This window comes from Paraburkholderia sp. 31.1, from assembly GCF_014397645.1.
Taxonomy (GTDB): domain Bacteria; phylum Pseudomonadota; class Gammaproteobacteria; order Burkholderiales; family Burkholderiaceae; genus Paraburkholderia; species Paraburkholderia tuberum.
Genome location: NZ_VZQN01000019.1, coordinates 1 through 55585 on the forward strand (window position 1 = coordinate 1; position 55585 = coordinate 55585).

Genomic DNA, 55585 nt, shown 5'->3' on the forward strand with positions numbered 1-55585 from the left:
CGTTGGTCCCGATCGACGCGCAACTGGAAATTGAAGGATGAAGTCTGGCTCAATCCGGAGCGCATGCAACCGGAAGAACTAAAGCAGTGCGCATGAGGTGACGCGACAAGTACGTTGACAACCGCCGTGATCGAGGCAGTTTCAAACCATTGAGGGCAAGAGTCGGCCATCGTGCGCCGCTCGAAGGAAGGTTCGCTCCGACGTTCGAATGTCGATACCTCTGAAAGCAGTCGCCCAGTTGATCCCTCAAGTTTCACGTTCAGTTGCCGTAGAGCCGATGCCGTTGGTCGGTGCTCAAGTACGGTCGATGCCAAAACCAACTGCAGAGTTAGATAAGTCAAGCGTGGCGTGGACTGCATGTCGACCGCTACTGAAATACTCTTAGGGACTATATTTCGCAGTGTGCATCGGATGGGGCGTTCATCAATGGGGTGAAATCCGAGCGGTAACCGTAAGCGTCAAGACGGGATCGGCTGATTAAAAATAAATTGCAGCACCAAACACTAAACATACCGCGAAATGATGAGTGAAGATAAGGGTAACGAATTGCTAAAAAAACTAACGACGCTCTTGCCGCGCATTGCAATCACAATAGCTTGGGCACGCAAGGTCCACGCACCGATCGATCTCCAAAGCAAACCCGATGGCTGTATCAGCGCATCCACATCGTCGATTGTGTCCGCGCTCCTCGTTGGGCTCGGTACCATAGGTTTTTTCTGGTTCTTCCGGTTCAATCTACTGGACATGAATCAACCATTGGGCAACGAAAAAGCCTTCGCATTACTAGAGCAGCTGATATTTGTCTTCCGTCACTCGACTGAGCAAATCACGAATTGGTCAATCGACTCGTCAGTGTTTGTTTTGCTTGTATCAACTTTTCTGTCATTTGGTTTTCTTACGCTTGTAACGAAAATTGTGTCATTCCGCGCTTCATCTCCCGGCGGTCGTGTGGACCAAGCTAAGACGTTCATCTATCAGATGCTTCCTGCCTGCTCCGCATTTTTTGCAAGCAGCATCGTATGTATGATCATAGGTATTGGCTTAAGCACGACAAATTTGAATTATTTTTCTTATAAGTTTCGCGACTATCTGGTGTTTTCGCTCTTGGCACTTGCGATTGCATGCTCGTTGGTGGTGTGCATTCACGGCACACGGAAAAGACCGGTGATATCGAAAGACAATATTACGAGAAAGAATTATATTTATATGCTGTTTGTATTAGGCTCAGTGGCAGTCACCATACAAAGTGCACTTTGGGCCCAGAGACTATATCCTGCGGAGGTGTACGTAGCGTAAGCACCTCGCGACGGCCGTCAGCAACGCGGCGCCCGCGTGAGGCATGATGGGGAATCGGGTTACGTGTCAGCAGACGCCGATGGGCCAGACTGCCGAGGCAGCTTCGTGGCCACGTTCCAGGGCAACAGTTCGTCGATGCGGTTAATGGGGTGGTCAGCGATATGGGTCAGGACGTATTCGAGGTAGGCGCGCGGGTTGATCCCGTTGAGCTTGCATGTGCCGATCAGACCGTACATCGCGGCTGCCCGCTCGCCTCCGCTGTCGGAGCCGGCGAACAGGAAGTTCTTGCGGCCCAGACTCACACAGCGCAGCGCGTTTTCGGCCAGGGCGTTGCTGATCTCAGCACGACCCTCTTCGCAGTACAGCGCGAGCGCGTCCCACTGGTTGAGCGAGTAACGGATCGCTTTGGCCAGTTCGGATTTCTTCGACAGCGTTGCGAGCTTGTCCGTCATCCACGTCTTGATGGTCGCGAGCAGCGGCACGCTTTTCTCCTGCCGCACGCACAGCCGTTCGGCGGTTGGTTTGCCACGGATGTCCGCCTCGATGCCGTAAAGTCCACCGATCAGTTCGAGCACCTCTCGGGTCGCCTCGGTAGGCGTTCGGGCATGCACGTCGTAGAGGTACCGTCTCGCGTGGTCCCAGCATGCAGCTTCACGGATCTTGCCGCTCTCGTACAGTTCGTTGAAGCCACTGTAGGCGTCGGCCTGCAGGATGCCCTCGAATCCAGCAAGATGGGTCTGGGGGTGGATGCCTTTGCGGTCGGGCGAGTAAGCAAACCACACCGCGGCCGGTTCGGTCGAGCCCGAACGGGTGTCATCGCGCACATACACCCACAGGCGCCCAGTCTTCGTCTTCTTCTTGCCCGGCTCGAGCACCGGGATCGGCGTGTCATCCGCGTGCAGCTTCGACGGTGCCATCGTGTGGCGGCGAAGCGCCTCGGTCAGCGGCACGCAAAGGGCCTCGCACTGGCCGACCCAGCGTCCCATGCTGGCCGGATCCAGCTTCACGCCGTCGCGCGCGGCAATCTGCGACTGCCGGTACAACGGCGCGTGGTCAGCGTACTTCGAGACGAGGATGTCGGCCAGCAGGCTCGGATGGGCAATGCTGCGCGTGATCGGCAGGCCGGGCATGGACGGCTGCGAGAAGTGGTGGCCGCACGGACAGACCGTCTTGCGCCGGATCGTGCGGATCACCTTGAACATTGCCGCGACGCGGGCGAGCTGCTCGGACACGTCTTCTCCGAGCGGCTGCATGGCGCTGCCGCACTTCGGGCAGGTCGCGTCGGCGTCGAGTACGCGTTCTTCGCGTGGCAGATGCGGCGGCAGCGCTTCTTTCGGCGATGCGTCGCCCACAGGCGTGCTCGCGCTTGATTGGCGGGCGCGTCGCACATCAGCGACACCACGCTCACCCGTCAAGTCCTCGAGCGCGGTTTCGAGCCGTGCAACCTCCCGGTCCAACTGCTCGGACTTGCGCCCGAATTGCATGCGCCTAAGCTTGTCGAGCTGCGCCTTGAGCTGCTCGATCTCCAGATCGCGCTCGGCAAGCTGGGCACGGGCCTCGACCAGCAAGGCTCGCAGGGTTGCAACATCGTCAGGAAGTTCGGCGCCGTTCGACATGCGGCGCAGTTTACGAGTCTTCTGCTCGGTTTACAACATCGACAGTGCAGCGGTGCGACGCGGCTGCCGCCAATCGATGCCTTCGAGCAACATCGACAATTGCGCCGCCGTCAGATGGACCTTGCCGCCATCGGCCTGCGGCCAGACGAAGCGGCCCCGCTCAAGCCGCTTCGCAAGAAGCCAGAGCCCGTCCTCGGTCGCCCACATGACCTTCACGAGATCGCCGCGCCGGCCCCGGAAGATGAACACGTTGCCACCCAGCGGATTGTCCTCGAGCGCCGTCTGCACCTTTGCCGCCAGCCCCTGGAACCCGCAGCGCATGTCGGTGACGCCTGCCACCAGCCAAACGCGTGTACCCGTGGGTAGAGAGATCACGATCGCACGCTCCCCAGCACGACGCGTAGCGTGTCGGCGTCGACAATGCCGTCGACCTTGACTACCACGTCACCGAACCGGATCTCGATCGTCCCGGCTCGTGCAGTCCGGTTGCAGACGTCCCTTGCATCTGGGGGCATCGCCACGCGCTGCGGCGGCGTCTCATGAACCACCGCCACTGGAATCAGGCACGTTGTTTCCGCCTGCAATTGCTCGCGATAGCGACGCCGCCAGGTGAACAGCATGTTTGCATTGATGCCATTGTCCCGCGCCAGCTTCGCGACCGACGCACCAGGCTCACATGCCGCGGCCGCAAGCCGGCGTCGAAACTCGCGATCATAATTCGGGCGTCCCTTGCGGCTACCCGGCTTGGCTTCCGACTCTGTCACAGTGACGTCCATCAAATCGAAAATGATGGGCACCACTTTGATGTCGGTTCTCGCCGCCGTCTACGACGGTCGTCGTGAGGTGCTTACTACGTAGCGGTCTCTTCACACTGTGGTCCTGACCAGCGCTGCTTGATCTTTCTACGATCAAAGAACATCGGGAAGGCGGTTCTGGCTGACTCCATTCGTGTACAAATATCTCTAATCCCATTCGATTCACCGAAGAAGGGTTCGCCCGAATCACCGATCTTTCGGCAGGCAAGAATTTGGCTGGCGCCGTCAGGAGAAGGCGATATGGTGATCCTGAAAAGCGGTGCGGAGCAGGGAGCTTACATCGAAAAAGTCACTCTTGAGTGTCCGCCGCTTCCTGCGAGCAAATCGAGTTTCATGGTGACTCAAGTCACTGGCGGAACTACCGTCCATTTGCCTGATGAGGGGGAAGTCAACAACGTCCAGACTGTTCCGGTAAGGTTCGAGGGTGTGTCACAAGGTCTGTTGAACATAGCTGCCGACAACTGCTCGTAGTCGCCAGCCCTCTGCATCTACTGGTGGCGTTTTTGCTTCAGTGCGACTGCTGCGACCGATACACCCGTTGGCTAGCATGCCGCCACCGCTTCGGCTTTGAACTGCCCGCTTTAGCGTCACCGGCGCACCGTGGGGATGTCTTCTTTGATAGTGTTGACGTGCCTCACTTGTTTGCCTTAGGGGACGCAATACTCCGAAGCATTTCGCCCCGATTTAAGAAATCGTGGTCTTAGGCAATCATGGAGAGGAACATTGGTCGCCGGTCAAGCCCTTCTAACTTGGGCAACGTCGTTCAGACAACGCTGGAAAATTGACCGGGAGACTGTCCGTTCTAACCACGACGCTGCCGTCGAGGAGGCGTCAAGGCGAACGACTGCATAGGGTCGACAGCGCCGACCGCGTCGGGCAGCGGTCGGCCACCAGGAGCCTTCCGCACAAGGGGTTCCGACTGACCGATCGATCTTCGGCTGCAGACACTCAGAGGTTTCCGCTAGATTCAGTGATTCTTGAGGACGCCTAGCCTGTAGCCATTAGTATATTTACCAAGAGTCACAGCGTCCGTCACTTGATCTGCCCAACAACAGCGATAACCCCGATGACCTACTTTGTCGATATCTTTTCGGTAGATACATTCGAGAGCTTCTCAAATACCTCAAAAAATACTGCGGGTTTTCACCCCAACCGCAAGGCCTGGGTCACCAAAATCAAGCCCGGCGATAAAATTCTTTGCTATCTCAAGGGGCTGTCCTGTTGGGTAGGCATACTGCAGGTCACGGGGCCGATGGCGGAGGCGCCGCCGGGTAGCGAAATGATCAGCGAGTATTCGTTGCAATTTCCCGTGACGCCACTCGTTTGGCTGGAGAAGGGCGCACTTCTTCCGATTAAGCGTTCCGACGTGTGGGCAGCCCTATCCTTCACGAAGAATGTAACGCCCGGGGCCGGCGGGTGGAATGCGATCCTGCGTAGCAGTGGCGTTCGATTGCAGGAACCCGACGGTCAGAGAGTGGAGGAGCTACTTCGTCATCAGGCCCACCATCTGACTCCCGACGATATCGCTGACGAGACTTGGGAAAAACACCGCAGCCTGAAGATGACGAATGCCTCGGGGAAGGTAGTGGCTGTGCAGATTCCCCTTGATGAGCAGGAAGCCGGCACTCCTCAGCCTGATGCGCTTCCTTCGACACCATGCGAAATAACAGGGTCTGCAATTCCCGCGTCGCAGGTCCGCACTTCTCACAAGATGCAGGCATTGCTCGCCGACATTGGGATCGCGATGGGGTTTGAGGTCTGGATTCCCAAGGCTGACAAGGAAGCGGTCCTTTCAGAGATGAATAACGACGAGCTGTTGACAGCCCTCCCGTACACGCAGTTTTCCGAAGCCGCCCGCAAGACGGTCGAACAGATTGATGTACTCTGGCTACAAAAGAAGGCCATAGTGCGTGCCTTTGAAGTCGAGCACACGACCTCGGTCTACTCAGGGATTTTACGCATGGCGGACCTGCTGGCGCTGCAGCCCAACTTCCACACGAGGCTACACATCGTCGCGCCGGAAGAACGGCGCAAAAAGGTGTTTCAAGAACTTATGCGGCCCGCGTTCTCGATTTTCCCGCAGGGGCCATTGTCAGAGCTTTGTAGTTATTTGCCGTATGAGAAGGTGCAGGACTTGGCCGCTAACCCCACTTTGGACTATCTCAAGCAGGAAGTGCTGGACAAGTACGAGGAATTTGCAGAGGAAGCGGAGTGAATCGCCAAGGTGCCTGGACACCGCCTAAGATATCCTTTTGCCGAGGCGCATAGCCGGGCAGGTGGGACCGGGATCGGCGACTATCGGCCGCCGCGTAGCTGCGCAAAAGCTGCTGGATGCTATTGACGTGAGAGAATTTCGAGTCCGCACCATTCTCTAAGCCCAACATGCCCTCTCAGTGCCCGTTTTGCGAACTGCCGGTCGGAAGGATCGTTGATCAGAACGACGCAGGGTTTGCGGTACGCGACGCGTACCCTGTGTCGCCCGGGCACACGCTGATAATTTCCAGCCGGCACGTGAGTTCCCTGTTTGAATTGTCGGCGGCAGAACGCGAACAGCTGTTCTCTCTAATTGACCGCGCAAGAGGTGTTCTGGACGAGCAATATCGGCCTGACGCCTACAACATCGGAATCAATGACGGTGCCGCCGCTGGCCAGACAGTGCCGCACCTGCACATCCATCTGATACCTCGCTTCAGGGGGGACCAGCCAGATCCGCGAGGCGGCGTGCGATGGATCTTCCCGGAAAAGGCCGACTACTGGAGCAAGCGCGGTTGAATTCGACCATACCGCCGCCGACAGCCGAGGCACAGCTGGCCTTCCTTGCCAAGATTCAGCGGCTCTTTGCCGAAGGCGACTTCACGGCTACATACAAATTCGCGCTGCTCATCTCGCTCGCCGACCTTGCTGTCGAGGTCGGATCGGACGACGGCGCGGAATTGACCCTGACCAACCGGGAGATTGCAGATCGTTTCGTTCAGCTTTACTGGCGGCACTCCACTCCCTATGGAACTGGTCGCACGGATACGCAGCCTGGGGTACTCGTCCAGAATCTTGGGGATCAGGCAGCGGTGTTAACTGCTATCTGCGAATACCGGGCGTCGACGCCTGGAATTACCGTCCAGCAGGCTCGTACCGAGCCAAGCTATGCAGCATTGCGGAGCAAGGTGGCGGCGGTTATCTCCGCACAGCCGTTGAACTATCTGCAAAACTTTGGCGGAGTCACCGACACGTTCCTCTACGAACGGTCAGGTCGCGGTGCGATTGCGCTGAAACCCGGCGTTGCCTACTGCCTTCGGCGCTTTTATACGCTGGTACAACAGCTTTCTCGCACGCATTGGGTAGACCACATTAAGACAAACCGGCGGAACCACACGATTCTCGGCGATGCTGGCGATCTGGAAGACTTTCTGTTTTCAGCATCGCGACAGTCTCTGGCCATTGTCGGTGCGGAACTGCGCAAGCTCGACGGTCACCGGTGCTTTTATTGTGGGGGCAACCTTACCGGCGCTGACGTCGATCATTTTGTCCCATTCTCGCTCTATCCGAGGGACCAGGCACACAATTTTGTGCTTGCACACCCTGCATGCAATCGAAGCAAGTCGGACACACTCGGGGCGAAGCCGCATCTTGAAAAGTGGCTGGAAAGGCTGGTGACCAAATCTGATGAGATTAGTGAAATCGGCGCTTTGGCTGGTATGGCCAGTGACGGGGTCACCGCAAATCGGGTCGCAGCCTGGGGCTATGCGATCGCACATACCGCAGGCGGTCGCGCATGGTTATCCGCCACGAGCTACGAGCCCGTAACCCAGAGCTATCTTGCCCTTTTTAACGCCTAGCTATTGGCGATTGTGTTGGGAACCATGGGCTGCGCGCCCTTTACCCAGGACAATGAGGAAGAGAAACAGCTGGCGAAGAACGGGCAGAAGCTGCCGGCTGTTGAATCTTCTTGATCGACCGCTTCAGGTTGACAGCGGTCCTTAGAGGGAGCCCTAGAGACTGGCGGCAGTCAAAGGTAAAGCAGCCGAAGAAAGCCTCACCTGTCAGCTCCAGATGGCAACCAGCTCGGCAATTTTTGTTGCGACCACCGCCATCGTGTCTTCCGACGTATCAAGTCCGCTTCGCGAAGCAAGCATGGGGCTGACATCGCGGAGCGCAGTGTACGTAGTGCCGTGCACGATGGGCACGAGACGGTTACCCTGGAGAAGAGTCGAAAGCTCTTTGTCGGCGACGCCCTCTTTCGGAAGGCGTGCCAACAATGCAGGGGTCACTAGGACGAGCCCAATTTTCGAGGCCGCTAAGCCTTTATCGATGGCTCGCATCATCGGCACGCCAAGGCCAAGGTCCTTCTCGCTAAACCAAACCTTGACACCAACTGCCTCGAGCAAATCGTGCAGCTCCTTGGCGGCGCCTTGCCTGTCATCCCAAGCGTGGCAGAGGAAGCAATCCCGAAGGTCCGGCTTCGCTGCCGCTTCTTTTTCAACAGCCTCGCGAACCGGTGTGAGGGACGCCACCTGAGCGGGCGTATACGAAACAGACGAACCGGCACGCGACCAGCGCGGCCTTGAACTGCCGCCTCCGCTGGACCTGCCGCCGCTGCTGTAGCTGCTCCCGCCACCAGAAGAATAGGACGAGCTGTAGCCACTGCCGTTCCCGCTGCCATAGCTGTTGCGGTACCCGCCATAGCGGGAACCACATGCAGGGCAGGCTGCCTGCGCGGCTGCCGACTGGTGCCCTCGAACTGGTGCTGTGCATCGTGCCATTGCTGTGCTATCTCCCTTGTCGTGATGACCCTAATGATACGCACAGTAACGGAAGCGCTCACTGAATGAAGCTGTAGGTATCGGCATTCGATAACCGGTGAAATTGTGACGCACAAGCAGCCACGTCGGACGGCGAAGCTCTCCTTCTGACCCGAGTCCTGCCACGACGTCAAACTGGCACCGGCCGCTCACGGCGGAGATGCTGAGCGACAGCCGTCGCTGCACTGCAGGCATAGGCAGTAGAAGCTTGAACGACAGCAGTGAATCGCTATCAGCCTTTCATGCCCCGTTCGGCGATCACGATCGCCGATCCGATCGCTCACATTCGCCATGATGTATGCGGGAGCGACAGGATCCAATGTCAAGCGCAACCTGTTGCGATGCTAAAACAGACTACTTGCATCCACGCGGCGGCCGCTCGTCAGCCACTTACTGACGGCTATGCAAGAACGGTTACTTTTGCGCGATCCGCCGCGCCAGGTGTCTGGTTTCAGTCATGTCGCAGTGGAGTTTTTCATTGTCGAACAACACAAACGGCATTCCCGCTACAACCAAGCCCATTTCAAACACCTCTTGGCCTAATCGGACCCACCTCTGCCCCGGCCTTCAGCCGATCCAGATAATCAGCCCATGCCTGCATCATCGCGATCCGGTCATCGATGAACCGCGTACGGTTGTATGCACTACCGAGCGAGTCGGGCACCCGGTGTGCCAACTGGTGCTCGATGACTTCGGCCGGAAAGCGGAGCCGCTCATGCAGGATGGTCCGGGCCATCGCCCGGAATCCGTGGCCCGTGATCTCAGTTTTCGTATCGAAGCCTAGCCGCTGCAGCGCGGCATTGATCGCCGCGCCGCTCATGGGTTTTCTGCGATCCCGACCTGTAAAGACGCAGCGCCATTTTCCGGTCAGCGCCTGCAACTCTTTCAGGATCTCCACCGCCTGCGCAGCCAGTGGTACCAAATGCTCCGTGTTTGTCTTCGAGACGGTGTAGCGCCATTCGCGCCGTTCGAGATCAATCTGCGCCCACTCAGCCTGCCTCAGTTCGCCGGGTCGCACGAACAGCAACGGCGCAAGTTGCAGCGCCGCGCGCACGACTAGCGTCCCGGAAAAGCCATCGAAGGCGCGCAGCATTTCCCCGACCTTCTCGGGATCCGTAATTGAGGCGAAGTGGGTATGGCGGTTGGGCCGCAGCGCGCCGCGCAGGTCGGCGCTCACGTCACGCATGGCGCGCCCGGTTACCACAGCGTAGCGAAAGATCTGGCCGCAGTTCTGCTGAAGCCGATGTGCGGTGTCGTGCGCACCGCGTTTCTCGGCACGGCGCAGCACTTCAAGGACTTCAGGCGGCGTGATGTCAGCGATGGGACGCGAACCCAGCCATGGAAACAGGTCCTTCTTCAGCCGCCCCATGATCTTTTCGGAGTGGCTCGGCGCCCAGCCGGGCGCCTGCTGCTCGAACCACTCAAGCGCGACGGCCTCAAAGGTCGTGGCCGCGTTCAGCCGCGCCAGGCGTTTCTTGTCCTTCTTCGCCTGACCGGCATCAATGCCATCGGCCAGCATCGCACGCGCCTCATCGCGCTTCCTGCGCGCATGGGCAAGCGTGACATCGGGATAGACGCCAAGCGCCAGCTTCCGCTCCCTGTCATTGAACCGGTATTTGAAGCGCCAGTATTTGCCGCCAGACGGAGAAATCTCGAGATACATTCCGCGGCCGTCGGAGACCCGGTAGGTCTTTTCGCGAGCCGCAGCCCGGCGAACTTCCAGATCGGTAAGAGGCATGGGACACCTCCCGTTGCGTGGGGGCCTAAATTTCCAACGGGCTCAAAAATGAGCCTGATGCCCCTAAAACTGCTCTGAAAGGCCCCCGGCTGTCAACGGAAACCACAATCCCGGAATGGAAACAAAAACCCCGCGAGCCTTACGGGACGCGGGGTTTGCGGAATTCTCTGGAACTGCTTGGAACACGTGATGGTGGAGAGGAGGAGGATCGAACTCCCGACCTTCGCATTGCGAACGCGACGCTCTCCCAGCTGAGCTACCCCCCCAACAAAAATAATTCTAGCACAGCCATTTTCCCTTTTGCCAAGCCTCCAGCCCCGGGAACACTTCATCTGGACGGCGCGCCCGCGAGCACCCAGTCGACGACCGCGCGGATGTCCGCATCGCTCATCGATTGATGGGCCGGCATCGGAATCATGCCCCATACGCCGGAGCCGCCGTCCTTCACCTTGCGCGCGAGTTTGGCCGGCGCCTGCCCGTCGCCCTTGTACTTCGCGGCGATTTGCTGGAACGACGGACCAACCAGCTTGCGATCGACGGCGTGACAGCCCATGCATGCATTCGCGGCGGCGACCTGCTGGCCGCGCGGCGCCTCGGCCGCGCGAGCACCCGACGTCATCGTGCCGGCGAGCGCGCCGACCACCAACGCGAACACGACACCCGCACGCGTCATACCGCGCATCAAGGCACCGCCTTCGGATTACCCGGTCGCACCGACGTCGACGAGTTGACCGGCGCAGGCGCCTGCTGATCGAGCGGCCGCGCGCTCACCGACGAATCGGGAATCGCGCCGACCGTCGGCTCGCTGACCTCGGGCTGCGAGGCGGCCACCGGCGCCGTCGCACCGGCGGCCGCAGCAGCTTCGGCTTCCTGCGGCTGGATGTACTGGAACACCTTGACCACCTCCACGACGCCCGGCACGCGGCTCGTGACGTCGGCGCCGATATTGCCCTCATTCATCGTGACGAGGCCCATCAGATAGACGTTGCCGCGCTCGGCCACGACCTTGAAATTGTTCGCCGAAATGTTCTTCTCGGCGATCAGAGCGGTCTTCACGCGCGTTTCGAGGTAGGTGTCGTTGGTGCGCGACGAGAACGAGCTCGCCGGCGCGATCGCCAGTTCATTGACGATCGTATTCACGTTGTTCATGTTCCGCACGATGCTCTCGGCACGCTGCTTCGACGCCTCGCCCGCGACCTCGCCGGTCAGCAGCACGCGGCGGTTGAACACCGTGACGTTGACGTGCGCGGAGTCCGGCAGATTCTGGCTGATCTGCGACAGCGCCTTCACCTGAATCTCGCGATCCTCGGTCTGCGCGCCGAGCGTGCGGCGGTCGGTCGCCATCAGCGCGCCGCCGCCCGCCGCGGCTCCGACAGCGAGAAAGCAGCCTTGCAGCGTGGCCGACAGGCCCGCCGCGAACCCGACCACGAGCACGGTTCTCACCAGTGTCTTCTTGATGCGGAAAACGCTCATCAACTAGCTCTCCTTCGAAATCAGTCTCAGTCTTCGCCGAGCAACATGGCATCGATGCCGTCGCACAGGCAATGGATGGTCAGCAGGTGCACTTCCTGGATGCGCGCCGTGCGGTCGGACGGCACGCACACGTGGATGTCGGTGTCACTCAGCACCTCCTGTGCGCGTCCGCCGCCCTTGCCGGTCAGCGCAACGACGATCATTTCGCGCTCATGCGCGGCTTCGATCGCGGCGACCACGTTCGCGGAATTGCCGGATGTGGTGATCGCGAGCAACACGTCGCCGGGCTGACCGAGCGCCCAGACCTGTTTCGCGTAGATCTGTTCGAACGAATAGTCGTTGGCGATCGCGGTGAGCACGGAGGTGTCGGTGCTGAGCGCAATGGCCGGCAGACCTGGCCGCTCGCGCTCAAAGCGGCCGATCAGCTCGGCCGCGAAATGCTGCGCGTCGGCGGCCGAACCGCCGTTGCCGCACGCGAGGATGCGATTGCCGTTGGCGAGCGCGGCGAACATCGTGTCGATCGCGGCGGCGATCGGCATCGACAGGGTTTCGAGGGCTTCGAGTTTGACTGCCGCGCTGTCGCGGAAGTGTTGTTGGATGCGTTCGACTGACATCGAGTCTCTATCTTCTACCGCGAATGGACCGCACTGCGCGGCCGTGTTGTGAAGTCATACTGCCAGGCTGTGGCCGCCGATGAGTTCGCGCGGCACGCGAGCGCAAGTTTATCGCACTCACGCGCGTTGTCTGCGCTGTCGGTCAGACTTCGTCGGCGCGAAACGCATCGCGCAACCATACGAGCCTGCCGCTCTCGAACGCGACGACGTCGAAACGGCACGCGGGTTCGTCGCGCGGGCCGCGGTTCGTCGTGGCGCGCGTCGCGAGATAGTGCCGCGCCGCTCGCACGATGCGCTGTCTCTTCTGCCAACCGATGCTCGCAGCCGCACCGCCATAATGCCGCTGCGCACGCGCGCGAACTTCGACGAACACCAGCGCGCCGTCACGATCACTCATCACGAGATCGATCTCGCCGCCCCGACAGGCGACGTTGCGCGCCACGAAGCGCAGACGCTGGCGCTGCAAAAATTCGCGCGCGCGTGCTTCGAAAGCCGCGCCGACGGATTTGGACTGGTGAGCGCAGGAAAAGTTGTGGGCGGTTTTTGGACCGGCGTGTATGGGCATCTTTTGCGCAGTCTTCGGCACGGCCTGCTCGCGCAAGCCCACATGGCACAATATCGGCCTCGTTCCGTCTGTTTGTGTCTTCCGTCTCATGACTCCTCTCTCCGAACTCGCGCAAGGGCAGCAGTACCCCGCCGCCGCGCTGTATGTGGTGGCCACGCCGATCGGCAACATCGCCGACATCACGCTGCGCGCGCTGCACGTGCTCGGACTCGCGGATCGCATCGCCGCCGAGGACACCCGCAACACCGGTCAGCTGCTCGCGCGCTACGGCATCTCGAAGCCGCTCGTCGCCGTGCATCAGCACAACGAGCGCACCGCCGCGCAGCGCGTGATCGAGTATCTGCAGGCCGGCGAGCGCGTGGCGTACGTGTCCGACGCGGGCACGCCGGGCATCTCGGACCCCGGCGCCAAGCTCGTCGATGCCGTGCGCGAGGCCGGCTTCGTGGTGGTCCCGCTGCCCGGCGCGAGTGCGCTCGCCACCGCGCTCAGCGCGACCGGCGACTGGGTCGCGACGTTCTCGTTCCTCGGCTTCCTCCCGCCGAAGCCGAAGGCGCGCGCCGCCGCCTTGCAGGCGCTCGCGCAACATCCTCACGCGATGGTGTTCTACGAAGCGCCGCACCGGATCGTCGAGACGGTGCAGGCGCTCGCCGATGCGTTCGGCGGCACACGCCGTCTGCTGATCGCGCGGGAACTGACGAAGTTACACGAAGCCCTGCACCAGGGCACCCTGGCCGAAGGGCCAACGTGGCTCGCTGCCGACGCGAACCGGCAGCGTGGCGAATTCGTGCTGGTGGTCGAAGGCGCGGCGCCCGAAGCGGCCGGCGAGCACGATCACGACGCGCTGCTCGGCATCCTGCTGGAAGAATTGACGGTGAGCAGCGCGGCGAAGGTCGCTGCGGCGCTCACGGGCGCATCGCGCCACGCGTTGTACGCGCGCGCGCTGGCGCTGAAGGAAGACAAGCCCGAAACGTGAGGGTCGGGCCCGGCGGGTAAAAGGCTGACGGCAACAGAAAAGGGCCGCATGTCGCGGCCCTTCGATTTTCTGCAGACGGTTGGTTCAGCCGACGCGGCATCATCGCCATGTAACGTCACATCACTTGTTCGAATCCGAGTTCGACGCGAGCGTCTCGTTCAGCTCGGCGCGCGCTTCCTGTTGCGTGAGCCCTTCGATCTTGACCCGCGCGGTACCGGTGTGGCGCATGTCGAGCATGGCAGCGGCCGCCATCGACAGGTCGATCACGCGGCCGCGGGCGTACGGGCCGCGGTCGTTGATCCGTACGATCACCGAGCGCGAATTGGCCGGATTGGTCACGCGCACGTACGAGCCGAGCGGCAGGGTGCGATGCGCGGCCGTCAGGGCATGCATGTCGTAACGCTCGCCATTGGCGGTGCGGCGGCCGTGGAAGAAGCGTCCGTACCACGACGCGCGTCCGATCTGATGGAAGTCCGCGACGTCGACGCCGTCGTCGGTGAGCGGCTGCGCGTCAGCCAGCGGCGACGCGGGCGCGTTCGACGCGCTCGGGCTCGAGGCCGGCGCGCTACCGAACGATTGTGGTCCGAAAGAGCTCAGGTGCGTGTTCTTTGTACTTTGCGGCGTGTCGTTCGCGGACGTATCGGGCGCGCCCGGAGGCGTGGCACAGCCGGCCAGTACAAAAAAGGCAAAAAGAGTCCCTACACCACGGGTTAGCCGAGTTTTCATAAGACGTGCAATCACATTGTCGAGCCGCGTCACCCGCAAACTGCTGGGTGTGTTGCTTGCGGCTCCGGCGGTAGGGACGACAACGCGCCGCGCGAAAATGCGCAGTACGTCAAAGCCCGGATACGGCTCACTCAGCCGCTACCGCACGGTTAATTTTCACGTCTGGCGCAACCTGTCCCCGGCAGCCTGACCAGACCCCACATGCCGCCAACTGAACGTGGCAATGACACGTTCTTGCGCGCGCAACTCAGCGCGCAGGAACGGCGGCGTAGGCCCCACCCAGCGTCACGGAGATTAATTCCGTAGCAGGCGCGCGGCGCCTGGCTGGGCAAGACGTGTGCATCGAACGCATCGATACCGGATGGCCGTCGGCATTCCGACAGCCCTTACTTGAACGGCGAGCGGCATTCCCTTTTTGTGGGAACGCATCGCCTTGTGGCAGCACAATTCCTAGTGCATGAAGTCCATTATACCCAAAACTTTTTGTTGGGATGGCGAGCTGCTCAAAAACTTGATCAATCTTCACATTTATCGCAAAAATGGACATACGAAAGTCCGAGACGGGCCGTGAGCCGGCCCCGTCGCATGGGCGGCGGAGGCTGTCGCGAGGCCCGGTACAATCACCGTTTTTCCAGCGCGTCGTCCAGCCATGAAAGTCACCCTGATCCCCGTCACGCCGTTCCAGCAGAACTGCTCGCTGCTCGTTTGCGAGGCCACCGGGCGCGCTGCCGTCGTCGATCCAGGCGGCGACCTCGACATGATCCAGCGCGAGATCGCGCGGCAGAACGTGACCGTCGAAAAGGTCTTGCTGACCCATGGCCACATCGATCACTGCGCCGGCGCGAAGACACTCGCCAGTCACTACGGCGTGCCGATCGAAGGTCCGCATCCCGACGAACGCTTCTGGCTCGACAAGCTGCCGGACCAGAGCACGCGCTTCGGCTTCCCGGCCGCCGACGCCTTCGAGCCGGACCGCTGGCTACAAGACGGCGACACCGTGCAATTCGGCGACGAAACCCTCGAGGTCTACCACTGCCCCGGCCACACGCCCGGCCACGTGGTCTTCTTCAGCCGCGCGCATCGGCTTGCACTAGTTGGCGACGTGCTGTTCGCCGGCTCGATCGGCCGCACGGATTTCCCGCGTGGCAATCATGCGGATCTGATCCGCTCGATCCGCGACAAACTCTGGCCGCTCGGCGACGACGTCACGTTCGTGCCCGGCCACGGCCCGACCTCGACGTTCGGCGCCGAGCGCCGCACGAATCCCTACGTCGCAGACGGAGTTGGCGCATGAGCAGCGAAATCTATGTGAGTACCGACGTCGAAGCGGACGGCCCGATCCCCGGCCCGCATTCGATGCTGAGCTTCGCATCCGCCGCATACACCGAAGACAAGCAGCTGATCGCGACGTTCTCGGCGAATCTCGAACTGCTCGAAGGTGCAGCGCCGCATCCGGTTCAGGAAGCGTGGTGGAAGACCCAGCCGGAAGCATGGGCGGCCTGCCGCCAGGACTTGCAGAAACCCGAGGCCGCCCTGACCGCCTATGTCGAATGGGTCGAGGCGCTGCCGGGCAAGCCGGTGTTCGTCGCGATGCCGGCCGGCTTCGACTTCACCTATATGTTCTGGTACATGATGCGCTTCGTCGGCCGCTGCCCGTTTTCGTGGTCGGCGCTCGACATCAAGACGCTCGCGTTCGCGATGACTGGCCTGCCGTACCGCAAGAACATCAAGCCGCGCTTTCCGAAGCACTGGTTCGACGAGCATCCGCACACGCACGTCGCGCTCGACGACGCGATCGAGCAGGGTGCCCTCTTTTGCAACATGCTGAAGGACTTGCGCGCGCGTCAGCCCGAGATGCCGGGGGACGGCAAGGATGATGGGGACGGCTCAGGGCAAAACGCCGCTCCCGACCCGGTAAATTAGGCAATCTCGCTCGCGAGAGCCGTTTTACATTGCGTTTCGTTTTCGCGCCCTCTACCATGCGTTGATACGGCGACGCTAACGGAGGCGCAGTTGACACTCGATACGTTCTCACAGAAGATCCTGCGCCTACTGCAGCTCGACGCACGTCGTTCCGTGCAGGAAATCTCCGACCAGGTCGGGCTGTCGAGCACGCCGTGCTGGCGGCGCATCAAGGACATGGAACAGTCGGGCGTGATCCAGCGCTACACGGCGCTGCTCGATCGCGAAAAACTCGGCTTGCATGTGTGCGCGCTCGCGCATATCCATCTGACGCGCCACACCGAAGGCGGCGTCGAGCAGTTCGAGCGGGAAATCGCCACCTGCCCCGAAGTGACCGAGTGCTACAGCACGACCGGTGAATCCGATTACATCCTGAAGATCGTCGCGCCGGACATCAAGGCGTACGACAGCTTCCTGCACGAACGCATTTTCAAGATTCCAGCCGTCGCGCAGGTGCGCACGAGCGTCGTGCTGCGCGAAATCAAGTTCGATACGCAGTTGCCGTTGTGACGCATGCCGCCGCTGCGGGCCGCATGAAGGTTCGCGGCATCGGGTGTCCGAAACTCATCGGACTCAGGCGGCGTTGTGAGGCTCCGCGGCGATTGACCGACCGCCGGGGGCGACGCCAGTCTTGAGTTCCGCCGCCGGACCGCCTTGCGCGGCCGAGATATCCCGTTGCAGCAGCACGTCTAGCTTGCGCGCGCCGAGACGACGCTTGAGCGCCTCCAGATCGACGCGCCCAAGCGACTGCGCCTCGCTTTCCAGCAGACGCGCGGCCTCTGGGCCGTCTGCAGCGCGCCCTTCAACGGACGCCGCCGCCGGTAACACCACCTCCACGTCGAGCCCGGTGCTCAGGTAGTGCAGATTTATCCCAGCGGCCTGCAAGCCCCAGGCCGCCAGCGCCGCGTCGACCTCGGCGGTCACGCGCTCCCGCGGCGGCAGATCGACCGGTGGATGCGCGAGCGCATCGTTTTCCGGATCGACGTGGATCAGCGCGTCGAGCACGCGCTTGTCGGTCAGCACACGCAGCCGCGCCGACTCCGCGATGTAATGCCCTTCCGATACCGAAATCATCGGATCGACCAGAATGTGCGCGTCGACGAGCGCGAAATCGCCCATCTTGCGCGTACGCATTTCGTGCACGTCACGCACGCCGGGGGTGGACATCAGCAATGCGCGCATGTCGGCCGCGGCGGTTTCGTCGAGCGCGCGGTCCGACAGATCCTGCAGCGCGTCCCAACCGAAGGTCCAGCCCATGCGCGCGACCATGAAACCGACGATGGCCGCTGCGATCGGGTCGAGCAACCGCAAGCCGGCGAGGCTGCCGATCACGCCGATCCCCACCACCAGCGACGACGCCGCGTCCGAGCGCGCGTGCCATGCGTTCGCGATCAGCATCGCGGAACGCACTCGCTTCGCCTCGCGCAGCATGTAGCGAAACAGCGCTTCCTTGCAGACCAGCACGAGCGCCGCGACCGCGAGCGCGCTCATGTGCACGGCGGGAATATTTTGCAGGTCGGCGAGCCGCGTACCGGCGCGCCACAACATGCCGACGCCGACCGAGATCAGCAGCGCGCCGAGAAATAACGACGCCACCGTCTCATAACGGCTATGTCCGTAATTGTGATCCGCGTCGGGCTTGGCCCCGCTGTGCCGATTGGCAATCAGCACGACAAAATCGGAAATAAGATCGGCAAGGGAATGGATACCGTCGGCAACTAGCGCCTGCGAGTGCGCGATCGTGCCGATGGCGATTTGCAGCGTCATCAACACGCTATTGAGCGCAATACTCGCAAAAGTACTTTTGCGCGCAACGCGTTGTTTCTCGGTGGTTTGGGCGATCGCGGCGGACTGCATGCTGAAGTGGCGGAAATGTCAATTATCGTTATTGTAGCCGCCGCGAATCGCGCGCGCAGGGAAAAGCGGAAAAAAACCTTTTTAAATCAATCGCTTATCTAAACGAAAAGCATTCGCGTTCCAGTTGCCTGAAGCGCATGCGACAAAAAACTCGGCGCCGCAAATGACGAAAACCGCGCCCTGAACGGTGCGCGGCTTTTTCAGATTCTGCAGCAGGCTATAAAACGCGGTGGATCGCCGCTATTCGTACTACGTGCGGCCAACCCTCACTGCCCGCCTGATCGTGATTACTTCTGGATCAGAAACTTTTCGCGATCAAGACCCGCAATCCAGCGCGGCGGCTTGCCGCGACCGGACCACGTGCTGCCGCTTTCCGGATCGCGATATTTAGGCGCGACGCCTGCGCGCGGCCGGCTCGCTTTAGCGCCTTTCGGTGCGCGGCCGCCGCCGAGTTCGCTCAGCGAAATGCCGTAATCCGCCATCTTCTGCTTGATTTCATTCAAGACTTCCGCGTATTCGCGCGACTTCGCTTCTTCAATCTGCTTTTCGAGCTTCTCGCGCTGCGCGAGCAGTTCCTTGTAAGAAGACATAGGTTTCCCTTGTGGTATGGATAAATGACCGCCGGTCTTTTGCCGACTCGCCTTTGAAGGTTTCATGCCTCGGAATTTGACGGCGAGATTAACACAAAATAGAAAGGCTGGATAAGCAACCGGAAAAAATTAATTTAAATTCGTTTCAAAAAGTTTCCTGCGCTGCTTTTGGGTCGGACTACGGCCTTTCTAATCGCTGATTTCGCATGTCGCTAAAAAGTCCACTCATCTGCATATTTACACGATTTAACTATCAAGAAATGAGACTTGAGCGGTCCATTGCACATCGAACATTTCACGGCATGAAAGCTTTGGCTTGGATAAGCCGCGCACTATTGAGACAAGGACCCCGTTCGTCGCGACTGGCGCATGCGCGTTTTCTCGATAAACGATAAATACTTAATCCGCATTCCGCTCGATGCAGACTTCGAGCGCGGCGTGCAATGTCCCGGTATCGGACCGGGCGCCATCGAATGCGAAACGGTGGCGCACGCCGTTGCGTTTCAGATCGGCGCCATAACGGTCGACACCCAGCAATTCGACGCCGCCCGCGCCACTCAGCCGGTGACCGAATTCCGCGATCAGCGCGTCCTCCTCGCTGACTGCAAGCGGCGGCAGCGGATCGAGTTCGGCGCCATCGAGCCAGCCCATCGCGCCAAAGCCGCCGATGTAGCGCAGCCGCTCGACCTCCATGATCCAGAACGTGAAATCGCCCAGCATCAGGTAGCGCTCCGCGTCCGGGTGATAGCGCAGGTAGCGCCGCGCCAGTTCCGGGCTCGAGCCGACCGGCTCGAAGCGGCCAAGCAGCGTGACGCGCTGGCCGCCCAGCACGTCGCCGTCGGGTGCGTCGACGGCCAGAAAACCGGCGCGCGAATCGGTGTGCAGGTTGTGCGTGTGCTCCGCGAGCCGGCTCACGAGGATCGTCGGACAATGCCGCGCGTCCGGCGCGAACGGCAGCACCGACGGATACGGAAAGCCCTCGGGCTGGCGAGCGTGCGTGGCGAGCGTGCCGACCGTGGCCGTGTGCAGCAGATGCAGCGGAGCGTGAGCCGGAATGTTCAACTGAGCGTTCCTCGGTGAACCAGGAATGAACGGGAAGCGGTGAGCGGCAGAAAAGCCGCCGCGCGGCAATGCAAAAACCAACTGCGGCGTGCCATGGCATGACAGCCGGCAATACCGCCAGGTTGCATCCCCAGCCTATCAATCGTATGCGCCCGATCCCACGGCTCCAAGCATTCGCCACCACGCTTCGATAGAATCGAAGATCCGCTTTCAATGCGCTTTCTCGCGCACATCGCCTCGAGACCTCCGTGCCCGATCACCAAGCCTCCGAATTCGCCGTCCTGCCCGCCGCGCATCGCAATCTGTCCGTCACCGCACGGCAACGCGCACGCATTGCCACGATGGCGGTATTTTTCATCGCCGGCATGATGTACGCCTCGTGGGGCGTGCACGTGCCGACGGTGCGCGACCGCTTCCATCTGAATCCGGCGATGCTGTCGTTCGCGTTGTTCGCGGTGGCGGGCGGATCGATCGGCGCGATGGTGACCAATGCGTCGTGGATCGCGCGGGTCGGCACGCGCCGCGCCTGCCTGACCGGCGGCCTCGCGATGGCCGCCTGCGCCGCGCTGATCCTCGTCGTGCCGGCGTACTGGATCCTGCTGGTCGTGCTGGCCGTCTTCGGCGCGGGCATGGCCACGCTCGACGTCGCGATGAACGCCGAAGCGAGCGCCGTCGAAAAGGCGCTCGGCAAGCCGATCATGTCGTCGCTGCATGGGATGTTCAGCCTTGGCGGCATGTTCGGCGCGGCGGTGGGCGGGGCGCTGCTGTCGCGCGGCATGGCGCCGGCTGTGCATCTCGCGCTCGCCGCGGCGGCCAGCGCGCTCGTGCTGGTGCTGGCGTGCCCGTCGGTGCTGCCGCACGTGCCGCACGCCGAGCATCCCGATGCCGCGACGCCGCGCGCGAGCCGCTGGCGCTCGCCGGCGTTGTGGGCGCTCGGCACGATGGCGCTGGTCGCGCTGATCGCCGAAGGCGCGATGTACGACTGGGCCACGGTCTATATGCGCGATGTCGTGCTCTCGACGCCCGCGCTCGCCAGCGCCGCCTACGCGGCGTTTTCCGGCGGCATGGCGGCAGCGCGTTTTGCCGGCGACGCGGTGCGCGCCCGCTTCGGCGCGCCGCAACTCGTGATGATCAGTGCGGCGCTCGCCTGCGCCGGGATGGTCGACGCGCTGTTGCTGCCGAATCCGGTGGCCGCGCTCGCCGGTTTTGCGCTGATCGGCCTGGGCCTCGCGAACATGATGCCGGTGCTGTTCGCGGCGGCCGCGAGCGTGAAGGGCATCCACGCGGCCGAGGGGCTCGCGCACGTCGCGGGGCTGGCCTATTTCGGGTTGCTGCTCGGACCGGTGATCATCGGTGCGGTCGCGCAGGTGACCAATCTGACGATCGGGCTGTCGGTCGTCGCCGTGTGCGCCGCGATGATCGCGCTCGTCGGGCCGAAGGTGCTGCGGCGTTTGAAGATCTGACGCAAACGCAACGCCAAAAAGAAGAGGCACGCAAGCCTGACGGCCCACGTGCCTCTTTAGCGGCAAATCGAAGTGCGGCCCGACGCCGCCTTCGACCACACCGAATTTACATCTTCACGACGTCGAGCAGCGTCTTCTTGCCTTGCTTGTAGCTGTACAGCGAGATCACGCCGTGCTGTAGGTCGCCCTTCGAGTCGAACGTCGTTTCGCCGATCACGCCCTTGTAGTCGGTCGTCGGCATCGCTGCCAGGATCTTCGCCGGATCGGTCGAGTTAGCGCGCTTCATCGCGTCGACGATGATGTACACCGCGTCATACGTGAACGGCGCGTAAATCTGGATCGGCTGGCCGAAGCGCTTCTCGTACTTCGTTTCGAACGCCTTGCCGCCCGCCATCTTTTCGAGCGCCATGCCGGCTTCCGAGCAGACGATGTTGTCGGTTGCGTCGCCGGCCAGGTCCGACAGCTTGTCGGTACACACGCCGTCACCTGCCAGCACCTTCGCGCGCAGGCCGAGCTGCTTCGCCTGCTTGGCGAACGGGCCGCCGGTCGCGTCCATGCCGCCGTACATGATCGCGTCGGGATTTTCACCCTTGATCTTCGTCAGAATCGCGCGGAAGTCGACGGCCTTGTCGTTCGTCGCGTCGTGCGACACGACGTTCATACCGAGCGACTTCGCCGTCTTCTCGAATTCGTTCGCGAGACCTTGGCCGTAAGCGGTCGAGTCGTCGACGATCGCGACGCTCTTCACCTTCATGCCCTTCGCCGCGTAGTTCGCGAGAGCCGGGCCTTGCTGAGCATCGGTCGCGACGACGCGGTAGGTCGTCTTGAAGCCTTGCTGCGTGTAGGCCGGGTTCGTTGCCGACGGCGAGATCTGCACGATGCCCGCATCGCTATAGATCTTCGATGCCGGGATCGAGGTGCCCGAGTTCAGGTGGCCGACCACGGCGACGACCTTGTCGTCGACGAGCTTCTGCGCAACCTGCGTGGCCGTGCGGGGGTCGGCCGCGTCGTCCTGCGCGTCGAGTTGCAGCGTGATCTTCTGGCCGCCGATCGTCAGACCCTTCGCGTTGATTTCCTCAATGGCGAGGCGCGCGCCGTTTTCGTTGTCTTTCCCCAGGTGAGCAATACCGCCAGTCAACGGCGCGACGTGACCGATCTTCACGACCGTGTCGGCCGCGGCCGATGTTGCCAACGTCGCGAACAGCACCGCCGCAGCGCTGATCGGCAACAGCTTTTGAATCTTGATGTTCATGTAAGTCTCCAGTTTCGGTCAAAACAACGTAATCGCCCTGTGCCCCGCTTCCCCTACACGTGTCGCTCAGTCCCGTGGACGACCACGCCGGTTGCATCGTTCATGCACTTGGCCAGTACGTTTACCGGACTGTTTGTGACAGTTGGCAAACCGTACTTGCGCGCAAGTGTAGGCCATCAAATTAATTTGCGGGAATTTTTTGAGAAAGTGGGAACAACACTAATAGCGCAGTTCCCGGGCGAACCGCTCGTGGCTTGGGCGAGCGGACCGGAAAGCCCCAGCCCATGCGGGTTTCCGCTAATTAGGAAGTTTCTCCGCGGGCGCGGATTTAGCCATTTTCCGGCTTCTGTCACATATGATTCGAAGGGTTTTTCAATTCAGAAATGTGGCGTGCCGCACAGGATTGTGAGTGCGGTAAAAAACTTAAATCAGCCTTAAATCGGCCATGCAATCAACGCAAGAACGCGGCGACTCGCACGGAGGCCGCCTGCCATTCCTGCTCGAGCTGCGCCATCAGTTCGATCGCGCCGATCGCTTCGGCGCGCGTGTGGCCAAGCGGCGCACCCTGCCCCGCCCACAACGACAGGTAATTGCCGTTCTGCGCACGCGCCGCGTTTTGCCGCAGCTCCTGCGTCAACGCGTTTTGCACCGGATACGGCGCGATGCTGTCCGCCGATTCGCGCAAACGTTGTATCAACGGATTGCGGATGCCGCGCGCGTGGCGGCCCGTGATCGCGCGCGTCACCGTGGTCGAGGTATCTGACATGCCGCGCACGCGGGTTTTCCATACCTCGGGGATCGCGCTCTCGCGGGTGGTCAGAAACGCGGTGCCCATCACCGCGGCTTGCGCACCGAGCGCGAGTGCCGCGACGATGCCACGACCGTCCATGATGCCGCCGGCCGCGAGCACCGGCAGCCCGGTCGCGTCGACCAGTTGCGGCACGAGCGCCATCGTGCCGACCAGCGCATCTTCGAATGCGCCGATGAACGTGCCGCGATGCGCGCCCGCCTCCGCGCCTTGCGCGGCGACGGCATCGGCGCCCGCATCGCGCCACGCGATGCCTTCGGCAACATGCGTCGCAGTCCCAACTACATAGCTGCCGCTCGCGTGCAAACGCTCGACGTCGTCCGCTGCTAGCAGTCCGAACGTAAAGCCGGCGACCGGCACCCGCAATTCGATCAGCGTTTCCAGTTGCGCGCGAAAGTCAGGCGCATAGCGTGCGAGCGGCTGTCCCGGCGGCAAGCCGAGATCGGCTCGCAGCGGATCGACTGCGTCGAGCGCGCGGCGCACGGTGGCTTCATCGGGCGAGACCGGATCGAGCACGAACAGATTCACGCCGAACGGGCGATCGGTCAGCGCGCGAATCGCCGCGACCTCGCTGGCGATCTTCTCGGGCGCGAGCGCCGCCCCCGCGAGAAAACCAAGTCCGCCCGCATTGGATACCGCCGCGACGAGCGCCGGCGTCGTCGCGCCGCCGGCCATCGGCGCCTGCACGACGGGTACCCGCATCTGGAAGTGCTCGGCGAACGGCGTCACGAAACTGCCTTCATTCATGTTCGTTTCCTTCCGGCGCAAAGCCGTCCATGTGCTGATTCATGCGCTCGCCAACATGTTCACGAGATGCGCTGACACGCGCGAGCCATCACGCGCTGACTTTACCGACACGCGCCATCGCGGAGAAATGAATTATCGAGATCGTTTCAATCGCCTGACGAGAATCGAAGCACTTCGCATCACCCGCGAGGCCCCGTCCCGCCCCCCCTGCAAGGCGATTCTTTTGATGGCAAACTAACCGCCCGTTGCAGGGCCTCGTGGCCTTGAGCGTTTCGTACACACCGACCTCGCGCGGCGGTCGCGCGAGTCAATGGAGAACAGCATGAGCACGACTTCCCGATGGATCGACATCCCCGCCGGCGACGACAGTTTCGGCGGCTACCTCGCGCTGCCGAAGGGCGGCAAGGGACCGGCCGTCATCATCATTCAGGAAATCTTCGGCGTGAACGGCCATATCCGCTCGGTCGCGGATCAGTACGCGCAGGACGGCTATGTCGCGCTCGCCCCGGACGTGTTCTGGCGCGTGCAGCCGCGCGTCGAATTGACGTACGACGGCAAGGATCGCGAAAAGGGCATCGAGCTGATGCAGAAAACCAAGGTCGACGACGCGGTCGCCGACCTCGGCGCCGCTGCGGCCGCCTTGCGGGCGCTGCCGGAAGTGACCGGCAAGATCGCGGCGATCGGCTACTGCTTCGGCGGCCGTCTCGCCTATCTCGCCGCGGCGGCCGGTTCGGTCGACGCCGCTGTCGCCTACTACGGCGGCGGCATCCATAACCATCTCGACAAAGCCGCGAACATCAAGGTGCCGATGCAGTTCCACTACGGCGAGCTCGACGCGCATATTCTGCCGTCGGACATCGGCCAGATTCAGGAGCGCTTCGCGGGTCGCGGCGACGTGCAATTCAACATCTACCCGAACGCCGATCACGGTTTCAACTGCTCGGAGCGTGCGTCGTACAACCAGCACGCGTCGGCATTGGCGCATGGCCGCACGCTGACGTTCCTCGGCGAGCGGATGTAATCCGCGGTTCCGGCATTCAGCCGGCCCCGCCGCGTTGCGCATGTGATCGCACGCTCGCGCATTTGAAGTGCGCACTCGAATTCACATGAGTCACGTCGGCGCTCAACTCGGGTACTCTGTGCAAGACGGCGTGTCGGCCGACACGCCGTCTTTTCACATGTGCGACGCCCGAGCGGGGCAACGCGATGCCGAGCGAAACGCCTCAGTCGCGCGTGCATGGCCGGCCACGAATTCGACGCAGCATGCCAACCGACCGCGAGGGCTCAACCGACGTGCAATCAGACTATCTCGCTCATGACGCCATCGGCCTCGCCGAACTCGTGCGCACGCGCCAGGTCAGCGCGCGCGAATTGATCGACGTCGCGATCTCGCGCACCGAGGCCGTCAATCCCGCGATCAACGCGGTCGTTCTGAAGGACTACGATGCGGCCCGCCAACGTGCGTCGCGCGAAGACGCGAATCGCGCGAATACCGTCGACGGCGCGAACGGAACGGACAACTCCGCCGCCCACGCCGCGCTCGCCGGCGTGCCGTTCCTGATCAAGGATCTCGGCGCGCCCGTTGCGGGACTGCCCATGGCAATGGGCAGCCGACACTACCGGCACTTCATTCCGACTCAGGATGCGCCGGTCGTCGCGCTCGCGAAAGCGGCGGGTTTGAATATCTTCGCGAAGACCAGCACGTCCGAGCTGGGCCAGATGCCTTATACGGAGCCCGAACTATTTGGCGCGTGCCGTAATCCGTGGAATATCGATCACACGCCGGGCGGTTCGAGCGGCGGCGCGGCGGCGGCGGTCGCTGCCGGCATCGTACCGCTCGCGCATGCGTCGGACGGCGGCGGCTCGATCCGGATTCCGGCGTCGTGCTGCGGACTGTTCGGCCTGAAACCCTCGCGCGGTCGCGTGCCGCGCGCGGCGCAGGCCAGCGCCGGCGAACTCGGCATCGATCACGCCGTGTCGCGCAGCGTGCGCGACAGCGCGTTGCTGCTCGATCTGCTGGCCGGCAACGCCGAGCGGCCGAGCGGCGCGCCCGGCACCTTTCTCGGCGCGACGCGCGAGCCGTGCAAACCGCTGACGATCGCCTACGTGACCGAGCCGATGCTCGCGCCGTCGTTATCGGCCGATGCGCGCGCCGCGCTCGACGACGCCGCGCAACTCGCGAGCTCACTCGGCCATCGTCTGGAGCCGGTGTCGCTCGGCGTCGATTTCGCGGCGGTCCGTCATGCGTTCCTGACGCTGTGGTCGGTGACCGCCGAGGACCTCGTGCTGAACGCGGAGCGCATTACCGGCCACAAGCCAACGCGCGGCGAGTTCGAAATTTCGACATGGGCGATGGCGCACGTCGGCCGCAAGCTCGGCGAGCAGGGCTTGCCGGCCGCGCTCGACGAACAGCGCCGCATCACTGCGCGTCTGACCGACCTGCTGAACCGCTACGACGTGCTGTTGTGCGCGACGCTCGCGTCCGCGCCGATCAAGATCGGCGAGATGCGACCAAGCTCGGTCGAGCGCATGCAGATGCGCGCGGTCACCACGATACCGCTAGAACGATTGATGAAGAAACTGCTGTTCGAAGCGTCGAACAAGGCGTTCGCGTGGGCCGGATGCACGGAGCTGTTCAACCTGAGTGGCCAGCCGGCGATGTCGGTGCCTTTGTACTGGAATGCGCGCGGGCTGCCGATCGGCGTGCAGTTCGCGGCGCGTATCGGCGGCGAGGCGACTCTGTTCAGACTCGCCGCGCAACTCGAGGCGGCACGGCCGTGGTTCGACAAGCGGCCGCCATTGATGAATGCGCGCCGCTAAAAGTCCAGCGGCGCGCTGCAATGTAGCTTTGAAAAACCGGCCCGGCTTGCGCAGCGCAGGCTTGATCAGGCCTTCTTGTTATAGGCGCTGCACCATCCCGTGGCCGCGACCTGCTTGCCCGCGAACATCGGGCAGCCGCCGTAAGCGTCGGCCGCCTTGCCCTGGAAGAAGCTGCAGTTGCTGCATTGCTCGCCAGGCGTGTATTTGGCGAATTTCGCCTTGTCGACCTTGCTCGCGTCCGCCTTGTAGCCAAGCGCCTGCGCGGTCGGATCGGTTTCGGAGACTTTCGGCGCGTCGGCGAACGCCTGGCGCGACAGCGCGAACGTCGATGCCACACCGATGCTGGCGATCAAAAACGTACGACGGGAAGAACTCATGGGGACTCACTCCATTTATATTGGAATCAACGCCGTTCTGATGACAGCGTTCGCCAAGCATAGCAACGTAGCCGTCGCCCGTGATATTCCAAATGCTAAAGATAAGCGGATCGGTACGGTCCAAACGCGGCCTCAAGGTCGCCCGCTCAGCTCGCAGACCCGCTGCGCAATCGCAAGCGATGCGGTCAACCCCGGCGACTCGATGCCGAACAGATTGACGAGCCCGCGCACGCCATGCGCGGCCGGCCCCTGGATCATGAAGTCCGCGGCGGGCTCGCCCGGGCCGGACAACTTCGGACGAATACCGGCGTACGCCGGCTGCAACGCGCCATCGGGCAAGGCCGGCCAGTACGCGCGAATCGCCGCATAAAACGACTCCGCGCGACGCGGATCGACGTCGTAATTGATCGCATCGACCCATTCGACGTCGGGGCCGAAGCGCACCTGGCCGCCCAGGTCGAGCGTCAGATGCACGCCGAGGCCGGCTTCGTTCGGCATCGGATAGATCAGGCGGCTGAACGGCGCGCGCCCCGAAATGCTGAAGTAATTGCCGCGCGCCAAGTAGAGCGGCGGCACGTGGCGCGAGTCGAGTCCGCGAATCTTGCGCGCGAGTGCGTTCGCATGCAGACCCGCGCTGTTGATCACGCAGGCAGCGCTGATCGTGGTGGGCGCCGCACCGCCGACCGCGATGGTGAAACGGCCGTTGTGAGCCTCGATCGCCTCGACCGGCGCATGGAACGCGTACACGGCGCCGTCGCGCTCGGCATCGCCTTGCAGCGCGAGCATGTACTGATGACTATCGACGATCCCCGTCTGCGGCGAAAACACCGCCTCCACGCATTCGAGCGCCGGTTCGAGCGCCTGCGCCTGATCGCCGGTGACGCGCATCAGGTCGAGCACGCCGTTGTCGCGCCCTTTGGCCATGATGCTTTCGAGCTGCGGAATCTGGTTGCGCGACGTGGCGACGAGCAGCTTGCCGCAGCGCGAATGCGGCACGTGGCGCTCGGCGCAATAGTCATACAGCATTTCGCGGCCGCGCACGCACAGCGTGGCCTTCAGCGATCCGCGCGGATAGTAGATGCCCGCGTGAATCACTTCGCTGTTGCGTGAACTCGTGCCCACGCCGATGGCCTCGGCGGCCTCCAGCACGATCACCTCGCGCCCGCGCGCCGCCAGCGCGCGCGCCGTCGCGAGGCCGATCACGCCGGCGCCGATCACTACACATTCGATCTGATCCATATCCGTTGACGCGGCGCATTGGGCCGCGCGCTGCCTCGTTCAGCCGATGGAAGGAAGACAAGTACGGCACCTCGCCGCCGCGTTCCGTTTGTTGTCGAACGCATCTGTCCGCTGGTCTGCTTATGTCTTTTTATCACCGCCAAGGAAAATTGTACGACTCGGTACAGACAGAAGCGACAAACGTTCGTGCGCGCCGACCAGGCGATGGCGGCGCAAGCTGCGCTCGATTCTGCGCTCCACATCGAAAATAGCAATAATTGCCGCGGCATTCACCACGCAGGCTGTACGAATTTACCGAGACAGCTCCCCAAATTCCAGAGAAGCGGGGTTTGGGTTAAAAAATCGACCGAAAACCTCAAAAACCGATCGGTTTTCGCCGGTTTCCGTAGTCGAGGCGGATATCGGCGGGCTCGATCTGGTCGCGTCCCGCGATGCGCGCCGCGCCGAAGCCGTTCAGGATCGCGCGGCGCATCTCGCGCGGCGACGCCCGCTTGAGCACATCGAGCGTCGCTTCGCCAAGCGTCCCCGGAAAGCGCAGGCCCCAGTTGTGCGCGCCGCGGATCTCGTCGTAGATCGACTGCGCGATGCGTCGCGCGCCGGCGTGGTCCGGCGGCGAGATTTCGTAGACGTTCATGCGGTTCAGGATCGGCTCGGGGATCGCGCGTTCGTCGTTGGCGGTCGCGATCCAGATCACGTTGCCCGCGTTGATCGGTATCTCGGCGAACTCGTCGATGAAGCTCTGGGCGGTGTCGTGTTCGAGTAGCGCGTACAACGCGCCGAGCGGATCGTATTGCGAATCGCCGCTCGCCTTGTCGATTTCGTCGACGGCGATCACCGGGTTCGCGTAGCTGCCGTTCACGAGTGCATCGAACACCTTGCCCGGCTTCGCGTTCTTCCATTGCGACGAGGCGCCCGACAGAATCCAGCCCGCCGTCAGTGAACTCATCGCGACGTATTGGTACGCGGTGCCGAGCAGGCGCGCGAGGTGCTTCGCGAAATGCGTCTTGCCGATGCCGGGCTCGCCGAGCAACAGGATCGGCATCAGTTCGAGCCGGTCCTCGGTTTCGAGGCACAGCGCGACCTGCTTGCGGATGTCGTCGAGCGGTGCGGAAAAATTGGGCAGCGCGCCGATCAGATCGTCGATCGACGGCATCCGGTTCGGCTTCACGCAGAATCGCAGATTGCCGGTTTTCAGCATCTTTTCGTAGGTCGCGCGCAGCGCCTCGTTCGCGCCCTCGCCGAGACCGTTCAGCGCGCTTTCGACCTCGTCGAGGTCATACACCCGGCTGAACGAGGCCACGGCGATTTCCTGTTTGACCATTGCTGTCGTCATCGCTCACCCCGTCTGGCTGATTCTGCAGCGGCGGCGCCTTGTGAGCGCCGGTTCGAGTCCAGTGTAGCGAGGACACAAACGCGTGCAAGCCAGCAGTCATGTGGCTCTGCTGCTAACGATCGCTGGCATCCCATCCTCATCTGGAATGGAGAGTTGCTGAACCGGCCCTCGTCGACCGTGTCAGAAATCGTTGCGGCCATCGGGGGTAAGATGGCTCTCTAATTGCTACGAGGCACCCACGCAAGCGACGCGTGAGCGGAGATCCTTTTTATGTGGAAAACCAGTATCGTGGCCATGCTGCTTGGCGCTTCGTTGCTCGCCCACGCGCAACAACAGCCAGCGCAGCAGGTCGTGCAATGGCAGCTGCAGGTGGTGAAAGATGGCCAGCAGATCGATTCGTTCGACGGCACCACCACCGTCGGCCAGGCGCGCACGGATACGCATCACCAGGTCGTGCAACACGAGGTCGGCTGCAAGGACCAGCCGGCCGGCAGCATCGATCTGTCACGCACGATCACGGTGTCGCCGCTGCGCGTCGATCCCGAGGGCGTGATGTTTTCGATCGACACGCAGGAAACGCTCGAGGACGACAATGCGCGGCGCACCGACATCGGCTGCAAGCTGCCGCCGCAGCCGCGCCAGGTGAGCGCGAGCCACCCGGGTCTCGTGGTGCCGCCGGATCAATGGGCGAGCTGGACGATCGTCGATCACAATCCGAACCTCGTGTACCGCGTGCATGCGAACGTCCTGAGCAACGGTGCGAACGGCAACGGCACGAACGGCGGCATGAGCGGCAATGGCGCCGCGACCGGCAGCAGCAATCCGAACTGACAGGAACCGCGCGCCTTACCGACGCGCTCAAACAGAACACGTGGATAACGCGGCATGCGAAACCCAGAAGAACTGATCCGCGAGAATCTCGCGCCGAACGATTTCGTCGCGGTGAGCTGGAACCTGCACAAGGGCCGCACACCGCTCGGTTTTCAGGCCTGGCAGGCGATGCAGCGCTGGGTTCAATCGACCCACGCGGACGCATACTTCCTGCAGGAAGCGATGGCGCGGCGTATGCCGTCGCCGGTATTGGCGAGCAGTTTCGGCACGCCGATGGGCGATCCACTGACCGATGTATGGCACTGTCAGGCAACCGAAATCGCGCGCGCGCTCGAACTCGAAGTCGCGCTCGGCCCGAACGTGTTCAAGCCGTCATGGCGGCACGGCAATGCGATCCTTTCACCGCATCCGCTCGATCTCGGCGGCCGCTGGGACATCTCCGCGCACCGCTTCGAAAAGCGCGGCCTGCTGGTCGCGCGTGCGACGTTCGGCGGACGACTCGTCACGTTGCTCTGTGCGCATCTCGCGCTGACGCGTCCGGCGCGGTTGCGGCAGATGGACTGGATCGCGCACTGGATCGCGAAGGAAGCCCCCGACGGTCCGCTCGTGCTGGCCGGCGATTTCAACGATTGGCGCAACGATTCGGTGCCGCTCTTTCGCGAGCATGGCTTGCAGGAAGTCGCGACGCTGCTCGGCGAACCGGCGCGAACGTTCCCGGCGTTCTCGCCGGCGCTGTCGCTCGACAAGATGTTCGTGCGCGACATGCAGCCGGTCGAATGGATCCAGCCGACGCAGGAGACCGCGTGGCTGTCCGATCATTTGCCGTATATGGCGAAGTTGCGGCTGGAGTGAGCGCTTCTGCTGGTTGAGCTTTCGCCAACGGAAAGCGCGTCCCCCCTCACTCGCGATGCGGCGTCCAGCTGAACGCCGCTTCGATCTCCTCCCCCGGCTGCAATACGCAGCCACCGACGTGTTCTTGTGTACCAACCGCGTTGAAGCAATCGGTCGTATTCGTGACCGGTTCCACGCATAGTTGCGGATCGTTGGCCGGCGCGAACACGACCAGGTGATCGAACGGCGCGTCGGCACGCATCGTCAGATTGCGGCGCTCGTCGGGCCACGCGATCGTCGCCACGCGCGACCAATTCGAAAAGTTGTTGTCGAGATCGAACGCATCGGGCGACATGCCCGCGCGCAATTCGTCGACGGCCGGATGCGGGCCGAGATGCGTCGGCAGCACGTCGGTGTCCGCGTGCCACATCGCCTGCACATCGGCATGGATGCGCGTCGACGCGGTGCGCGGATAGTACGGATGATGGCCCATGCCGAACGGCATCGGCCGGCCGGCGAGATTCCGCGCGGACATCGTGATGTGGAGCGCGCCACCGCGCAACTCGATACGCTGCCGCGCGCGATAGCGAAACGGCCAGTCGCCAGTCGCGCTCGCATCCGGTTCGTGCTCGAAGTGCAAGTCCACCGCGCTTTCGCTGCGCGCGCCGACGCGCCACGGATGCCGCCACGCGTTGCCATGCAGCGCGTGGGCGAAACGCGGGTCGTTGCCGGCGAGATCGATCGTCGCGCCGTCGAACGCGAAGCGCGCATCGCGAATCCGGTTGCAGTATGGGAACAGCGGAAAGCTCGCCATGCGCAGCGGATCGCGCGCTTCGAACGCTTCCGGCAGCGCCGGCCGCAGCCAGTGCAACGGACCTTCCGGCGTGACTTCGTAGAACGCCGCGAGCGCGCCGCCAACGTCCGGCGCGAGCACCGCTCGCAACGCACCGGCCGACAACGTGACGAGGCGCGCGGCGATCACGGGATCGTCGAGCCATGAGCGTTGAGTCGCCGATCGAGTCACGTCATGTGCCGCGCGCGACCGGGCAGGATTCAGGGAAACGTCGCGCATGGTCAGACGAGGCGAAACCGCGAGCGGAAAGCGGCATCAACGTGCATTCATATCTCCTTTGACGTGCCGCGCACCCCGCGGCCGGCGGACCACCTCAGTCCGCCCCGAGCGAGAATCGCACGACACCGCACCATTGGTCAATATTATTAGTAATAAATTCGTTCAAAAAGGGCCGGTAACGGACCTACGCTCCGTTCCCAAATGGCGGGTTAGCGCGCGTTGCCGCGCGCATATTATTAGTGGTACCGTCAGCAGCATGATGCCGCTGGCATTGCCCCGCTTCAGCGCCGCCTCGGCGCGGCCCGCACAATGAAAAAATCGACTCAACGCCGTCCCACCATGACCGACATCGCCAAGCTCACCGGCGTGTCGCAATCCACCGTTTCGCTCGTGCTCAACAACGCGGCCGGCGCGAAATTCTCCGATGCGACCCGCAACAAGGTGCTGAAGGCCGCGCACGACCTCGGCTACCGGCAGTCGCTGCGCGCGCCCGTAGCGGCATCGAGCGACGAGCGCAACCTGATCGTCTATCTGGCTGACGAAATCTCGACGAGCCCGCACCCGGTCGTCAACATCGACGGCGCGCGCGACGCCGCGTACGTGAGCGGCAAGATGCTCGCGGTCTACTCGACGCACGGCAACGCCGACATCGAAAAACAGGTACTCGACACGGTCCTCACCAATCCGCACGTGTTCGGTGTGATCTACGCGACCGTCTACACGCGCAAGGTCGCGCCGCCGAGCGCGCTGTCGCAGGTGCCGACCGTGCTGCTGAACTGCTACACCGGCGACAGCACGTTCTCGTCCGTGGTGCCAGCCGAGGTCGCGGGCGGCCATCTGGCGACCGAGTACCTGCTGCAGGCCGGCCACCGGCGCATCGGCTACATCAACGGCGAGCCGTGGCAGGACGCCGCGAAAGACCGCCTGAAGGGCTACCGCACCGCGCTCGCGACCGCCGATCTGCCTTTCGCGGCCGAACTCGTGCGCGACGGCGACTGGAGCCCCGGCCTCGGCTTCGAGCTGACGCTGTCGCTGATGCGCGAGGCCAATCCGCCCACCGCGATCTTCTGCGCCAACGACCTGACCGCGATCGGCGCGATCGAGGCGCTCAAGCAGCTCGGCCTGCGCGTGCCCGAGGACGTGTCGGTGCTCGGCTACGACGACCAGGAAATCGCGCGCCACACGCATCCGCCGCTGTCGACGGTGGTGCTGCCCAACTACGAACTCGGCCGCTGGGCCGTCGAAACGCTGCTGCAGGAAGAGCACAACCGCGCAGCCGGCGCGCCGGTGCGCCATCGCACGGTCAAGCTCGACGGACCGCTGGTGGAACGCACCTCGGTCCGGGTAATTACCGAGGCAAAACCTGCGACAATTAATATTATTAGTGATTGACCGATAATAATTTTGAGTGGAATAATCGGCACGTCGGGTCGGGAAGACAGGGCGCCGGTGGGTCATAGCCAATCGCGCGCTCGCCGGCGAACCAACGTCGGCCCCCCCGTCGATCACGGTGAGATCCCAGGGGCCGTCCAGCAGGTTGGGATCTTTCAGTTCCTTGACGAGCCCGCCCTGAGGATTGGTGACGAGCAGCGAGCCCGGCGCGACGACGTTCTTGCCATCCGTGGTCGGCACATTGCCCATCAGCACGAAGCCGCTTCTCAGCACGGCGAGCGCCGTCGTGAGACCGAGATTGCTTCCCTGGAAGAACGTCACCGGATCGCTGTTGGACACGAGCTTGACGATCGTCGCACCGGTTCCCTGCAGATTCGACTTCGCCTTGAAATTCGACACCACCACATCGCCGGGTTTGAGCATGCTCCAGGACGGCACGCCGGGCGGCACGAACGCCATGCCGTACGGATTGAAATCGCCGTTGGCCGGAACGGTCGGTGAGGTCACCGACTGCGGCGGCAAAATCGCCTCCTGCGCCTCGGCCCCGACCGTCCCCCAACAACTCTAAAAGCAGCAGACCGGCTCGACACAGCGCGCGACGCACGCGGCGCGATGCGCGTGCCCGTATCACCAACCCGTCGAAGCCAGTGTATGAACCGGATGCAGATATCGCACGAGAAGCCTCCATTTGACACCTCCTACTCGCATGGGCGGTCGCAGCCGCCAGGACGAGTCGCGCAGCCACCGCACCGCCTGGCTTCGCGCGACTCGCGTCCTGCGTAAACGAGACAACGTCGGGCGTATTCCCCAAAAAATCGCGGCGCGCAAACGATAGTCGAAAGCGAGGCGATCTCGATGGCGCCGGCAGGGTTCCGCCCCATTTGCCAGTTTTATCAGCAGGGTCAATGCTGCGGCGCACGCCGCCTTTCGGTATCATCCTGAAAATGTTGCCCTTGCGGCGCGTCGCTTTCGCGCCTGCCGGGCAACCAATGGCAGCCGCCCTTCGCGGCGTTCGCCGAATCGCCGTACCCCGCTGAAGCACGGCCGCACTCACGCCAACGTACTTCGCGGCGCCAGCAAGCCGGCGCCGCCGCTTCCCGGTTTGGCAACCCGCTTTACCACGCTCGACCGCCGCGCCGCGGCCCCGCCCCGGCGGGCACGGTAAAATGACGGATTGCGCGGGAGTCCCGACCACGGGTCAGCGCAGCATCGCCCTTGCCGTGCCGGCCGGCTCAGACGACTGGCCGCCTTTGTTTTCGCACTATCCAAGAAGCCATGAGCAACCTGAATTCACAAACCGTCCTGAGCGTCCATCACTGGACCGATACGCTTTTCAGCTTCACCTGCACGCGCGATCCGTCGTTCCGTTTCGAAAACGGCCAGTTCACGATGGTGGGCCTGCAGGTCGAGGGCAAGCCGCTGCTGCGCGCATACAGCCTCGCCAGTGCGAACTACGAAGAACATCTCGAATTCCTCAGCATCAAGGTGCAGGACGGCCCGCTCACATCGCGTCTGCAGCACCTGAAGGTCGGCGACGAAGTGCTGATCGGCAAGAAGCCGGTCGGCACGCTGGTGGCCGACAACCTGCTGCCGGGCAAGACGCTGTGGCTGTTGTCCACCGGCACGGGCCTGGCGCCGTTCATGTCGATCATCAAGGATCCGGACATTTACGACCGCTACGAGCGCGTGGTCCTCACGCATACCTGCCGTTTCGTCGACGAACTCGCGTACAAGGAATACATCACCGAGCACCTGCCGGCGCATGAACACCTCGGCGAGTTCGTACAGGAAAAGCTGCTGTACTACCCGACCGTCACGCGCGAAGCGTTCCAGAACCGCGGCCGCATCACCGAGCTGATCGAAACCGAAAAGCTGTTCGCCGACCTCGGCGTGCCGGGTTTCTCGCTCGAGGGCGACCGCGTCATGCTGTGCGGAAGCCCGCACATGCTGCGCGACACGCGCAAGCTGCTCGAAGACGCGGGCTTCAAGGAAGGCAGCAACAACGAGCCGGGCCATTACGTGGTCGAAAAGGCCTTCGTCGGCTAAGCCGGCCGGCATTCTTCTTCGCGGCCCGCGCGCCGCGAATTCCAAAAAAGGAGCCGCCGGGCTCCTTTTTTTGTTGCTCCGTTACAAATTGGAGCGTGTTGCGTCACCTTCGCTGTCAGAATTCCTCTGACAGTACGAGTCCGCGGTAAACATCATGTAATCTCTGAAGACTCTGCGCTAAGCCTTGGTGGGACTGCTTTTTTAATATTTTTGAGATATCATCGCGCCGCGAGATCAGACGAATTCATGCACCGATCGTCGCCCACCAGAGTTGTTACTGAATGTAAATTTCGTTACGTTGGGCCATCGTGTTTCGTCCGACGCGAAACCTCGTGATTCGCGGGCTTTGATTCCGTCTGCGCGTGCCCGCTTCGCCGTCCACTCCGCCTCCTGAGGGAAATTCATGGATACGTCGACTGCCGTCCCGTTCAACGCTGCGCTGGCTTCGTCCGCGCAGCGTGATGGCTTCGACATGCCATCGCTCGCCGCGCGCGAGATCGAGCGGCTGCGCGCGCGGGTACGCGAGCTGTCGGCCGAATTGGTCGACGCGCAGGAAAGCGTGCGCCGTCACGTCGCGCGCGAGCTGCACGACGACGTCGGCGCCGAGCTGACTGCGACGCGCTTCGCGCTCGCCGGCATCGAAACCTGGCTGCCCGCCGACGCGCCGCCGCAATGCGCGGCCGCGCTCGCGGTCGCGAATCGTTCGCTCGACGCCGTGCAGGCGGCAAATCGCGACGCCATCGCGCAACTGCACGCGCCGTCGTTCGAGACAGGCCTCGCCGGCGCGCTGCAGTGCTGGGCCCGCGACTTCTCCATTCGCACCGGCTTGCGCACCACCTTCACCTGCAGCGGCGACGCGCGGCTCGCGCGCCTGCCCGCCGATGCCGCGCTCGCCGTGTTCCGCGTCGCGCAGGAAGCGCTGAACAACGTCGCGAAGCACGCGCGCGCGACCTGCGCCGACCTGCGCGTCGAAACCGGTGCGCGTCATCTGAGGCTCCTCGTCAGCGACGATGGCATCGGCCTGCCGCGCGGCGCGCGCGAACGCGGTGGCCAGAAAAAAACCGGCGATCATTTCGGCCTCGCCGGCATGCAGGCGCGCTGCGCCGCATTCGACGGCACGCTGCGAATCAGCGCGAGGCGCACGAGCGTCGGTCGTGGCGAGGACAGCGGCGCTGGCAACAACGGCGCCATCACCCCGCGCGGCACCCTGATCCAGGCCCGCTTCCCGTGGCACGCGCTGCTCGCGGCCGCCCCAACGCCGCGCTCCGCCCGGCGCGCGCTGCAATCGTGAGCCCGCGACCATGAGCCTGCGCATCCTGATCGTCGAAGATCACGCGGTGGTCCGCCAGGGCGTTCGCCATCTGCTGCTCGATCGCGGCGTCGCGCGCGAGGTCGCCGAGGCGCAAAGCGGCTCCGAAGCGCTCGACCTGGTCGTCCACCAGAGCTTCGACGTCGTGCTGCTCGACATTTCGCTGCCCGACATGAATGGCGTCGAGGTGCTCAAGCGTCTGAAGCGCAAGGCGCCGCGCGTCGCGGTGCTGATGTTCTCGATGTACCGCGAGGACCAGTACGCGGTGCGCGCGCTCAAAGCCGGCGCGTCCGGCTATCTGTCGAAGACGGTCGATGCCGCGCAGATGATCGGCGCGATCCAGCAGGTCGCGGCGGGCCGCAAGTACGTCAGCCCCGAGATGGCCGAGGCGCTCGCCGACTACGTGTCGTTCGACGGCGAGCAGTTGCCGCACGAAAAGCTGTCCGATCGGGAGTACCAGACGCTGTGCATGCTCGCGTCCGGCAAACGTCTCACCGATATCGCGGCCGCGCTGTCGCTGTCGGTGAAGACGGTCAGCGTGTACCGCACGCGGCTGCTCGACAAGATGAAGCTGCGCAACAACGCCGAGCTGACCTTCTATGTAATGAGCAACCGCCTCGTCGATCTGAATCCCGCGATGGCGGGCTAGCCCAGCAGGCGCCGCCAGCCGTGCCCGCGGCGTTGCGCCGCTGTCGTCCGATCGTGGCGCCGGCGCAATCGGAGAGATTCCATCCTCATCAATTGACTATTCAGTAAATAGCTTCACCGCCGCCCCGCTTCCGGCACCGCAAGACCTCCTCGAAATCACCTCCTGGCGGGAGTTTCCGCCCATCGCCTTGGCCCAGAAAGCGCCGCGCGCGAACCAGCCCGGCGACACGCATCCGCTAGAATCGCGGGTTTTCCCGACATTCGGCGCGCAACACGCGTGCACCACTGGAGACCCACGCCAATGTCCCTGTTTCGCAAAAAGAGCGTCGAGCACATGCTTGCGGCGAGCGCTCAGACCGCCGGCCTGAAAAAGGCGCTGGGCGCGCTCGACCTGACTTTCCTCGGCGTCGGCGCCATCATCGGCACCGGCATCTTCGTGCTGACCGGCACGGGCGCCTTACAGGCCGGTCCCGCGCTGATGATCTCGTTCCTGATCGCGGCGATCGCCTGCGGCTTCGCCGCGCTCGCCTACGCTGAATTCGCATCGACGATTCCGGTCGCCGGTTCGATCTACACGTACTCGTATGCGACGCTCGGCGAGCTGGCCGCGTGGATCATCGGCTGGGACCTGATGCTCGAGTACGGGCTCGCGACCTCGGCGGTGTCGGTCGGCTGGTCCGGCTATCTGCAGTCGTTGCTGTCGGGCTTCGGCGTATCGCTGCCGATGGCGCTGAGCGCAGCCCCGGGCGCCGTGCCCGGACACGAAACGCTGTTCAACCTGCCCGCCTTCCTCGTGATGATGGCGATCACCACGCTGCTGTCGCTCGGCGTGCGCGAATCCGCGCGAATCAACAACATCATGGTTGCGATCAAGGTCGTCGTCGTGCTGCTCGTGATCGGCGTCGGCGTGTTTCACGTCACGCCGGCCAACTGGCACCCGTTCATGCCTCACGGCTGGAGCGGCGTGTTCGGCGCGGCCGCGGTGATGTTCTTCGCGTTCATCGGCTTCGACTCGGTGTCGTCGGCGGCCGAAGAAGTGAAGAATCCGAAGCGCGACCTCCCGATCGGCATCATCGCGTCGCTCGGCGTGTGCGCGGTGCTGTATGTGGCCGTGGCCGCGGTCGTCACCGGCATCGTGCCGTCCGGGAAGTTCATGGGCATTTCGCACCCGGTGTCGTACGCGCTGCAACTCGCGGGGCAGAACTGGGTCGCCGGCTTCATCGACCTCGGCGCCGTGCTCGGCATGCTGACCGTGATTCTCGTGATGGCCTACGGTCAGACGCGGGTGATCTTCGCGATGTCGCGCGACGGCCTGCTGCCCGCGAAGCTGTCGAAAGTGCATCCGCGTTTCGCGACGCCGTTCTTCACGACGTGGCTCGTCGGCATCTTCTTCGGCCTGATCGGCGCGCTGGTGCCGCTCAATGTGTTGGCTGAGCTGATCAATATCGGCACGCTCGCGGCGTTCTCGATGGTATCGATCGCGGTGCTCGTGCTGCGCAAGACGCACCCAGAGCTGCCGCGCGCGTTCCGTTGCCCTGGCGTGCCGGTCGTGCCGGTGCTCGCGGTCGCATCGTGCCTGTTCCTGATGCTGAACCTGCAAGGCATCACGTGGGGCGCGTTCGTGATCTGGCTGCTGATCGGCATGGTCATCTATTTCGGCTACTCGCGCCGTCATTCGAAACTGGCAAAGTAATGCGCCGTTTCGATGAAGCCACGCCAATGAGCTGAATGCTCGCGAGCGTGGCCTCGCTTTCCGCTGATCTATCGATGCGCCCCGTCATGCTCCGCAGACGGGGCGCTTGTCTTTGCGGCGTCCCATTCCGTGGCCGCCGTGTTCTCTTCGTGCGCTCGCGCGCGCCGAACACACTTCCCCTCATAGCGCGCCCGCGCGATTTGTGCTTTACTTTTCGGCAGATTTGTAAAACCCGTAGCACCCTCATCGGACCTGGCGAATCGAAGTCAGCACGCAGTCGAAGCAAAGCAGGGGGCAATAACAATCACAGGTCCGGTCTCACCCACAGCAACTATCTTGCATGGGATCGTGGTCTGCGCCGAGGCAGGGATCGATACGCCGAAGCGCTCGCTCCGATCAATATAGGAGACAGCTTCATGGCGATCAGCATCAGTCTGACGGTCAATGGCGCGCCCGTGAGCGCCTCAGTCGACCCTGGCACCCTGCTTGTCCAATTCCTGCGCGATCAACTCCGTCTGACCGGCACCCATGTCGGCTGCGATACGGCGCAATGCGGCGCCTGCACCGTGCATCTGAACGGCCGCGCGATCAAGTCCTGCAACATCCTCGCCGTGCAAGCCGATGGCGCCGAGGTCACGACCATCGAAGGGCTCGCGCACAACGGCGCGCTGCATCCGATGCAGGCCGCGTTCAAGCACTGCCACGGTCTGCAATGCGGCTTCTGCACGCCGGGCATGGTGATGAACGCGGTGTCGCTGGTGCAGCGTCAACCCGATCTGACCGGCGACGAGGTGCGCGAGCAGCTCGACGGCAATCTGTGCCGCTGTACGGGCTATCACAACATCGTCAAGGCCGTGCTCGAAGGCGCCGCGGGTATGAAGTCCGCCGCATCGAGCGCATCTGCCGGCGCGAATGCCGCTGGCGCCACCGCCGCCTGAGGAGCCGACGATGAACGCACCCGATACACAGAGCCTGATTGGCGCCGCCGTCGAACGCAAGGAAGACTATCGCTTCCTGACCGGCAAAGGCCAGTACACCGACGACATCGTGCTGCCGCAGCAAACCTACGCGGTGTTCCTGCGCTCACCGCACGCGCACGCGAAGATCAGAAGCATCGACACGAGCGCGGCCAAACAGTCGCCGGGCGTGATCGCGATCTTCACCGGCGCGGATCTCGCCGCCGACAACGTCGGCGGACTGCCGTGCGGCTGGCTGATCCACAGCACCGATGGCAAGCCGATGAACGAGCCGCCGCATCCGGTGATCGCGCATACGAAAGCACGGCACGTGGGCGATCAGGTCGCGCTCGTGATCGCTGAATCGATCAAGGCGGCGAAAGATGCGGCCGAACTGATCGAAGTCGATTACGAAGAACTGCCGGCCGTCGTCGATACCGCGCATGCGGCCGACCCTGGTCAAGCGGCCGTGCACGACGAAGTGCCCGACAACGTCTGCTACAACTGGGGCCACGGCGACAAGGCCGCGACCGACGCCGCGTTCGCGAAAGCCGCACACGTGACCGCGCTCGACATCGTCAACAACCGCCTCGTGCCGAACGCGATCGAACCGCGCGCGGTCAACGCGAACTATTCGGCGCAGGACGAGAGCTACACGCTGTACGTCGCGAATCAGAACCCGCACGTCGAGCGGCTGCTGATGGCCGCGTTCGTGCTGTCGCTGCCGGAATCGAAGCTGCGCGTGATCGCGCCGGACGTCGGCGGCGGCTTCGGCTCGAAGATCTTCCTGTACGCCGAAGACGTCGCGCTCACCTGGGCGTCGAAGAAGACCGGCCGGCCGGTCAAATGGACCGCCGAGCGCTCCGAGGCCTTCCTCTCCGATGCGCACGGCCGCGATCACGTGACCAAAGCCGAGCTTGCGCTGGACGCCGACGGCAAGTTCCTCGCGATGCGCGTGCATACGATCGCGAACATGGGCGCGTATCTGTCGACGTTCGCGTCGAGCGTGCCGACGATCCTGTACGCGACGCTGCTCGCCGGGCAATACGCAACGCCCGCGATCTACGCCGAAGTGAAGGCGGTCTTCACCAACACCGTTCCGGTCGATGCGTATCGCGGCGCGGGCCGGCCGGAAGCGACGTTCGTGGTCGAGCGCCTGGTGGAAGCCGCGGCGCGCGAGATGAAAATCGACCCCGCGGAAATCCGCCGCCGCAATTTCATCACGCAATTCCCGTACGCGACGCCGGTCGGCCTCACCTACGACACCGGCGACTACAACGCGATCCTCGCGCGCGCGCTCACACTCGCGGACGTCGAGGGCTTCGCGGCACGCCGGCAGGAATCCGAAAAGAACGGCAAGCGCCGCGGCCTCGGCTACTCGTGCTACATCGAGGCATGCGGTCTCGCGCCGTCGAACATCGCGGGCGCGCTCGGCGCGCGCGCGGGCCTGTTCGAAGTCGGCCAGATTCGCGTACATCCGACCGGCTCGGTCACCGTGTTCACGGGCTCGCACAGTCACGGCCAGGGGCATGAGACGACCTTCGCGCAGGTGGTCGCGGACCGCCTCGGCATTGCCCTCGAAAGCGTCGAGATCGTGCACGGCGACACCGGCCGCATCGCGTTCGGCATGGGCACGTATGGTTCGCGTTCGATCGCGGTCGGCGGCTCGGCCATCTCGAAGGCGCTCGACAAGATCGAAGCAAAGGCGAAGAAGATCGCCGCGCATCTGCTCGAAGCGTCGGCTGAAGACATCGAGTTCAGGAACGGTGTGTTCCGCGTCGCGGGCACCGACCGCACCAAGGCGTTCGCGGAGATCTCGCTCGCCGCGTACGTGCCGCACAACTATCCGCTCGACGTGCTCGAACCGGGGCTCGAAGAAAGCGCGTTCTACGATCCGACCAACTTCACGTATCCGTCGGGTGCGTATATCTGCGAGATCGAAGTCGATCCGGACACCGGCGTCTCCCGCATCCAGCAGTTCACCGCGGTCGACGATTTTGGCAACGTGATCAATCCGATGATCGTCGAAGGTCAGGTGCATGGTGGGCTCGGGCAAGGCATCGGTCAGGCGATGCTCGAGCGCTGCGTGTACGACAACGACAGCGGCCAGTTGCTGTCCGGCTCTTACATGGACTACGCGATGCCGCATGCGTCCGACCTGCCCGACTTCACGGTCGAAACGTCGAAGGGCACGCCGTGCACGCACAATCCGCTCGGCGTCAAGGGCTGCGGCGAAGCGGGCGCGATCGGCTCACCGCCGGCCGTGATCAACGCGATCATCGACGCGCTCGCGCCGCTTGGCGTGACCAATCTGCAGATGCCGGCCACGCCGCATCGCGTCTGGTCCGCGATTCAAGCCGCGAAGCAAGCCTGACCCAACGATCCTGAGCGGAGCATTCGACATGTATTCATTCGAGTATCAACGCGCGACGGATCCGCAAGCGGCCGCCGCAGCCCTCACCGCCGACAGCGACGCGAAGTTCCTCGCCGGCGGCCAGAGCCTTCTGCCGACGATGCGCCTGCGTCTCGCGCAGCCGTCGCAACTGATCGACGTGACGCGCATTCCCGCGCTCAGGACGATCACCGTCGACGCCAGCATGGTGACGATCGGCGCGGCCGTCTGTCACGCGGACGTCGCCGAACACGCGGACGTGCGGCGCGTGTTGCCCGCGCTCGCGGAGCTGGCCGCGAATATCGGCGATCGCCAGGTGCGCGCGCTCGGCACGATCGGCGGCTCGCTCGCGAACAACGACCCGGCCGCGTGCTACCCGGCGGCGGCGATGGGCCTCGATGCGACGATCGTCACGGACCGGCGGCGCATCGCTTCGGCCGATTTCTTCGTCGGCATGTACGAGACCGCGCTCGCGCCCGACGAGTTGATCGTCGCCGTCGAGTTTCCGGTGCCCGAGCGTGCCGCATACGAGAAATTCCGCAATCCGGCCTCGCACTTTGCGCTGGTCGGCGTGTTCGTCGCGAAGGTCGCGAGCGGCGTGCGCGTCGCGGTAACGGGGGCGGCGTCATCGGTGTTTCGCGTGGCCGAGCTCGAAAGCGCGCTGTCGACGAACTTCACGCCCGAGGCGGCACGTGCAGTGAGCGTGTCGCCAGACGAGCTGAACGACGACATGCACGCGAGCGCCGCGTATCGCGCGCATCTGATTCCGGTGCTCGCCGCGCGCGCGGTCACGAAGGCAAATGCCTAGCGATCCTCGCCAGGCGCCCCGGCTTGCCGCGCCTTCACCACGGCGCGCGCAAGCCGGCTTCGTTCACTTCGCGAGCCGGCGCGACAGTTCGACGCCGGGCTCGCGGCCATTGCGTTCTTCACTCGCGCCACGCTTTGCCATGGCCTGTCGCGCAGATTCAGGACCACCATGCAGCCGGCTTCGATCGACGACACCCTCGCCCAACTCGCCGCCCAACGCTATTTCGCGAGCCGCGAGCTCGCGACCGCACTGTATCTCGCGCTGCGCATGGAGCGGCCGTTGTTCGTCGAAGGCGAGCCGGGTGTCGGCAAAACCGAGCTCGCGAAAGCCGCGGCGGGCATGCTCGGCACCACGTTGCTGCGGCTGCAATGCTATGAAGGCCTCGACACCGCGAGCGCGCTTTACGAATGGGACTACCCGCGCCAGATCATGGCGCTGCGGCTTGCCGAAGCGAGCGGCGAGCGCCCCGACAACGACACGCTATATCGTGGCGAATTCCTGCTGAAGCGTCCGCTTCTGCAGGCGTTGATGCCCGACGAAAACCATCCCGGCGCGCGGCGCGTGCTGCTGATCGACGAAATCGACCGCGCCGACGAACCGTTCGAGGCATTCCTGCTCGAACTCCTGTCCGACTTCCAGGTATCGATTCCCGAATACGGCACCGTGCGCGCGACGCAGCCGCCGCTCGTCATCATGACGTCGAACCGCACGCGCGAAGTGCACGACGCGTTGAAGCGCCGCTGTCTGTATCAATGGATCGGCTATCCGGACCGCGATCGCGAACTGGAGATCGTCGCCGCGCGCGCGCCGCAAACGTCGGCGCAGTTGCAGCGGCGCGCGGTCGACTTCGTGCATCGGCTGCGCGGCATGGATCTGTTCAAGGCGCCCGGCATCGCCGAGACGATCGACTGGTGCCGCGCGCTCGAAGCGCTGTCGGTCACGGAGCTCGATCCGCAATCGGTGCAGAACACGCTCGGCGTGCTGCTCAAGTATCAGGACGATCTCGCGCGTGTGGATGCCGCGCAGATCGCGCAGTGTCTGTCCGGGTGAGGGTGATTGGCATGACGAACGGAACCGGCTCGGGCAGGCTCGACGACACGAACCAGCACACTGCGCCCACGCTCGCGCGCAACGTCGTCCATTTCGTGCGCGTGCTGCGCGGCGCCGGCTTGCCGATGTCGCCCGCACAGGCAGTCGACGCACTCGCCGCGTTGCAGTGGATCGACCTCGGCCGCCGTGACGACGTGCACGCCGCGCTTGCCGCGCTGCTCGTCACCGCGCCCGACGAACGCGAACTCTTCAATGCCGCGTTCGATCTGTTCTGGCGCGACCCCGATTGGGAAGGCAAGCTGCGCGCGCTGCTGCTGCCGAAAGTGCGCGACGGGCTGCCACCGCCGAAGCGCAACAACCGTCTCGCCGATGCGCTCGCGGTGCGCATGCCACCGTCGCCGCATCTGAATGCGCCGCAGGAAACCGAACAGCACGAGTTGCATGCGCAGTTGACGTTCAGCGCAGAAGAGCGGCTGCGTCATCGCGATTTCGACACGCTGAACGCCGACGAATGGCGCACGCTGCGGCATCTGATTCGCGGCCAGCGGCTGCCGCTCGCAACCGAATCGACGCGGCGCCTGAAGGCGGCATCGCACGGCACGCATGCGGACTTGCGCGCGAGCGCGCGGCATGCGGTGCGCGCCGGTGGCGACTGGACCGTGTGGAAGTATCGCGCGAGGGTCGAGCGCAAGCCGCCGCTCGTGCTGCTGCTCGACATTTCCGGCTCGATGAGCAACTACTCGCGCGCGGTGCTCTACTTTTGCCACGCGTTGTTGCAGTCGCGCGAACGTCTGCAGGTGTTTCTGTTCGGCACGCGGCTCACGAACGCGACGCGCGCATTGCGCGAACGCGATCCGGACGTCGCGATCGCGACGCTCAGCGATCAGGTGGTCGACTGGTCGGGCGGCACGCGCATCGGCGCGGCGCTCGCCGAGTTCAACCGACGCTGGGCGCGCCGCGTGCTCACAGGTCGTGCGACGGTGCTGCTCGTCACCGACGGTCTCGATCACGAAGCGATCGACGTGCTCGATACCGAAATGGCGCGGCTCGCACGCTTCGCGCATCGCATCGTGTGGCTCAATCCGCTGCTGCGGTTCAGCGGCTTTACTCCGAAGGCGCGCGGCGTGCAGGCGATCCTGCCGTATGTCGACGCGCATCGTCCGGTTCATAATCTAGACAGTCTCGCAGCATTCGGCCACGATCTCGCGCAACTGACGCGCGCGCCTCGCCACGCCGTCGCCGCGACGACATTCGCAGGAGCAACGTCATGGAATTGAGCGAAATTCATACGCTGCCGGTCACGCAGCAGCAAACCTGGGACGCGTTGAACGACACCGAGATTCTGCGCGCTTGCATCCCCGGCTGCGAAAGCATCGACCCGGACGGCGAAAACGCGTACCTGGTCACGCTGAGCGCGGCGGTCGGCCCGGTCAAGGCGCGCTTCAAGGGGCGCATGCAACTGACCGATATCGACGCGCCGAACACCTACACCATTGTGTTCGAAGGCCAGGGCGGCGCCGCGGGTTTTGCCAAGGGCAACACGCACGTCACGCTCGAAGCCGACGGCGATGCCGCGACGAAGCTCTCCTACACCGCCAATGCGCAGGTCGGCGGCAAGCTCGCGCAGATCGGCTCGCGGCTCGTCGACGGTGCGGCGCGCAAGATTGCGGGGGAGTTTTTCAAGCGCCTCGGCGCCCAGCTCTCGGGAGACAATAGCGCTCATGAAACAGCGGAAGGCGACGCCCCGGTGCATACCGAAACCGAAGCCGAAGCCGCATCCGCCTCCGGGCAAACGGAATCGAACGAGGCCGCGGACGGCGAGTCCGGCGGCGAAGCAAAGAAAGGGAAGAAATCATGGACAGCGTGGATCTCGAAGTTCTGAAAACCAGCGCCCGCTGGCTGGCGGACGGACATCGCGCGCTCCTCGTGACGGTCGTGAAGACGTGGGGCTCGTCGCCGCGTCCCGAGGGCGCGATGCTCGCGGTGCGCGACGACGGCCTCGTGGTGGGCTCGGTGTCGGGCGGCTGCATCGAAGACGATCTGATCGATCGCGTGCGGCAACGGGGCATCGAGCAGACACATCCGGAGGCGGTGAAGTACGGCATCACGGCGGAGGAAGCGCATCGCTTCGGCCTGCCGTGCGGCGGCACGATCCAGCTCGTGCTCGAACCGTTGACGCGGCAAAGCGGCATCGCCGAGCTGTGTCACGCGGTCGAAAATGGCCGGCTCGTCGCGCGCGAACTCGACATGACGACGGGCGCGGTGCGGCTCGACGACGCACAGGCGACCGACGGCGTGCATTTCGACGGTGAGCGTCTGTCGACGATCCACGGCCCGCGCTACCGGATGCTAGTGATCGGCGCCGGGCAGTTGTCTCGCTACCTGTGCCATATCGCGGTGGGGCTCGATTATCAGGTGACGGTCTGCGATCCGCGCGAGGAATACACCGAGGAATGGGACGTGCCGGGCACGAAGATCGTACGCACGATGCCGGACGATACCGTGATCGACATGAAGCTCGACGAGCGCTGCGCGGTGATCGCGCTCACGCACGATCCGAAGCTCGACGATCTCGCGCTGATGGAAGCATTGAAGACGCCGGCGTTTTATGTCGGCGCGCTCGGCTCGCGCAGGAACAATCACGCGCGACGCGAGCGCCTGAAGGAGTTCGATCTGAACGAAGCCGAACTGGCCCGCTTGCATGGACCTGTCGGCATTTATATCGGCAGCAGGACGCCGCCCGAGATCGCGGTGTCGATTCTGGCGGAGGTGACGGCGGCGAAAAATGGCGTGTCGCTGCCGACGCTATTGCAGGTCGAAGGCGCCAAGGCCGCGCGGGAGATTGCGGCGTCGGGTGGCGCCGCTTACAGCGTGTAGCCCGTCGTCATGCGACTCTGCCTCGTGGTCCTTGCCTCCGCCGGCTGGCTGGCCGGCATTCACGCCGCGAGCGCGAGCGCGCCGCTCAACCTGGACGATCCCTACACCAACGAAGGCGAGACGCAGACCTTCACCGTCAACGCTGACGGCTCGTATGCGAAGCTCGATTCGATGACGCTGCGCGTGAACAACGAAGCCGGCGTCGAGCGGGTCGCTCAGCAATACGTCTGGTTCAACCGCAACATGGCCGACGTGCAGATCCTCGAGGCCTACACGGTCACCGCCGACGGCAAGCGTCACGACGTTGCGCCCGAGCAGATCCGCGACGTGCAGGAAGTCCGCTCGTTCGACGCGCCGATGTTCCAGGACATCCAGGAAAAGGTGATCGTGTTCCCCGCGGTCGAACCCGGCGCGCGCGTACATCTGACGTACCGCAAGACGCAGCGTCAGCCGATAGTGCCGGGCGAATTCAGCGACTTCACGCCGCCCGATCTCGCGCCGACCCGCAACTTCCGCCTGATCTACGACCTGCCCGCCGACAAGCCGCTGTATGCGGACGCGCGCGGCTTCAGCGCAGTGACACCGGTCACGCGCGACGACCGCACGCGTTACGAATTCCGCTATGACAAGGCACACTTCGACCGGCTCGAACGCGGCTCGGTCGCGTACGTGTCGTACGGTGATCGGCTGATGGTGTCGACCTTCCCGAGCTATGCCGCGTTCGCCGCCTCCTATCGCAGCTCCGCGGCCGACCCGGGCGCGCACGACGTCGCGATCACCCAGCTCGCGCAGCAGTTGACCGCGCACGATCACACCCCACACGACAAAGCCAAAACGCTGTACGACTGGGTTCGCCGCAATATCCGCTATGTTGCGATCTACGTCGGACGTGGCGCCGTCGTGCCGCACAGCGCGAGCGCGATTCTCGCGAACCGCTATGGCGACTGCAAGGACCACGTCGCGCTCTACGGCGCGCTGCTCGACGCGCTCGGCGTGCGCAACGAGCCGGCGTTGATCAGCAGCGGCACGATCTACACGCTGCCGAGCGTCCCGGGCTACGGCGTCATCAATCATGCGATCACGTGGCTGCCCGATTTGCAGATGTACGCGGATTCGACCGCGTCGAACGTCGAATTCGGTTTTCTGCCTTCGTCCGACATGGACCGTCCTACCGTGCTGATCGGCGACGGCGTGCTCGCGCAAACGCCGGCCACCGCGCAGATGTCGCGCAGCACCGATCTCGCGATCAAGATCGAACCGGATGGCTCGGCGAGCTTCACGTATCGGCTGCAGGATGCCGGGCCGTACGCCGAGCAGGCCCGCGCGCGGCTGCGCACGCAATCGCCCGCGCAACGCGAGGAATCGATTCAGGCCGAGTTACGCAACGCGAATCTGCGCGGCACCGCGACGCTGACGACGAGCGACCTCAGCGCGGCCGACGGCCCGCTCACGCTGACGATGAAAGGCACGCTCGAGAGTCTCGTGGTGACCGGCATGACGGCCTCGATTCCGGCCTTGACGAGCCTCGGCGGTGGCGTCGAAGCCGACACGCGCTACTGGCTCGGCGAACGCAAGCGCACGCAGCCGTTCGTGTGCCACAACCTCGCGATCCACGAACGCGCGCGCATCGAACTGCCGGCCAATTTCCGCGTGCTCGACATGCCGGAGGCGCAACGCACGCAGGACCGCTTCGTCGATTTCACGTCGCAGTACGCGTTCGACCCGCGCAGCAACGTGGTCACGATGACGCGCGACGGCGCCACCCATTTCGACAGCGACGTCTGCACGCCCGACGATTTCACGCGCATGCGTCCCGCGATCGAAGCGATTGGGCGGGACGTGCGCGCGGAGGTAATTGTCAGATCGACGTTGGTGGAGTCGTCGAATGTGGCGTCGCAGGCGCCTTGACCGTCAACACGTCAAACCGGCCACAACGGCCCTTCCTGCATCGCGCCGATCTGCTCGCGCATCTCGAGGATGCGATCTTCCCAGTAGCGCTGTGTGTTGAACCACGGAAACGCAGCCGGAAACGCCGGATCGTTCCAGCGGCGCGCGAGCCATGCCTGATAGTGAATCAGCCGCAACGTGCGCAGCGCTTCGATCAGATACAGCTCGCGCGGATCGAATTCGCAGAAATCCTCGTAACCGGCGAGCAGATCGGCCAGCGCGCGCGACGCCTCCGCACGCTCGCCCGGCAGCAGCAGCCACAGATCCTGAATCGCGGGCCCCATGCGGCTGTCGTCGAAATCGACGAAATGCGGGCCCGCGTCGGTCCACAGCACGTTGCTCGGATGACAGTCGCCGTGCAGACGCAGCCTGCGAATCTCGCCAGCCCGCTCGAACGCACCCGCGACGCCTTCGAGCGCGAGATTCACGACGGTTTCCCACGCGGTGCGCAGATCGTCGGGAACGAAACGGTGCGCGAGCAGGAAGTCGCGCGGCTCGTAGCCGAACGTGTCGATGTTTAGCGTGGGACGTTCTACGTAGTCCTGGGTCTGCCCGAACGCATGAATACGTCCGATGAAACGCCCCAGCCATTCCAGCGTGTCGCGCCGGTCGAGATCCGGCGCGCGACCGCCGCGTCGCTCGAAGACCGAGAAGCGGAAGCCGTCGAAGCTGTGCAGCGTGCGGCCATCGAGCACGCGCGCGGGCACGGCTGGGATCTCGCGCGCGGCGAGTTCGGCGACGAACGCGTGCTCTTCGAGAATCCCCGCGTCGCTCCAGCGCTCGGGACGATAGAACTTCGCGACCACGGGCGGACCGTCTTCGACGCCGACCTGATACACGCGATTTTCATAGCTGTTGAGCGGCAGCAGACGGCCGTCGGTACGCACGCCGGTCGTTGCGAGCACGCCGTCGATCGCGTCGAGCACGGTTTCCGGCGTGAGCCGCGCGAATGGCACGGCGCCATCGGCGCCGGCCTCGGGATAGGAATTGTCGGGAATGGTGTCGTTCATGCCCCGCATTGTGCGCCGCGCCGCGGGTAAAGACGAGGGCGACGACTCACAATGCGTGGGTGGCATCGCTAGAAATACGGGCTGATTTGGGACCCGCCGTGAATCGACGCGCGCATCGGCCCACGGCGATGCTGGCGAGCCGATCTCACCTTACAGCATCACTACAGCCCGCACCTGCGGATCACACAACGGCAATGAGCAACCGGTAAGCCTCTCGTTCAATGCGTCTGCGCGCCGGCCGGACGTATCAGGTCGCCGGTATCGATCAGATCTTCCAGGAAAAAGGGTTCGGTATTGAGTTGCTGCGAGGCGCCGGGCTCGCCGGCGTACCATGCCACCATCGCCATGTCGCCAAGAATGCGCATGACGATTCCGCGCGCGCCTTGCGGCACGGCGATATGTACCGATCGGACAATGGAACCGACTTCCATGATAATTCCCCGCTTCCCTTAGCCGGCTTTATGATTTCACGCCGGTCGAGGTGATGATAAAAACGCCGCTTCGCATTTGACGTTGCGTGCGCACTTAATCTGTCGCGCGCATGGCGCGTAAGAGGTTCGAGTCATTGTTCCCGCTTTGCGGGGCTTTGGGAAGGCGAATAGAAGGCTTTCACCCGTCGTTTCGCCCTATTCCCATTACGCTGAGCACGGCCGATTATCTCGGCGTCAGACGTCGTAATGCAGACCATCATAAACCCTGCGGGGGGAGACATCAAAAACGTGCACTGCCGGAACGATCTGCCAGATGCGGACGCCGCGCAGCTTCGCACCTGCCTTCGCGCCGAGGTGCGCGCCTGCGTTTCCGATCCGCGCGGCGCGGTCGCCGCTCGTTTCATTCGTCTGCGCTAGTCATGTGGATCGTTCGTCTCGCGCTACGGCGCCCCTATACGTTCGTCGTGCTGGTGCTGCTGTTGCTGATCGTCGGACCGTTGACTATTCTGCGCACGCCCACCGACATAGACCAACGTCGTGCGCGTGAACGGCCAGCGCGCCGCACTGCTGACGATCAACAAAAGCGGCAACACGTCCACGCTCGATATCGTCGACCGCATCAAGACGATGATGCCGACGCTGCGCAATCTGGTGCCGCCGTCGCTGAATATCGACCCCGTCGCCGAACAATCGCTGTTCGTGCGGGCATCCGTGCAGGGCGTATTGCGTGAAGCGCTGATCGCCGCGTGCCTGACGGGCCTGATGATTCTGCTGTTCCTCGGCAACTGGCGCGCGACGCTGATCATCGCAGTATCGATTCCGTTGTCGATGATCACGTCGATCATCGCGTTGTCCGCGCTCGGTCAGACGATCAACATCATGACGCTCGGCGGCCTCACGCTCGCGGTCGGGATTCTCGTCGACGCTGTCGATCTGTATCGTGTTCGTGCCGATGTTTCTGCTCACCGGTGTCGCGCACTATCTGTTCATTCCGCTTGCCGAAGCGGTGGTGTTCGCAATGCTCGCGTCGTACTTCTTCTCGCGTACGCTCGTGCCGACGCTCGCGAAGTATCTGCTGCGCTATCACCACAAGCCCGCGGATTTACATCACACTCCGGTGCAAACGCGCAATCCGTTGATGCGCATGCACTACGCGTTCGAGCGCGGTTTCTCGCGTTTGCGCGAGCGCTACCGCGTATTTCTCGAAGCGCGAGTCGCGCGACCGGGACTGTTCGTCACGCTGTTTCTCGCGTGCTGTTGCGCGTCGCTGTTGTTGCTGCCGTTTATCGGCCGCGACTTTTTCCCCGCCGTCGATGCCGGCACGATCGCGCTGCACATGCGCGCGAAAACCGGCATGCGCGTCGAGGAAACCGCGGTGCTGACCGATCGTGTCGATGCGCGCATCCGTCAGCTGATTCCGGCCGGCGAGCTGCATTCGATCATCGATAACATCGGTCTGCCGGTGTCGGGCATCAACCTTTCGTACAGCGACACGGGCACGATCGGCACATCCGACTCGGACATCCTGGTCACGCTGAACCCTGATCATCATCCGAGTGCCGGGAGACAGGCGCGCGACGTGCTGCGGATGGAGCGCTGCGGGTCACCATTGGCACGTCGCGTTGCCCGCGACGCCGGCTTGAAACGCGTTTTCAGCGTATCCTTAACACTTTTGCGCGTTTCCGTGTGACCCAAGGAGTTTTGTTGTGACCCTGCCGCCGCAATCCCAGCGGACTGCATCTGCCGTTCCCTCCCGCGGCGCAGCTTCAGCTGCTTGCGCAAGCACCACCACCGCGTCGGACATCCCTTATCTCGAACGCGGCTCGCGCGCGTACTGGCGTGCCAGCCTCGCGCTGTTGTTCGCCGGCTACGCGACGTTCTCGCTGCTCTACTGCGTGCAGCCGCTGCTGCCGTCGTTCTCCGAAGCGTTCAACGTGACGCCGGCGCAAAGCAGTCTGTCGTTGTCACTATCCACTGCTGCACTCGCGCTCGCGATTTTCGTCGCCGGTTTCGTCTCCGAGGGTTGGAGCCGGCACAAGCTGATGACGCTGTCGCTGACGGTGTCGTCGGTGCTGACGATTGGCGTATCGGTCGCGCCGCACTGGCACCAGCTGCTCGTGCTGCGTACGCTCGAAGGGCTCGCGCTCGGCGGCGTGCCGGCCGTCGCGATGGCTTATCTCGCCGAGGAAGTGCATCCCGACGGCCTCGGCCTCGCGATGGGCCTGTACGTCGGCGGCACGGCGATCGGCGGCATGGCCGGGCGGGTCATCACCGGCGTGGTCGCGGATCTGTTTTCGTGGCGCATCGCGATCGGCACGATCGGCGTGCTCGGCCTGCTGTCGATGCTCGCGTTCCGCGCGCTGCTGCCACCGTCGCGCCATTTCGTGCCGCGCCGCGGGCTCGGCTTCGCGCATCACCGCATGCTGCTGTTGCGCCAGTTCACGCGACCGGGTCTGCCGCTGCTGTTCCTGCTCGGCTTCGTGCTGATGGGCAGCTTCGTCACGCTGTACAACTACATCGGCTACCGGCTGCTCGCGCCGCCGTATCGGTTGAATCAGACGGAGATCGGCGCGATTTTCATCGTCTATCTGGTTGGCGTGGTCGCGTCGCCATGGTCCGGGCGCATGGCCGACACGTTCGGCCGCGCGCGCGTGCTGATCGGGAGCCTGCTGCTGATGGTGCTCGGCCTCGCGCTGACGATGCTGCATCCGCTCGCGGCGATCGCGACCGGTATCGCCTGCGTGACGTTCGGGTTCTTTGCCGGGCATTCGGTCGCGAGCGGCTGGGTCGGGCGTCTGGCGAAAGACGCGAAAGGCCAGGCCGCTGCGCTGTATCTGCTCGCGTACTACATCGGCTCGAGCCTGGTCGGTTCGTATGGCGGCCATGTGTGGGCCGGTCATGGCTGGAACGGCGTCGTCGGGCTAGTCGGTGCGCTGCTCGTGATCGGCTTGATCGCGGCGAGCCGCCTGCGCGGGCGCGAATAGCCCGGCGCATCGGTCGCGTCGCGCGGTGCGGGCACCGCGAGCCGGCCGCAATCAGCCAACCCGCATGGATCGGCGGCAAAACGAAAGGCTTGCGTAAGCGAACGTTTGCTATTTTCCGCCGCGTTTTGTTGCGCCGCGCCAATCGCCGCGGGCCGCGCCGCGCCTGGGTTCAGCAGCTTACGAATAAGCGCCGACGCGCCGGCTGGCGCCGTCGCGCCGCTCGATCGGTCTCCTATACTCGATTCGTGCAATGGCGCGGCATGATTTCGAAGCCGCGGCCTCTGCCTGAACGACACAGCAACCATCCCGCATGGGAGGAGACGAAGATGACCTACTTTACGATCGGCGATTTCATCCTGGTCATTCCGATGGCATTGGCCGGCGCGCTATTCGTCGGCGCGCTGCCCTGCAAGACCGAGTTGCGACACAACGGGCTGCGTGTGCTGGGCGCGCTGATCGGTGTGATGTGCGCGGTGGCGCTGGTCGAGGGTCTGCCGGCGCTCGTGTAGCGGCGCGGCGAAATACCTGCAGAAAAGCCGCACGCTGAGCGTGCGGCTTCGTTTTGCCCTTGCGTCCGTCCGCCTGTTGCGCGGACGGCTCCTCACGCGATCAGATCGCCTGATCCGTCGACGGCTTTTCCCACAGATTGATCCCGCCTTCGGTCGCATAGCGATCGATTTCGGCGAGTTCGTCGGCCGAGAATGCGAGCTTCTTCAGCGCGCCGACGTTCTCGCGCACCTGCTCCGCGCGGCTCGCGCCGATCAGCACCGAGCTCACGCGTGGATCGCGCAACGCCCACGCGAGCGCCATCTGCGCGAGGCTCTGACCACGGCGCTGCGCGATGTCGTTGAGCTTCCGAACGTGCTCGATGTTCCGCGGGCTCAGATGCTCGTCTTTGAGCGAACCGCCGCCCGGCTTGTTGACGCGCGCATCTTCCGGCACGCCGTTCAGGTACTTGCCGGTCAACAATCCCTGCGCGAGCGGCGTGAACGCGATCGTGCCCGCGCCGACTTCATCGAGCGTATCGAGCAGGTCGTGTTCGATCCAGCGGTTCAGCATGTTGTACGACGGCTGATGGATCAGCAGCGGCACCTTGTATTCGGCGAGCAGCTTCGCCATTTCGCGCGTCTTCGCCGACGAGTACGACGAGATGCCGATATACAGCGCCTTGCCCTGCTGCACCGCG

Annotated in this window: 56 protein-coding genes, 1 tRNA gene and 1 pseudogene (1 of these 58 cut by a window edge); 34 read left to right on the plus strand and 24 right to left on the minus strand. The window is 63.6% G+C overall.

Annotation, left to right across the window (positions count from 1 at the left end):
• Window positions 1-522: 522 nt before the first annotated feature.
• Window positions 523-1296 carry a hypothetical protein gene (locus tag F6X37_RS16305; protein ID WP_187612046.1) on the plus strand — a complete coding sequence of 258 codons (774 nt, stop codon included), beginning with the start codon at window positions 523-525 and terminating at the stop codon, window positions 1294-1296.
• A 59-nt stretch (window positions 1297-1355) separates the two neighbouring features.
• On the opposite strand, the gene tnpC is transcribed toward F6X37_RS16305, so the two are convergent.
• Genes tnpC through tnpA form a run of 3 tightly spaced genes read right to left on the minus strand, consistent with a single transcriptional unit; the run spans window position 1356 to window position 3712 of the window.
• Window positions 1356-2912, minus strand: coding sequence for an IS66 family transposase (tnpC, locus tag F6X37_RS16310; RefSeq protein WP_187612047.1), 1557 nt, complete (start codon window positions 2910-2912; stop codon window positions 1356-1358).
• Between the two features lie 30 nt (window positions 2913-2942).
• Entirely contained in the window at window positions 2943-3251 is a 309-nt protein-coding gene (gene tnpB / locus F6X37_RS16315; protein WP_343048332.1) for an IS66 family insertion sequence element accessory protein TnpB, read from the minus strand.
• A gap of 32 nt (window positions 3252-3283) precedes the next feature.
• Window positions 3284-3712 (minus strand): IS66-like element accessory protein TnpA, encoded by a 429-nt coding sequence (tnpA, locus tag F6X37_RS16320; RefSeq protein WP_316251980.1) that lies wholly within the window; start codon window positions 3710-3712, stop codon window positions 3284-3286.
• A 255-nt stretch (window positions 3713-3967) separates the two neighbouring features.
• Here tnpA and F6X37_RS16325 point away from each other — a divergent pair, with 255 nt between their 5' ends.
• The 4 genes from F6X37_RS16325 to F6X37_RS16340 all read left to right on the plus strand — a co-directional run bounded on the left by F6X37_RS16325 (window position 3968) and on the right by F6X37_RS16340 (window position 7560).
• Entirely contained in the window at window positions 3968-4198 is a 231-nt protein-coding gene (locus F6X37_RS16325) for a hypothetical protein (protein ID WP_187612048.1), read from the plus strand.
• A 595-nt stretch (window positions 4199-4793) separates the two neighbouring features.
• On the plus strand, window positions 4794-5942 hold the full coding sequence (locus tag F6X37_RS16330) for a hypothetical protein (protein WP_187612049.1): 1149 nt from the start codon (window positions 4794-4796) through the stop codon (window positions 5940-5942).
• A gap of 167 nt (window positions 5943-6109) precedes the next feature.
• Complete coding sequence (locus F6X37_RS16335) at window positions 6110-6499, plus strand: HIT family protein (RefSeq protein ID WP_187612050.1); 390 nt, start codon at window positions 6110-6112, stop codon at window positions 6497-6499.
• Entirely contained in the window at window positions 6454-7560 is a 1107-nt protein-coding gene (locus tag F6X37_RS16340) for an HNH endonuclease (protein WP_187612051.1), read from the plus strand. The genes F6X37_RS16335 and F6X37_RS16340 overlap by 46 nt, the downstream gene beginning before the upstream one ends.
• Before the next feature lie 204 nt (window positions 7561-7764).
• On the opposite strand, the gene F6X37_RS16345 is transcribed toward F6X37_RS16340, so the two are convergent.
• The 7 genes from F6X37_RS16345 to F6X37_RS16375 form a co-directional block, all read right to left on the minus strand.
• The gene (locus tag F6X37_RS16345) at window positions 7765-8235 is read right to left on the minus strand and encodes a toll/interleukin-1 receptor domain-containing protein (protein WP_316251981.1); all 471 of its coding nucleotides are present in this window, start codon (window positions 8233-8235) and stop codon (window positions 7765-7767) included.
• Window positions 8236-9046: 811 nt separating this feature from the next.
• Window positions 9047-10261, minus strand: coding sequence for a tyrosine-type recombinase/integrase (locus F6X37_RS16350; RefSeq protein WP_187612053.1), 1215 nt, complete (start codon window positions 10259-10261; stop codon window positions 9047-9049).
• A 190-nt stretch (window positions 10262-10451) separates the two neighbouring features.
• A tRNA-Ala gene (locus F6X37_RS16355) sits at window positions 10452-10527 on the minus strand.
• A 62-nt stretch (window positions 10528-10589) separates the two neighbouring features.
• Window positions 10590-10943 (minus strand): c-type cytochrome, encoded by a 354-nt coding sequence (locus F6X37_RS16360; RefSeq protein WP_090802673.1) that lies wholly within the window; start codon window positions 10941-10943, stop codon window positions 10590-10592.
• Entirely contained in the window at window positions 10943-11734 is a 792-nt protein-coding gene (locus F6X37_RS16365) for a BON domain-containing protein (protein ID WP_184060819.1), read from the minus strand. The genes F6X37_RS16360 and F6X37_RS16365 overlap by 1 nt, the downstream gene beginning before the upstream one ends.
• Before the next feature lie 26 nt (window positions 11735-11760).
• A complete protein-coding gene (locus tag F6X37_RS16370) occupies window positions 11761-12348 on the minus strand; it encodes a phosphoheptose isomerase (RefSeq protein WP_187612054.1) in 588 nt (195 codons plus the stop codon).
• 142 nt (window positions 12349-12490) lie between these two features.
• Window positions 12491-12913, minus strand: coding sequence for a YraN family protein (locus F6X37_RS16375; protein WP_187612055.1), 423 nt, complete (start codon window positions 12911-12913; stop codon window positions 12491-12493).
• A gap of 88 nt (window positions 12914-13001) precedes the next feature.
• On the opposite strand from F6X37_RS16375, the gene rsmI reads away from it, so the two are divergent.
• Entirely contained in the window at window positions 13002-13886 is an 885-nt protein-coding gene (rsmI, locus tag F6X37_RS16380) for a 16S rRNA (cytidine(1402)-2'-O)-methyltransferase (protein ID WP_187612056.1), read from the plus strand.
• 120 nt (window positions 13887-14006) lie between these two features.
• Here rsmI and F6X37_RS16385 read toward each other — a convergent pair whose 3' ends face one another.
• Entirely contained in the window at window positions 14007-14612 is a 606-nt protein-coding gene (locus F6X37_RS16385) for a septal ring lytic transglycosylase RlpA family protein (protein ID WP_090805547.1), read from the minus strand.
• Window positions 14613-14859: 247 nt separating this feature from the next.
• Window positions 14860-15159 carry a hypothetical protein gene (locus F6X37_RS16390; protein WP_187612057.1) on the minus strand — a complete coding sequence of 100 codons (300 nt, stop codon included), beginning with the start codon at window positions 15157-15159 and terminating at the stop codon, window positions 14860-14862.
• Between the two features lie 102 nt (window positions 15160-15261).
• On the opposite strand from F6X37_RS16390, the gene F6X37_RS16395 reads away from it, so the two are divergent.
• From F6X37_RS16395 to F6X37_RS16405, 3 genes are all read left to right on the plus strand, one after another.
• Complete coding sequence (locus tag F6X37_RS16395; RefSeq protein ID WP_187612058.1) at window positions 15262-15906, plus strand: MBL fold metallo-hydrolase; 645 nt, start codon at window positions 15262-15264, stop codon at window positions 15904-15906.
• Window positions 15903-16535 carry an exonuclease gene (locus F6X37_RS16400; RefSeq protein WP_187612059.1) on the plus strand — a complete coding sequence of 211 codons (633 nt, stop codon included), beginning with the start codon at window positions 15903-15905 and terminating at the stop codon, window positions 16533-16535. Before F6X37_RS16395 ends, F6X37_RS16400 begins: the two co-directional genes overlap by 4 nt.
• A 90-nt stretch (window positions 16536-16625) precedes the next feature.
• A complete protein-coding gene (locus tag F6X37_RS16405) occupies window positions 16626-17084 on the plus strand; it encodes an Lrp/AsnC family transcriptional regulator (protein ID WP_012431468.1) in 459 nt (152 codons plus the stop codon).
• A gap of 63 nt (window positions 17085-17147) precedes the next feature.
• Here F6X37_RS16405 and F6X37_RS16410 read toward each other — a convergent pair whose 3' ends face one another.
• Window positions 17148-18341: a cation diffusion facilitator family transporter gene (locus F6X37_RS16410; protein ID WP_262419950.1), complete on the minus strand. Its 1194-nt coding sequence runs from the start codon at window positions 18339-18341 to the stop codon at window positions 17148-17150.
• Between F6X37_RS16410 and F6X37_RS16415 the strand changes: the two genes are divergently transcribed.
• The gene (locus F6X37_RS16415) at window positions 18330-18533 is read left to right on the plus strand and encodes a hypothetical protein (protein ID WP_187612135.1); all 204 of its coding nucleotides are present in this window, start codon (window positions 18330-18332) and stop codon (window positions 18531-18533) included. The genes F6X37_RS16410 and F6X37_RS16415 overlap by 12 nt on opposite strands.
• 185 nt (window positions 18534-18718) lie before the next feature.
• Here the strand turns inward: F6X37_RS16415 and F6X37_RS16420 are convergent, their stop codons facing one another.
• Together F6X37_RS16420 and F6X37_RS16425 are read right to left on the minus strand one after the other, a co-directional pair.
• On the minus strand, window positions 18719-19021 hold the full coding sequence (locus tag F6X37_RS16420) for an H-NS family nucleoid-associated regulatory protein (RefSeq protein WP_008921239.1): 303 nt from the start codon (window positions 19019-19021) through the stop codon (window positions 18719-18721).
• Between the two features lie 399 nt (window positions 19022-19420).
• A complete protein-coding gene (locus tag F6X37_RS16425) occupies window positions 19421-20083 on the minus strand; it encodes a HugZ family protein (protein WP_187612061.1) in 663 nt (220 codons plus the stop codon).
• Between the two features lie 248 nt (window positions 20084-20331).
• Between F6X37_RS16425 and F6X37_RS16430 the strand changes: the two genes are divergently transcribed.
• On the plus strand, window positions 20332-21546 hold the full coding sequence (locus tag F6X37_RS16430) for an MFS transporter (RefSeq protein WP_184051207.1): 1215 nt from the start codon (window positions 20332-20334) through the stop codon (window positions 21544-21546).
• A gap of 106 nt (window positions 21547-21652) precedes the next feature.
• On the opposite strand, the gene F6X37_RS16435 is transcribed toward F6X37_RS16430, so the two are convergent.
• The gene (locus F6X37_RS16435; RefSeq protein ID WP_187612062.1) at window positions 21653-22798 is read right to left on the minus strand and encodes a branched-chain amino acid ABC transporter substrate-binding protein; all 1146 of its coding nucleotides are present in this window, start codon (window positions 22796-22798) and stop codon (window positions 21653-21655) included.
• A 451-nt stretch (window positions 22799-23249) separates the two neighbouring features.
• Window positions 23250-24353 (minus strand): NAD(P)H-dependent flavin oxidoreductase, encoded by a 1104-nt coding sequence (locus F6X37_RS16440; RefSeq protein WP_187612063.1) that lies wholly within the window; start codon window positions 24351-24353, stop codon window positions 23250-23252.
• Here F6X37_RS16440 and F6X37_RS16445 point away from each other — a divergent pair.
• The 3 genes from F6X37_RS16445 (at window position 24352) to F6X37_RS16455 (ending at window position 27173) form a co-directional block, all read left to right on the plus strand.
• Window positions 24352-24591: a hypothetical protein gene (locus F6X37_RS16445; RefSeq protein ID WP_187612064.1), complete on the plus strand. Its 240-nt coding sequence runs from the start codon at window positions 24352-24354 to the stop codon at window positions 24589-24591. The two genes, F6X37_RS16440 and F6X37_RS16445, sit on opposite strands and share 2 nt — an antisense overlap.
• 84 nt (window positions 24592-24675) lie before the next feature.
• Window positions 24676-25374 carry a dienelactone hydrolase family protein gene (locus F6X37_RS16450; protein ID WP_187612065.1) on the plus strand — a complete coding sequence of 233 codons (699 nt, stop codon included), beginning with the start codon at window positions 24676-24678 and terminating at the stop codon, window positions 25372-25374.
• A gap of 242 nt (window positions 25375-25616) precedes the next feature.
• Window positions 25617-27173 (plus strand): amidase, encoded by a 1557-nt coding sequence (locus F6X37_RS16455; protein ID WP_222944858.1) that lies wholly within the window; start codon window positions 25617-25619, stop codon window positions 27171-27173.
• 65 nt (window positions 27174-27238) lie between these two features.
• On the opposite strand, the gene F6X37_RS16460 is transcribed toward F6X37_RS16455, so the two are convergent.
• The 3 genes from F6X37_RS16460 to F6X37_RS16470 form a co-directional block, all read right to left on the minus strand.
• The gene (locus F6X37_RS16460) at window positions 27239-27550 is read right to left on the minus strand and encodes a high-potential iron-sulfur protein (protein ID WP_187612066.1); all 312 of its coding nucleotides are present in this window, start codon (window positions 27548-27550) and stop codon (window positions 27239-27241) included.
• Window positions 27551-27682: 132 nt separating this feature from the next.
• Window positions 27683-28789: an NAD(P)/FAD-dependent oxidoreductase gene (locus F6X37_RS16465; RefSeq protein ID WP_187612067.1), complete on the minus strand. Its 1107-nt coding sequence runs from the start codon at window positions 28787-28789 to the stop codon at window positions 27683-27685.
• Window positions 28790-29144: 355 nt separating this feature from the next.
• The gene (locus F6X37_RS16470) at window positions 29145-30122 is read right to left on the minus strand and encodes an AAA family ATPase (protein WP_187612068.1); all 978 of its coding nucleotides are present in this window, start codon (window positions 30120-30122) and stop codon (window positions 29145-29147) included.
• A 270-nt stretch (window positions 30123-30392) separates the two neighbouring features.
• Here F6X37_RS16470 and F6X37_RS16475 point away from each other — a divergent pair, with 270 nt between their 5' ends.
• Together F6X37_RS16475 and F6X37_RS16480 are read left to right on the plus strand one after the other, a co-directional pair.
• Window positions 30393-30953: a hypothetical protein gene (locus F6X37_RS16475; RefSeq protein WP_187612069.1), complete on the plus strand. Its 561-nt coding sequence runs from the start codon at window positions 30393-30395 to the stop codon at window positions 30951-30953.
• Between the two features lie 54 nt (window positions 30954-31007).
• Entirely contained in the window at window positions 31008-31805 is a 798-nt protein-coding gene (locus F6X37_RS16480; protein ID WP_090802649.1) for an endonuclease/exonuclease/phosphatase family protein, read from the plus strand.
• A gap of 46 nt (window positions 31806-31851) precedes the next feature.
• On the opposite strand, the gene F6X37_RS16485 is transcribed toward F6X37_RS16480, so the two are convergent.
• The gene (locus F6X37_RS16485) at window positions 31852-32856 is read right to left on the minus strand and encodes an aldose 1-epimerase (protein ID WP_222944859.1); all 1005 of its coding nucleotides are present in this window, start codon (window positions 32854-32856) and stop codon (window positions 31852-31854) included.
• Between the two features lie 339 nt (window positions 32857-33195).
• Between F6X37_RS16485 and F6X37_RS16490 the strand changes: the two genes are divergently transcribed.
• The 14 genes from F6X37_RS16490 to F6X37_RS16555 all read left to right on the plus strand — a co-directional run bounded on the left by F6X37_RS16490 (window position 33196) and on the right by F6X37_RS16555 (window position 49935).
• Window positions 33196-34248, plus strand: coding sequence for a LacI family DNA-binding transcriptional regulator (locus tag F6X37_RS16490; protein ID WP_187612071.1), 1053 nt, complete (start codon window positions 33196-33198; stop codon window positions 34246-34248).
• Window positions 34249-34435: 187 nt separating this feature from the next.
• On the plus strand, window positions 34436-34816 hold the full coding sequence (locus F6X37_RS16495; protein WP_187612072.1) for a hypothetical protein: 381 nt from the start codon (window positions 34436-34438) through the stop codon (window positions 34814-34816).
• Window positions 34817-35523: 707 nt separating this feature from the next.
• Window positions 35524-36294: a ferredoxin--NADP reductase gene (locus F6X37_RS16500; protein ID WP_187612073.1), complete on the plus strand. Its 771-nt coding sequence runs from the start codon at window positions 35524-35526 to the stop codon at window positions 36292-36294.
• 403 nt (window positions 36295-36697) lie between these two features.
• Window positions 36698-37585 (plus strand): sensor histidine kinase, encoded by an 888-nt coding sequence (locus F6X37_RS16505; protein WP_187612074.1) that lies wholly within the window; start codon window positions 36698-36700, stop codon window positions 37583-37585.
• Between the two features lie 10 nt (window positions 37586-37595).
• Window positions 37596-38252, plus strand: a complete 657-nt coding sequence (gene rqpR, locus F6X37_RS16510) for a response regulator transcription factor RqpR (RefSeq protein ID WP_090802643.1) — start codon at window positions 37596-37598, stop codon at window positions 38250-38252.
• 300 nt (window positions 38253-38552) lie between these two features.
• Window positions 38553-39944 carry an amino acid permease gene (locus F6X37_RS16515; RefSeq protein WP_187612075.1) on the plus strand — a complete coding sequence of 464 codons (1392 nt, stop codon included), beginning with the start codon at window positions 38553-38555 and terminating at the stop codon, window positions 39942-39944.
• A 416-nt stretch (window positions 39945-40360) separates the two neighbouring features.
• Window positions 40361-40882, plus strand: coding sequence for a (2Fe-2S)-binding protein (locus F6X37_RS16520; RefSeq protein WP_184025999.1), 522 nt, complete (start codon window positions 40361-40363; stop codon window positions 40880-40882).
• 10 nt (window positions 40883-40892) lie between these two features.
• The gene (locus tag F6X37_RS16525) at window positions 40893-43274 is read left to right on the plus strand and encodes a xanthine dehydrogenase family protein molybdopterin-binding subunit (RefSeq protein ID WP_187612076.1); all 2382 of its coding nucleotides are present in this window, start codon (window positions 40893-40895) and stop codon (window positions 43272-43274) included.
• A 28-nt stretch (window positions 43275-43302) separates the two neighbouring features.
• Window positions 43303-44100 (plus strand): FAD binding domain-containing protein, encoded by a 798-nt coding sequence (locus F6X37_RS16530; protein WP_187612077.1) that lies wholly within the window; start codon window positions 43303-43305, stop codon window positions 44098-44100.
• Between the two features lie 168 nt (window positions 44101-44268).
• Window positions 44269-45150 (plus strand): AAA family ATPase, encoded by an 882-nt coding sequence (locus F6X37_RS16535; RefSeq protein WP_090802637.1) that lies wholly within the window; start codon window positions 44269-44271, stop codon window positions 45148-45150.
• Between the two features lie 11 nt (window positions 45151-45161).
• On the plus strand, window positions 45162-46427 hold the full coding sequence (locus F6X37_RS16540) for a vWA domain-containing protein (protein WP_187612078.1): 1266 nt from the start codon (window positions 45162-45164) through the stop codon (window positions 46425-46427).
• Entirely contained in the window at window positions 46418-47032 is a 615-nt protein-coding gene (locus F6X37_RS16545) for a CoxG family protein (RefSeq protein WP_187612079.1), read from the plus strand. The genes F6X37_RS16540 and F6X37_RS16545 overlap by 10 nt, the downstream gene beginning before the upstream one ends.
• Window positions 47005-48027: an XdhC family protein gene (locus F6X37_RS16550; RefSeq protein WP_187612080.1), complete on the plus strand. Its 1023-nt coding sequence runs from the start codon at window positions 47005-47007 to the stop codon at window positions 48025-48027. Before F6X37_RS16545 ends, F6X37_RS16550 begins: the two co-directional genes overlap by 28 nt.
• Window positions 48028-48036: 9 nt before the next feature.
• Window positions 48037-49935, plus strand: coding sequence for a DUF3857 domain-containing transglutaminase family protein (locus tag F6X37_RS16555; protein ID WP_187612081.1), 1899 nt, complete (start codon window positions 48037-48039; stop codon window positions 49933-49935).
• A gap of 11 nt (window positions 49936-49946) precedes the next feature.
• Here the strand turns inward: F6X37_RS16555 and F6X37_RS16560 are convergent, their stop codons facing one another.
• On the minus strand, window positions 49947-50993 hold the full coding sequence (locus F6X37_RS16560) for a serine/threonine protein kinase (RefSeq protein WP_410451373.1): 1047 nt from the start codon (window positions 50991-50993) through the stop codon (window positions 49947-49949).
• 209 nt (window positions 50994-51202) lie between these two features.
• The gene (locus tag F6X37_RS16565) at window positions 51203-51415 is read right to left on the minus strand and encodes a hypothetical protein (protein ID WP_018419122.1); all 213 of its coding nucleotides are present in this window, start codon (window positions 51413-51415) and stop codon (window positions 51203-51205) included.
• A 246-nt stretch (window positions 51416-51661) separates the two neighbouring features.
• On the opposite strand from F6X37_RS16565, the gene F6X37_RS16570 reads away from it, so the two are divergent.
• The 4 genes and pseudogenes from F6X37_RS16570 to F6X37_RS16585 all read left to right on the plus strand — a co-directional run bounded on the left by F6X37_RS16570 (window position 51662) and on the right by F6X37_RS16585 (window position 54908).
• The gene (locus tag F6X37_RS16570) at window positions 51662-51832 is read left to right on the plus strand and encodes a hypothetical protein (RefSeq protein WP_187612083.1); all 171 of its coding nucleotides are present in this window, start codon (window positions 51662-51664) and stop codon (window positions 51830-51832) included.
• Between the two features lie 111 nt (window positions 51833-51943).
• Window positions 51944-52976: pseudogene (locus F6X37_RS16575) on the plus strand (efflux RND transporter permease subunit); the annotation flags it as partial.
• Between the two features lie 241 nt (window positions 52977-53217).
• Entirely contained in the window at window positions 53218-54399 is a 1182-nt protein-coding gene (locus F6X37_RS16580) for an MFS transporter (protein WP_410451374.1), read from the plus strand.
• A 326-nt stretch (window positions 54400-54725) separates the two neighbouring features.
• Window positions 54726-54908, plus strand: coding sequence for a hypothetical protein (locus tag F6X37_RS16585; RefSeq protein ID WP_090805541.1), 183 nt, complete (start codon window positions 54726-54728; stop codon window positions 54906-54908).
• 100 nt (window positions 54909-55008) lie between these two features.
• On the opposite strand, the gene mgrA is transcribed toward F6X37_RS16585, so the two are convergent.
• On the minus strand, window positions 55009-55585 hold the 3' portion of the coding sequence (mgrA, locus tag F6X37_RS16590) for an L-glyceraldehyde 3-phosphate reductase (protein WP_090802624.1). It continues 467 nt past the right edge of the window; 577 of the gene's 1044 nt are visible here — the last part of the coding sequence; the start codon falls outside the window, past its right edge; it ends in the stop codon at window positions 55009-55011.

Excerpts from the sequence above, each read along its gene's own strand:
- F6X37_RS16305 (WP_187612046.1), top strand. The coding sequence starts at position 523 with ATGAGTGAAGATAAGGGTAACGAATTGCTAAAAAAACTAACGACGCTC.
- tnpC (WP_187612047.1), bottom strand. The coding sequence starts at position 2,912 with ATGTCGAACGGCGCCGAACTTCCTGACGATGTTGCAACCCTGCGAGCC.
- F6X37_RS16325 (WP_187612048.1), top strand. The coding sequence starts at position 3,968 with ATGGTGATCCTGAAAAGCGGTGCGGAGCAGGGAGCTTACATCGAAAAA.
- F6X37_RS16330 (WP_187612049.1), top strand. The coding sequence starts at position 4,794 with ATGACCTACTTTGTCGATATCTTTTCGGTAGATACATTCGAGAGCTTC.
- F6X37_RS16335 (WP_187612050.1), top strand. The coding sequence starts at position 6,110 with ATGCCCTCTCAGTGCCCGTTTTGCGAACTGCCGGTCGGAAGGATCGTT.
- F6X37_RS16340 (WP_187612051.1), top strand. The coding sequence starts at position 6,454 with ATGGATCTTCCCGGAAAAGGCCGACTACTGGAGCAAGCGCGGTTGAAT.
- F6X37_RS16350 (WP_187612053.1), bottom strand. The coding sequence starts at position 10,261 with ATGCCTCTTACCGATCTGGAAGTTCGCCGGGCTGCGGCTCGCGAAAAG.
- F6X37_RS16360 (WP_090802673.1), bottom strand. The coding sequence starts at position 10,943 with ATGCGCGGTATGACGCGTGCGGGTGTCGTGTTCGCGTTGGTGGTCGGC.
- F6X37_RS16365 (WP_184060819.1), bottom strand. The coding sequence starts at position 11,734 with ATGAGCGTTTTCCGCATCAAGAAGACACTGGTGAGAACCGTGCTCGTG.
- F6X37_RS16370 (WP_187612054.1), bottom strand. The coding sequence starts at position 12,348 with ATGTCAGTCGAACGCATCCAACAACACTTCCGCGACAGCGCGGCAGTC.
- F6X37_RS16375 (WP_187612055.1), bottom strand. The coding sequence starts at position 12,913 with ATGCCCATACACGCCGGTCCAAAAACCGCCCACAACTTTTCCTGCGCT.
- rsmI (WP_187612056.1), top strand. The coding sequence starts at position 13,002 with ATGACTCCTCTCTCCGAACTCGCGCAAGGGCAGCAGTACCCCGCCGCC.
- F6X37_RS16385 (WP_090805547.1), bottom strand. The coding sequence starts at position 14,612 with ATGAAAACTCGGCTAACCCGTGGTGTAGGGACTCTTTTTGCCTTTTTT.
- F6X37_RS16390 (WP_187612057.1), bottom strand. The coding sequence starts at position 15,159 with ATGTCCATTTTTGCGATAAATGTGAAGATTGATCAAGTTTTTGAGCAG.
- F6X37_RS16395 (WP_187612058.1), top strand. The coding sequence starts at position 15,262 with ATGAAAGTCACCCTGATCCCCGTCACGCCGTTCCAGCAGAACTGCTCG.
- F6X37_RS16400 (WP_187612059.1), top strand. The coding sequence starts at position 15,903 with ATGAGCAGCGAAATCTATGTGAGTACCGACGTCGAAGCGGACGGCCCG.
- F6X37_RS16410 (WP_262419950.1), bottom strand. The coding sequence starts at position 18,341 with ATGACGCTGCAAATCGCCATCGGCACGATCGCGCACTCGCAGGCGCTA.
- F6X37_RS16420 (WP_008921239.1), bottom strand. The coding sequence starts at position 19,021 with ATGTCTTCTTACAAGGAACTGCTCGCGCAGCGCGAGAAGCTCGAAAAG.
- F6X37_RS16435 (WP_187612062.1), bottom strand. The coding sequence starts at position 22,798 with ATGAACATCAAGATTCAAAAGCTGTTGCCGATCAGCGCTGCGGCGGTG.
- F6X37_RS16445 (WP_187612064.1), top strand. The coding sequence starts at position 24,352 with ATGTTCGTTTCCTTCCGGCGCAAAGCCGTCCATGTGCTGATTCATGCG.
- F6X37_RS16440 (WP_187612063.1), bottom strand. The coding sequence starts at position 24,353 with ATGAATGAAGGCAGTTTCGTGACGCCGTTCGCCGAGCACTTCCAGATG.
- F6X37_RS16450 (WP_187612065.1), top strand. The coding sequence starts at position 24,676 with ATGAGCACGACTTCCCGATGGATCGACATCCCCGCCGGCGACGACAGT.
- F6X37_RS16455 (WP_222944858.1), top strand. The coding sequence starts at position 25,617 with ATGCCAACCGACCGCGAGGGCTCAACCGACGTGCAATCAGACTATCTC.
- F6X37_RS16460 (WP_187612066.1), bottom strand. The coding sequence starts at position 27,550 with ATGAGTTCTTCCCGTCGTACGTTTTTGATCGCCAGCATCGGTGTGGCA.
- F6X37_RS16465 (WP_187612067.1), bottom strand. The coding sequence starts at position 28,789 with ATGGATCAGATCGAATGTGTAGTGATCGGCGCCGGCGTGATCGGCCTC.
- F6X37_RS16470 (WP_187612068.1), bottom strand. The coding sequence starts at position 30,122 with ATGACGACAGCAATGGTCAAACAGGAAATCGCCGTGGCCTCGTTCAGC.
- F6X37_RS16475 (WP_187612069.1), top strand. The coding sequence starts at position 30,393 with ATGTGGAAAACCAGTATCGTGGCCATGCTGCTTGGCGCTTCGTTGCTC.
- F6X37_RS16480 (WP_090802649.1), top strand. The coding sequence starts at position 31,008 with ATGCGAAACCCAGAAGAACTGATCCGCGAGAATCTCGCGCCGAACGAT.
- F6X37_RS16485 (WP_222944859.1), bottom strand. The coding sequence starts at position 32,856 with ATGCGCGACGTTTCCCTGAATCCTGCCCGGTCGCGCGCGGCACATGAC.
- F6X37_RS16490 (WP_187612071.1), top strand. The coding sequence starts at position 33,196 with ATGACCGACATCGCCAAGCTCACCGGCGTGTCGCAATCCACCGTTTCG.
- F6X37_RS16500 (WP_187612073.1), top strand. The coding sequence starts at position 35,524 with ATGAGCAACCTGAATTCACAAACCGTCCTGAGCGTCCATCACTGGACC.
- F6X37_RS16505 (WP_187612074.1), top strand. The coding sequence starts at position 36,698 with ATGGATACGTCGACTGCCGTCCCGTTCAACGCTGCGCTGGCTTCGTCC.
- rqpR (WP_090802643.1), top strand. The coding sequence starts at position 37,596 with ATGAGCCTGCGCATCCTGATCGTCGAAGATCACGCGGTGGTCCGCCAG.
- F6X37_RS16515 (WP_187612075.1), top strand. The coding sequence starts at position 38,553 with ATGTCCCTGTTTCGCAAAAAGAGCGTCGAGCACATGCTTGCGGCGAGC.
- F6X37_RS16520 (WP_184025999.1), top strand. The coding sequence starts at position 40,361 with ATGGCGATCAGCATCAGTCTGACGGTCAATGGCGCGCCCGTGAGCGCC.
- F6X37_RS16525 (WP_187612076.1), top strand. The coding sequence starts at position 40,893 with ATGAACGCACCCGATACACAGAGCCTGATTGGCGCCGCCGTCGAACGC.
- F6X37_RS16530 (WP_187612077.1), top strand. The coding sequence starts at position 43,303 with ATGTATTCATTCGAGTATCAACGCGCGACGGATCCGCAAGCGGCCGCC.
- F6X37_RS16535 (WP_090802637.1), top strand. The coding sequence starts at position 44,269 with ATGCAGCCGGCTTCGATCGACGACACCCTCGCCCAACTCGCCGCCCAA.
- F6X37_RS16540 (WP_187612078.1), top strand. The coding sequence starts at position 45,162 with ATGACGAACGGAACCGGCTCGGGCAGGCTCGACGACACGAACCAGCAC.
- F6X37_RS16545 (WP_187612079.1), top strand. The coding sequence starts at position 46,418 with ATGGAATTGAGCGAAATTCATACGCTGCCGGTCACGCAGCAGCAAACC.
- F6X37_RS16550 (WP_187612080.1), top strand. The coding sequence starts at position 47,005 with ATGGACAGCGTGGATCTCGAAGTTCTGAAAACCAGCGCCCGCTGGCTG.
- F6X37_RS16555 (WP_187612081.1), top strand. The coding sequence starts at position 48,037 with ATGCGACTCTGCCTCGTGGTCCTTGCCTCCGCCGGCTGGCTGGCCGGC.
- F6X37_RS16560 (WP_410451373.1), bottom strand. The coding sequence starts at position 50,993 with ATGCGGGGCATGAACGACACCATTCCCGACAATTCCTATCCCGAGGCC.
- F6X37_RS16565 (WP_018419122.1), bottom strand. The coding sequence starts at position 51,415 with ATGGAAGTCGGTTCCATTGTCCGATCGGTACATATCGCCGTGCCGCAA.
- F6X37_RS16570 (WP_187612083.1), top strand. The coding sequence starts at position 51,662 with ATGCAGACCATCATAAACCCTGCGGGGGGAGACATCAAAAACGTGCAC.
- F6X37_RS16585 (WP_090805541.1), top strand. The coding sequence starts at position 54,726 with ATGACCTACTTTACGATCGGCGATTTCATCCTGGTCATTCCGATGGCA.